The sequence below is a fragment of the Campylobacter sp. MG1 genome, from assembly GCF_026616895.1.
Lineage (GTDB): Bacteria > Campylobacterota > Campylobacteria > Campylobacterales > Campylobacteraceae > Campylobacter_E.
In genome coordinates, this window is the sequence record NZ_JANYME010000003.1 from 115344 (window position 1) to 173014 (window position 57671).

The window sequence follows — 57671 nt, forward strand, 5'->3', positions numbered from 1 at the left end:
TTATTTAGGAAAGTACCATAAATATTTTAATGAAAAGCTAGGGCTAGAAAATCAAGCAATTTGTAATAGGTTTTTTAGTAAAGTAAAATTTAAAAAGATTGAAGACACTAAAAATTTTAAAAAGCTTAATGAAATGTCTAAAAAGAAAAATAATATATTTATTATGTATTGTATTTTAGTAACAATATCATTTATTGTTGTTTTTAGTTTATCTAAATATGCTAGTCATTAATTTCATTCAATATTAAATAATAATATTGTTTAATTTATAGGGTGCTTTTAGTCCCTATAACTTTATTATTATTTCCAAAGATTTGTATATTGCCATTCTTCGTAAAAACCCATAGAAAACAAATCAACTTTTGGATATTTTTTTAGCAATATTTTTAATTCATTTTTGAAATTATTTTTACTATCTATTTTATTTAATAAATAGACCATAACGCTTAGGAATGAAAAAATTTTTTGATTATTTAACTTTATATCTTTAAAAAATATATTTTTATTAGGTATCTTTAAAATTACAGCTAGAGTTTTGTTCCACAATCTTGAGTGATGAGCACAGATATTTCTAACAAGGGTTGCTACATGCAACCAATTTACCAAAACAGACTTATCTATACTAAAAATATCACATATTTGCTTTTGTTCATTGGTTTTTAAAAGTGCGTAAAAATTGGATAAAGTTCTAAATGACATTACCTCAACTACAGCCCATAAAGGTATTTCATAATAATTATCTTTAAAATGTTTTATAAAACTTTCATTAGAACGATTAATCTCTTTAAACATTGTATTTATAAGACTTTTGTGAGTTTTTGGTTTTTTGGGATTTTGTGTGAAATTTAACTCATCTAAATACCCAGTAGCACCAAACTTCAAAGAATGATAATAAGCAATTTGTGTTCTAAAATATAACTCAATAGTTTGTAAAGCATTATAGACTAAATACTTTAATTCAATATCAAAATTATACAAATCAATAATATTGGTAAAATTAGTATTTTTAACAAATTCCTTATTTTCATTATAAAAAGGTAAAAAGTATGCACTTAATCTATAATAATTTAAATTACGTAATTTTTCTAACGCATAGTTTTCATCTAATATAACCAAATTTTTAGATTTTAGTAATTCTATTTGTTGTTGCCAAGTTTTGTGAGATTTATCGTAATGTTTTTTCATAAACTATCTTTCAAATGTCCTTAAGGGTTGCGCTTCTACGAGAGGCTCTTAAGGAACTGTTAATACGATGGTATTATTTTTTAATAAACAAGTCAATAAAAAAAATATTTTTAATATCATCAATTTTTAAAGTTTTTTTAATTTATTTTTGAGTTTTTTATCTACCGTTTATTTGATACAAAAAAATTTATCGGAGTAGCTAAGCCAGTTGTCCGATATTTTTCTAACTTTTCGGTATTTTTACCTACTTATGATTTCAAACGCTCATTGTAGTAGAATTAAGTTTGCTTTTGTATTTTAGTTATATAAACTAAACATTAGTTTAATTTTTCCACTAAAGTGCCAAATTTTGTAAGAATTTTCAAAGTGGAAAAATCACTACTTTTTAAAAACTCTTAAACATCTAGCATATAAGCAAATTTCTTTGCTTTGCAAACCTAATTCTACCACAATATGGTTTGAAATTTAATTGAAATTAAAGCTATTTCAAACCTAATTATATCATTACATGGTCTGAAACATTATTTTTTGTAGCTTTTCTATCTAAATAGCAGTAAATAAAATAATGATTTATTAATGCGAATTTCATTATCTTCATCATAATATAATATATAACTATTAAAAATTTGACTGCAATTTTTTACAAAAGTCCTTACTCTTTTAAAAACAACTATAAAAATACTTACAATAAAAAATAATATTAAATTCACTTTAATAAAATTAAAAAGAAATCCACTCATAAATAAAAAATCAATTAAATCTTTACTATTATAAAAATTAAAAAATATAGATATAAAATAAATTAGAAAAACAGAAAGAAACATAACAACAAACGGAAGACAAACAATATAAACGAATTGAAAAAGTAAAAAGTGAGATATTGTAAAAAAAATATCTTTAATTATATTTATAGTTTTATACATTTATGTTTCCTTTAAATTGAAAACCCAATTTTACCACAACATGGTTTGAATTTAAATATTTAAAAAATCAATTTTTTATTTAATAATATAAAATTTCGCTTAAATTTACTTTAAATAAATAATTAAAGTAGTCTGAATATAGACTACTTCTTTTCTTTTTGATGATAAAAAATGTGTTCTTGCCCAAATTCATCAACAACTCTTCTTTCTATATATTCTTGCTCTTTTTTAGTTTCTTTAGTTTCTTCTATAGGCTTTTCTTGTCTGTGTTCATTTTGGACTAAAGGTATTTTAGCAATATTTTTATCAATATTTTTAAGCTCAATATTTTTAATGTTAGTATTGCTAATATCTTGTTTGTATTCTTCTACTTTTTTCTTAGCTTTATCAACTTCTTTTTGAACCGTACGAGTATTAACCATTGTTGTTTTATCTTTAACCTCATCAATCTTATTATCAAAGGCATTGCTTAGCTCAGCTTGATTATCACTCATAGCACTTTGATTACCAATATTAGCCATTGTTTCTGATAGATATTGAATTCTTTGCTCTACGCTCATATTAGCACCACCATCACGCATTAATTGTTCGTTCATTGCATAAGCAACTGTATTTTGAGATATGCTATCTGATTGAGATTGTGTTTTAGAATAAGTATTTATATCACTACTACTTAACTTATCTCCATATGAGATATTATCAGTATAACTTGTGCTTATATTAGCTATTTTTGCATCGGTTTTATTAGTAGCTTTTGTATCTTGTTCACTTTGTTTTTCTGTATCTGATTTAGTAACATTTGCTCCATGTTTGACAGTTCTTGAATCATTCGTTTGTTCTGAAATATCAATAGTATCAGACATAGATGAAGTATTCATTGCTTGTATGTTATATGTTCCGCCGTTACCCATAATTGTTCCACCAGCAGAAAGTTTTATTCCTTGAGTATTATCAGTTTTTTGTTGATTTTGATGACTATTAGTAACTGAATTGCTTTTTGTGTTAGAATTATCAATAGATTTATTATTAGAATCAGTAAGAGATTTTTCTTTATTGTTTGTTTCATTGTGAATATCATTATTTTGATAACCAACACTCTCCCCACTAGAACCTTGTTGTGTTACACTACCAGATTTTCCAACTTCGGCAGAATAACCACTTTGTTTTTGTGTTCCACTATTAATAGCGTTTTGTATATTTTTATTCAACGCTATATTATCAAATTTACCATTTGTCATCATACCATCAGAATTAGTTTTAAATGAAAAATTTGAACCTTGAACTAATACTTCTTGCATAGTATCACTATTGCCATACTTATAAGTATAATCAACCTTTTGACCTTTAATTATATCAGTAGTAGTCATAGATAAACCAGTGCCATCTTTAGTATAAGTTCTATCTCCATCTCTAATACTTTGTGATGAAGCAGTAGCCATTTGTGTAAATGCTCTTGCTCCAGCCATAGCTGAGGTATTAAAATGTTGTCCTAAAGATGTAGCTATACTTGTAAATGCGTATGCTGAACCAGTAGCTATTGCTAATGCTAGTAATGGAACTATAAAAAATAATGTGCCGTCCCAGTTCATATAATCAAGTATTTTACCATTAATTATCGCTGAACCATCTAAAGAAAATGGTGATATATGTTGTTGATGTAATATGTGTAATACTTTCTCAAATTTATCAATTATAATAAAGTTTATTATAGTTATAATAGGAGACCACAATACAATCCATAAATGTAAAGTTATAAATGTCATTATATAAATCCTAGACATAAATAAGAAAGCAAAAACTAAAAGTAAAGGACTTAAAGCTACGATTATTATATGAATTGTGGCTTTTAACTCTGGCAAATAGTCTAGTGACATTTGATGATTAATTAAAAATTGTTGTTTAGCTTGTAGTTGTGATGTTGATAAGCTAAATATTCCAGCATCATTTAAGCCATATAATTTAGCTCTAGCATTATATGTTTTATCTAATGCATTCATTAATACGCTATTTTTATATACATTATTTGCATTAGTTATACCATTGCTCCATTTATTTATAAATTCATCGTAATACGCACGAGTTTTAGTTTCATTTATATTAGAAAAAGACCCAGCAAACGCTAATTTTAAACTAGTATTAATATTTTTATCAGCTTTAGCTTTACTAGTTAGAGTATTAAAATCTCCATTAATATAATCATACAGCATTTTACAAGTAGCCCAATATCTTATATTATCTCTTTTATACTCAGTCAAATAACCTTGTGAAAGACCAGCAGTTTTTATACTCTCAAATACTTTAGATAGGTTTTCTTCCTTACCACCATTAAAAATATCTGATATTAAATCATCCCTAGATAAGTAACTATTATAATCAAATAAGCAAGTATTTAAATAATTTGTCATATTATACATGAATTCTTGTTCTGTAAATAAATTTAAATTATCAGTTACTATTTTAGCTTTTAGAGGATATAAAAACCCAGCCATAGAATAACGATAAACATTTTCATCTACTGGTTGTAAAGCTGTTTCCATAGCATCTGTTAATCCTCTTTCAAAAGTTGTAGTTAATTCCAAAACTTTACCTAAGCCGAATGGAACACCCGAAACATTATGAACTACTATATTATCTTTTGTAATATTTTTTACTTCATAAGTATATGCATTACTATTTCCAGCATAGAAAAAAGCAACTAAAGTAATAATGTAAAATACCATTAACTTTGCAAGTGCTACAATAGGATTTGCTTTTGGATTATTAGCAGTTTTAAACATAACTACTAAAAGAGCAATAACAAACGCTGAACCTAAAAGGTATTGTCTATAGCCTGAAGAAGTATATAATAAACTTATACTTCTTAAAAGGTTAGCCATAGTCTCAGCGTAGCCATAAACATAAATTGTATTTTCAGCGAATAATAAATTACTGAAAGCACATAACAATATTAAATATTTAGCAATCATTTACAATATTTCCTTTCTTTTATATTTATGCTATTTTTTTTCATTGTTTAACTCCTTTTATTGCCACTAGGTATAGGTCTTGAGCTTTGATTTTTTTGTGCATCTTTTAATTCTTTTAACTTAGTCTCTTTTTCTTTTTTGATTTCTTCTAAAGCTTGATTAGTTAAGTTTATAATTTCGCCCATTCTTTGCTCTATTAGTGGAACAAAAACATTTCCTACTTTCTCTTTAAACTGAGTATTAGAAATAACATCATTTCTTAAGATTTCACCAGTGTATTCTTTTAATTTAGATAAACTATTTAAAGTCATTGTTTTAAATACATTAATACCAAATTCTTTTATAATAAAAGCTACCTCAACATTAGAATAATAACATTCAGCTTTTTTAGAAGTTTTACAATTTGTTAAAGGCTTAGCTCCAGTTGGTTGCATTCCATCATATTCAAATACTATATGATTTAAAAGCTTAGGTAATGAACTATCAAAGTTATTTATTATACTAACTCCATCACTAGTTAATTTATAATCATTATCCCCACTCATTGAACCTAAAACGCCATAAATAGAGTTTCTAGCATCATCTATAATTTTTTTATAATCACTAAATGTTTCGGTATAATCAACTCTATTATAACTTTTATCATCGGTAGCTTTATAATAAGAGGCATTTACTTTAATTGAATTATTATTTGCAAAGTTTTCAGCAAATAGTGTATTAAAGACTTCTTTAACTAATTCATTTGGCTTTAAACCTTGCTTAGTTGTAGAGCCATTTATAGTTTTTTCAATAAAATGAGTTGTAGGCATAATATCTACATGAAATTCCTCATTATTATTAATGCTTACCCTACCACATATATCTTGTCCTAACAGTACTGATATTAATTTTTGAGTTGCTAATCTTTTACTTTCATCTTTTACGCCTTTTTTAACAGCATATTCTATAGCACTTCCAGCACCTAAGATAATATTTTTAGTAGTAGTATCTCCTTTTCCGTTTTCATTAAAAAACTCACTAAATCCTTTTACACTATCACGGAATTTGGTTACATAATTATTTACAAAACTACTTTTATTATTACTATCTCTTGCTTGATTAAAACCTTGTATTTTTCCATCAGCTACAGCATGTCCAGTAGCCTTAGTTACAATAGCATTTACACCTTTTTCAGCTATAGAACAACTATCAAAATTAAGTGAGTTAATCATATCGCTTATTTCTTCTAATGCAGATAAGATATTATCACATTCTTTACATAAAGTTGATAAAGCTAATTTAAAAGCATAGCCTACAGCGTTTTGCATAATAGCAGTTAATTTTTCTTTTAGTTCATCAAATGATATAAAAGATATTCCACCAAGCCCAATATCAATACCATTGCAACCAGCTTTAACACTTGGAGCACTAATATTAAAAACATTAAAACTATCTCGTTGAAATTTAGCTAAGAAACCACCTAAACCTACAGAACCATCTCTTGCGTAAGGCATATTATGGCTATTTAAAGGCATTAATGAAAACGACATACTAGCCTCTAAATTACTTACGCATATTAAGCTTGATAATACAGCTAAAACTATAATCTTTTTTCTTACTTTCATATTTGTATCCTTTTTATTTCATTAATATCTATAAAACCAAAGTATCTACTATCGTAACTTTTTTCGTGTGTTCCGAATACGAAGATTTTGTTTTTAGGAATAGCACCATTAAAAACAAAGTTATCAAGCTTTTTACCCTCGCTATCATAGTCTTTTGCTACACCTAAAAACTCATCATTGCAGTAGTATTTTTTATCACTAGTTACTTTTAAAATATCGTTTTCAAGGCACTTAACATATTTAATTAATTGTTTGCTTTTAAAACTTGTTCCGTAAGGACTATTAGCTTTATCAAATACTATAATTTTATTTAATAGACTTTCTTTGTTTGCTTTTAAATTAAATTCTTTTGTGATAATAAAAGTATTATCAATACTTTTAGATGTAACTAAAGTAATTTGATAATCTAACACTGAATTTAAAGCAATTAGTCCATAAAATAGAGCAAGTGTAATAACAGATGATACAAATGATATTAGAATAAATTTTCTTTTATTCTTTATCTTAAATGGCATTTTTTTCATCTTCTATTACTCTTGTTATGGCCTCGCTAATGCTAAAACCTTGTTTTTGATAATTATTAATCTTATTTTTATCCTCCATTTTTGTAGTTGTAAGATAATAAAAGTATTTATTCATTACAAGTCTTAATGGTATTTTTACATCTTGTGGATTTATAGCTAATAGTTCAGAGTAATTACCATCAACCATAGTAATTTCTCCCAATATTTTCTTTTCATAATCAGTAAAATTAAATATTTCAGTAGATAACAATAAAGCTATAGAGTTTTCATTTTGTTTTAAAAAAAACTTCCAGCTTGAGTTATTTATAATACTTCTACCTATTTTTGATAAAGATTTACCATCAGAACTATCTAAAATATCACCTATACCTTGTGTAGCTAACATAATACTAGCTCCAAATTTTCTAGCTCTTCTAAATAGCTGGTCTATAAATTCATCTAAGCGTGGATTTTTACCTATAAATCTATGTGCTTCATCTAAGAATATTTGTATTCTTTGTCTTCTATTAGGAGAATTATAAGTTAGCTTTCTAATATGATAAGTTACAAGCATAATCAAAGGGTCTCTTAAATCAGGGTGGTCTTCTACGCCTTTAAATTCAATACAAATAAATTCTTTAGATATATTAAAATTACAATCCCCACTAAAAAAGCTTTCATATGTCCCATCTTTGCAAAATTCTTTTAAACCCATAACAAAATCTTGCACTCTATTATCATCGTGTTTTATCAATATATCTCTTATGTCAGTTAATTCAGTCTTAGAACCTTTATTGCTATAAGCTTTTTCAATAGCATCAGATATATAACTTTTTACAACTTTGCTATCAGATTTTGCATCGTTTTCATTTGAAGAACAACCTAACATATAAATAAAATCACATAGAATTGACCTTTCAGCTTTTAATTGTGAATTGTTTTCAACCATAGTAAAAGGGTTAAATGATATAGGGGTATCTAGTGATAAATTAATATACTGACCTCCTAAGACTTCAGTTAATTTAGTAAATGAGTTATCATAGTCTAGTATAAAAACTCTATCGCCCCTAAGATAAGAATTAAATGCTAACATATTCAAGTATACTGATTTACCAGCTCCACTGGTTGCTACAACGAACCCATTGTAATTAGAGTTACTATCAAATAAGTCAAGTCCTACAAGGTTACCTCGTCTTGTAGTAAATAATATATTAGGAATGCTACCATCCCAATCACATTCCAAAGGTATAAATTGTGCTAATTGATTGGGAAAAAATGAAAAATATTTAGCTCCAACTTTAAACATATATTCTTCATTTATACAAGCTGGTAAAGAATTTAAAAATACTAATTGATGAATAGAATTACATTGTCCTAGCGTAATTTTTGAATTATTTGCTCTCCACATTTTTTTAATATTATCAATGTTGTATGTTAATTTTTCTAAACTATCGCTATATGTAATAATATTTAAATCAAATGCATATAATTCCTCATTTTTTGATATTCTATCTAATATATCAATACTTTCATTTTTAACAGCATTAAATTTCCTAAAAATATTAGCATCCCATTTTTGATTTAATAATATAGTATGGTTCTTATTAGTCTTATTAGTTTGTTTTGTAGGTAATTTTAATATATTTGCAGTTATTATAAAACTATCATTAAATTGATTTTCATTTACTGATGCACCTATAGTTTGACCTAACTTTTCTCCAAAATCAAAAATACAAGCTTCATCAGGATATTCTATAGGTGTTAATGTAGCTACATATTTTTCATCTATTTGTAAATAATTATCATGCACTATAATTTTAGTTTCTGGGTGCATTAATTGTTTATTTAATAATTGTTCTTTATTATATTTAGGTATTTCATAAATAATATCTTCCTTATTAAAAGAATGTGTGCTATTTAAAAGTTCATATAAATATATTTTTAATAAATCTGGTCGCAATATTTTAGGATAGAAAAAAGCTGTTGCTAAAGCGTTTTTTAAATCATCTGAATATTTTAATAATTTATCTTTATCATCACAAGTAATTGAAAACAATAATATACTTTTTTTAATAGTAGTAGGCATTGCCTTGCAAATACTTTCCCTTGTTTTTTGATAATAAAAGCGTCTCATTTGTTCTACTGAATTATCTAATAATTCCTTTGTATTTAAATCATCTTCTAAATCAACTCTTACACTATGTGATTGTTTCCAATATTCTATTACATTATTAAAATTTTTAAGTCCTAAAAGTGATACTTGCATAAAAAGACCTTCTGGTAATTTAGAAATTATCTTTTCAAGTTCAGCCGAAGTGGAAGTAGATGCCTTTATTCTAGTGTGGCATTCATAAATAATACTATAAGTATTATTGTTATTTATATAAATATTGTTTTCTTCATCATATAAACTATAAGCTAAAAAATCACTAAAAGAAATTCTTTGGTTTAGTTGTTTATAATTATGCACTGGTAAAGAAATATATTCCATTAAACACTCCTTTATTTTTTACTTTTTTTAATTTTGTGCTGACTTAAAACAAAATTACCATTAGTGATTTTTACCCATATCCTCTCAAATTCGTGGTAGGTATCATCAGCTGACATATAAGGCATAATTGTTACTATCGCAAATTTTGGATTTTGAAATAACGGATTTTGCATAGGTCTATCATAATTTTCCTTTAAAGATTTAGTAATATGATTTTTTGCATAATTAGTATCGGTTTTTAAAAGCCTTTTTTCCTCATCTTTTAATTGTTGCTCTTGTTTTTGTTTAGCTTTTAATATCTCTTGTTGTTTTGCTTTATTTACATTATTGTTAGCACAAGCATTAAAGCTTAAAGCTAAACCTAAGGTTGCTAATAATAAATATTTTTTCATTTTTTAACTCCTTTTAATCTTTGATTTTCTTTACTTTGAATGATAAGTTTTAGTCTTTCGTTTTCATTTTCTAATTTTTTAAATTCTTTTCTTGTATAATCCTTTTCTTGTGTTTGCTTATATTTTTTATCATTATTTTTTTGATAATAAATATCACTAACACTAGCACAATAACTAATATCACTACCACCAGAGCATTTAAACTCAGAGTGATATACGCCACAACCTACAAAAAGATAAGCAAAAGACATAGCTAATAAATATTTATTCATTTTTATTACTCCTCATTATTTATATTTGTTTTTAAGGTTTCAAGCCCGTTAAAATCTATAACTAAATTTTTTGTTAGGATAATATCCACCTCACGATTAGCTGATATTTCAATTACTGGACTTATTTGATCAGCCATTTTTAAATAAAAATCAGCAAGTTTTTCAGCAGCATTTGATATACCTTTTCCTAGGCCTTGATTTGCTATTTCAGTATCACTTAACTTTCCATCAAAACCACTTATAACATTACCATCGGAAGTAGTAGTAGATACTAAACCACGATTTGAAAATGCCTCTCCTATACCACTTAAAAAACCAGCTATAATAGTTCTGCTAATTAATGCACCTTGTTTAGTTACTACACGACCTCTAAGACCATTTTTTCCATCCTCTCCACTCACAAAGCCACTTAAATCAGCTACTATATTTTTACTATCATTATTTACACATGAAAGTGTAGTTGTTCTAAGATAAGCTCTTTCACTACTTAAGTCTCCATAACCTTCAGCCAAAATAAAACAATCTCTTAAATCTTGTGAAAATTGATTAGCACCTATGCTTAAATCAGTAACCTTTAACAAAATAGGTGCTGGGTTAGTTTTAGCTTGTGCTAATGTAGGTGCATCAAACCCACTAAGTAAAACAGCTTTTAATACACTAGTGGCTGGAATGATAAAATTATCTTTTTTATCATTTTTAGCCTCTTTATCACTATTTTTTAAATCTTCTTCTTCATCATTTATTTTTATACTCTCTAGCACATTATCTAACATAATATAATTAGTTTGGGTTCTTTTAATAGGTTGTTTTGGGGTATCAACAAACAATGGCTTAGCTTCTTTATCTTTTTCTATTTCTTCAGTATTTGGAGGGGTAAAATTAAAACCATTCTTTTGTATTTGCATTTCACTTTGAATTACTTGTTGATTAGTATTATCTTGTCTTACCTCATCATTGTTATTTTTTAAATTTTTATAACTTTCTTTTAGTTCTAATAATTCTTTTTCTAATACCTTTGTTCTTTCAATTTGTTCTTTACTAAGTTTTTGGCTTTGCTCTAATTTATCAATGGCCTCAGCAGTCCATTTTTCATGTGTTACATTAGATGTAGTGCTATCTTTAAATATACTTCTTTTATTTTCTACAGCATCATTTGAAAAAGGATTAGTTTTAGTAGTTGAATTCATTGCTAATACAATAAAGGCAAATAAACCTCCTAATATTAACAATAAAGTTTTTTTCCTTTTCTTTTGCAACTCATTTGGATCAGTATTTGAATTGCTAAAAAAGGAGTTAAATAATTTATTAAATTTTTCAATCAACTTATTCATTTATTACCACCTTTTTTAGCTATTATTATTGCTTTAGCTTTTGCATAAGGTAGTAATTGATTAAATTCATTGTCATAATAAATAGCTATGGCTACTGGATTATCTCCTATATAATTAAAAAAATCCTTATCTTCAATAGTTATGCTTTGAGCCGTATTATTTAATATTTCATAAACACTGATATCATATAAAGCACCTTGTAGATTATTTTTATGATAATAAGTCTTTATATTGTCCTTATAAACCATTTTATTAATATTAATTGATTTATAGCCCTGTGGTGTTTCTTTAGCTGAAAAAACCTTTTTTACTAAATTTGCTATATTAGTTGAGTGGTCGTTTGCAGTTTCTTCACTTATAATTTCGTTTGTCTCTTTATTAGTATCATTTATTATAATAGTTTGAGTTTTGATATTTTTTGGAACAAAAACAAATGAAAAAGTTTTTTCTTTTGTTACAAAAAATACTTCACTACTCTTTGCCTTATCATATACCACTTTGCTTTCTATTACATTAGCATTATTAGAATTTGAATTATCGCTATCAACTACTTCTTTTTGATAAGGTATAAACTTTATAAATGCTTGATTTTTATTAACATTTATGATTAAACCTTTCTCTTTTGAATATGCTACATCTTTAATAGGATAAGGTAAAACAATCCTATTTACACTTGAATTTGATAAACTAATGTTTATACCATCACTTGGGTCATTTATGGTAATTTGTGCGAATGCTATATTGCTAATTAACATACTTAAAATAGCTAAATTCTTTTTCATTTAAGTTCCTTTTTGTTTTCTTCTTCTATTTCTTTAAGTTGTTTTTCTGTAATTGCGTTTAAATTGGTTATATAAAATCTCCCATTTTCAACGCTATAATCAATTTCTAATTTTGTAAGTTCGCTATTAGCTACTTTTGAACCTATGAAGGATTTTAAAATGCCACTAACTACAATTCTTGTCTTTTTAGTATCAATACTATTTATAAAAAATGTCCTTGAAATATTATTTCTTTTTAAATATTCATATTGATTTTCTAACATTTTTTTAGTGCCATAATAAGCAGTTGGTTCAGTTAACATTAATATGTTTAATGCGTTATTTTGTGCTAACTCTGTAGTTGAGTTAAACATGTTATAGGTAATAAAAGAGGCTACTTCTTCTAAATAAGTTTTTGATAATTCATTATTAGTAATTGAAAATTCTTTACTTATTGCTTTTGGAGGTAAAAATACAACTCTTTCACTACTAGCTTTATTTATGATTATAAAAGTTTGAAAAACTATTACAGCTGATAAAACAATAGTAATAATTTTAAAAGTTTTATTCTCATAAATATGTTTATCTAAATTTGATTTATATTTTGAAAATAACATTTTATGCTCCTATAAAATATCTTTGATGAAATGGAATGTTTTGCTTTACGCCTTTAATACCCATAGCATAAAGTTTATGGGCTAAAAAACCACGAACAAATTTATGCTTTACACTATTGTGAAAACTAGCTAAATAAAAAGAAAACACCATTAATCCTAATTTATATAAAAGATCGGGAACATACATACCAGCAATTAAAACCCCAACTATAAAAATAGCAAAACTGGGGAATTCCCAGTTTGCCACCATAGGTTTTATATCAATAAATTTATGAATTTTAACATATGGATTTTCCATTTTTTTTCCTTAAATTAAGGCACCAGAACCTAATGAATTAGCAAATGCGATAGCTAAACTATCAGCTTTAGAATAAGCAATACCTATACCTATTGATACAGCTAATCCTAAAAAGCCTATCATCCCACCCATTTTTACCATAACCATCAAACCACCAAAAATGAGTGCTAAGAAAACCATTTGAATTACAATAGGGTTAAGTAAGAAACCAATTACATTTTCCCAAATAGTTTTTAAACCATCTTGAGCTACTGTGTTTTGTGCAAAAGCCTCTATTGATGCCAACATAAGAAACAACAATATAGTTATGAAATTTTTATTATTTTTCATAATTTACTCCTAAAAATTTTTTAATATATAGGTTACAATTAACTTCAAAGTGTTTTAAAGGTGTGTTAGTATCAATATCTTTATTAGGTATAACAAAACATTTTTTAAAATTGTTTCCTTTAAACATTCTAAAAAACTCATTTGGAACAGCTATACCATTTTTAATATATTTTTTACCATCAAAAAATATAAGACTTAATATCTCAATACTTTTTAGATTATTAGCTAATAAGCGTTCATATCTTTCAAGTTTTAACATAAGTTTTCTATTAATTTCTGGTAATTGTGGCACTACATTACTCATTAAAAAAGTAGAACGCTGTGCGTTAGTTGTTGCATTCATTGATTGATTTGATAGAATATGTCCTCTATCATATCCACTATGCAAATAATCACTCCAGTTAGTTCTATAGCGTTTAGGTATTCTATAATCGCTTTCAAACTTAGGTCGTTTTTTAATATGGGTTTTTAAATATTTTTCATCTAATTTATAAGCAAGGGCTATACTACTTTTTAGTTTATAGTTATAGCAGTTTAGATAATAATAATTATCTAGCACTTGATTACAATTTTTAAAAAATTGTAAAAACTCATTACTTGGCTTGTATTTATCATACAAATTATTAGCATTTAAGCTAGTTGTAGCTACTAACAAAGCACCAAAAAAATACTTTTTAAACATTTCTTGCCTCCTATAAAAAATATTTTGCTTATTTTTTAAGAGAAAGTTCGTTTAGTGAAAAATTTATTTTAAAAAAAAGTTATTTTTTTATTAAAACTATAAAATGCCTATAAATGTGATAAATTAATGAATAAAAATTTATTTTTTTTTAATTTATTTTTTATTGATTTTTTTAAAAAAAAGTAAAAAAAATAATAATTTTGGATAAAAAAATCAAAATGGTTAATGAGATTTTTTACAAAAAATAAAAAATACTCTATAATAAAACAAATTCAAGGAGCATTTATGAAAAAATTATTTTTTATTTTAAGTATTGGTAGTCTATTATGTGCTGATGATTTGACAAATTATGTAAATAACAAACTAATGCAATCTGGGGGTAAAAATATGACGCTAGAACAAAAAATCAGATGGCATACGCAAAATATGATAGATATGTCAAATCAAGATTATTATGATGAAAACGCTGAATTTGAAAACTATAGATATGCTTGTGAAAAGAAAAACAATATAGATGCATGTAATAAGGCAGGTGTTATCTTATATAATCAAAAGTCTTATAAAAATGCTTTGACTTGGTTTGAATATACTTGCAGTAAAAAAAATGGGACTGGGTGTAATAATGCTGGTGATACTTGTTTTGAAATGAAACAATATAAAAAAGCAAATGCTTATTATCAAAAGGCTATTAACTTAGGTAATATAAGTGGTTATCACAATCTAGCTTGGTCGTTTGCAAATGGGCTAGGTAAAAAAGTTAATAATAAAAGAGCTAGAGAACTTTATACATACGCATGTAATAAAAACTACAACACAAGTTGTAATAATTTAGGTTGGTTTTACTTAGATGGCGTTGGTGTGGCTAAAAATAAAAAAGTTGCTAAAAGATACTTTACTAAAGCTTGTAATTTAAAACATAATGGAGCTTGTGAAACATTAAGAAATAATTTTTAAAAAAAAGCCACTAGACTTTTAGTGGCTTAAACTAATAAACTTTCATCATTTAATTGTATTAATTCTTCGCTAATCTCAACCTTTTTTACAAAATCATCTATAGCATAATAAGGAATATTTAAATTATTACTAAACTTTTTAAATTTATGTTTTCAAAAATCCAGCTTATTAATTTTGCTTTTGAACCTATATACCTACGATTTGTTATATCAAAATACTTATCAATCAAATAATTTCCTTAAAAAATATACTCCTTACTTAAGTATATTAATTTTGAATTAAAAAAAATAAAAATTTTTTTTCATAAAAACGAACTATCTTTAAAAAAATTAATAATATGTATTAAAAGTGAAAAAATATAAAAATTCAAACAAAACATTTTAATTTAGGAGATGCAAGATGAATAGTTTATCGCAAGTTTTTAATATTGATAACAATTTATTAAAAGTTAAAATTAAGAATAAAGTTGAGATAGAAAAATTAGTAAGCAAAGCTATTAAAAAACTAAGTTATACTGATGTAATTATTCCACTAATAAAAGATAGTAAATTACACGCTATTAGCATAATTCCTACAAATAAAATAAAAGAAAATGTTTATAAACAAACAAAAATAAAGGCTGAATATATCACATATTTAACCTTTGAATTATTTATTAAACTAGAAAAAAAATCTAAGGATAAAATATTAGTTACTTTTTTAGCTGGAATGCCTATTAATACCTTATATTATAAAAGAAAATTTGAAAGCACTAAAGAAAATTTATTAACAGATATTTTAATGAAAATAAAAGAAACTAATAAAAATCAAAAATACTTTAGGATAGAAATATGAGTTTTTTAAAAAATTATTTAAAAATAGTAAAGCTTTGTTTTTATAAAGAGCGTGGAGCTTTTAAGTTAGTACAAAAATACTATGAGATTAGTATTGATGAATGGTTTATGCTAAGCCATAATCAAAAAATAAAATTAATCACAGAAAGTGCTACAAAAGAAAGAGGGCTACGCAAAGCTAGGCGTGATAAACAAATGCAAGAACAAGATAAGCAAAGTGAAGAATTATTTTTAAAAATTAAAACTAGATTACGAAGTAATTAAACAAACAACAATAAAGGAGATAGTATGAAAGAAAAAATAATTATAGTTGATGGACAACCTAGAGTTGTAGGTAAAGAAATTTTAAATATAAATGATTTTATAAAATTACTAAATGATGCAAAAGAAAAACATGGTGAAAATATTTTTGTTGTAAGCCAATACAGAAATAAAATATGTGATTATAAAGGATACGATGGTATATCAGTATATGATTTAGTAGAAGAACACGGAAATACTTTTATAAATTTATGGTAGGTAAAATATAAATGAATAAAGAAATAGTAAAAATAGTTAGCAAACAAGGTTTAATTGCATTAATAAAACAAGTTTTTAATAAAAGAGAAATTTATACTGATACTAATTCTTTTAAAATTTGCTTGTATTTAGATGAATTTAGAGAATTTTATTTAGAAGAAATAAAAACATTTGAAAAAATTAAAAATATATCACCTAATAAAAATATAAAAAATATTAATTTAATACCACTTTATTTATATGTAAGATTGTATTTTTTAACAAACTACATAATTATAGACTTTTTTTGCTATATAGATGAATATGATATTAATTATAATGAATTTAATATAAAAGTAGAACCTAATAGCACAGAAGAACAAATAGCCAAATTAATTATGAATTTGATTGATGAGGTTAATAAAAAACAAGATATTTTTGAAATAAAAATTAAAGGATAATGGATATGAAAAAATTAATTATAACATTATGTTGTTTAGGATTTTTAAATGCTGGAATTTATACTAATATTGATACAGCGTTTGAAAAGGCTGAAAAAAATAACAAACTTTTAGTTTTATTTGCAGTAACTGATACTTGCAGACATTGTCATACATTTTTAAATAACTTAAAAAACACTCAAACCTTAGATATTTTAGGTAAAGAATATGAAGTAGCTATTTTAGAAATAAAAGACAATTTAGAATTATTTGCAAATTATTTTACTTTAAGTGTTACTCCTACTACTTTTGTAATAAATCCTAAAAGACCAGATTTGTTTATACCAGAGATAAAAGGTGCTGTTGAACCTAATAAGGTTTTAGAATATGTAGATAAAGTAAGGGAAGTTTTAAATCCTAAATAATTAATTATCTATTTTATAAATATTATTTAACTAATACTTATTTAATAATATATCATTATAAACATTATTTAACTAATACTAAAGTAGTATTTTAGTATTAGTTCTAAATTGATTAATTAAAATTTTTATCTTTTTTAAGGCAGTGTTTTCACGTTGTGTTATATTATTGCATTCTATTTTATAGCTAATTTTTACTATACCTTTATATTGTTGAATTTTATAAGGAAAGTTTATACAGTGTTTTAAAATTAAAAATAAGTTATTGTGTTTTATTTCAATTCCAAATATTGAGTAATCTAAAAAACTATCTATAAAATAATCAGTATTTTTATATTGACCTCTTTGTGTATTAATAATTAAATCTCTTTGCATTATTTTTCCTTATTATTTTGTATAAAATTTAAAATATCTTTTGGCATAATCAGGTTTTGTTTTGCTCTAGTAATTGCTACATATAAAAGGTTTAATTCTTCTTTTTCTTCTAGTGATATTTTGTAATCTTTTGTAAGCTCTACATTTAAAAACTCTAACCCCTTGGATTTATGTGCTGTTGTAATAATATAATCAGCATTATTCATATTATTTACTAAATGTTTTTTAAGTAGCTTAATTAATTCATATATACTTTTATTTTGACTTAAATACTTACATATAATTACTACCTTATTTTTTAATTCTATATCATTAGTAGCATTAATAAAATCTGTTAAATCATAAAAATTGCTAAACTTTAAATACCATTCATTTTTTACATATTCTTTTTTATTTATAATTAGATTACATATATCTATTAACTCATTACAAGTTTCTTTTATATCTCCTACTACATAAATACTTTTTTCTTGCTCGGCGTATTTTATTGCAGTATCAAACAATATGGCATTAGTTCTAGTAATTATTGTTAATTGTTCGTTTTCAATATATTTTTCGTTTAATCCTATAAAATCATTTTTAGCACCATTTAATTTTAATATTATAGTTGCTAATTCACCTATCTTAGGAGAACAACGAAAAGACTGAGTAAGGTATAAAATATTTGCATTTTTTAAATTTGATAATTTGTTTAGAGCATTATTTGCTCCTCTAAAAGAATAAATGCTTTGATAAGTATCTCCAATAAAGACTTTCTTAGCTTTTTGTTGTAATACTATATCAATTACACAATCATTTAAATCTTGTGCCTCATCTACTAATATATAATCATATTCTAATACTGGATTTGATAACTGAAATTCTTTTAAATAAAAATCATGTTCATATATAATATTATCATTATTTTTAATATTTTCATCTAATTCTTTCATTATAGCATTAGAAATCCTAGTATTTAAATTTAAAGCCTTATCTTCTAATTGTTTTTTGGAAAAACTTAATAAATTGTTTTCACTAGAATTACAATAACTTTTATATATTTTTAAAAATATATTTATAATTTTAAGTTTAGTATTATTGTCTTTTAATTGTTTTAAGCTTTTAAAATCAAATAAATCATTAGCTTTTATATTACCTAAAATTCTTTGCTTTAATCTTAGTGTTTTTTCTAATTGTTTAAAGGCTAAAGAGTGCATAGTAAATACACTCACATTCTTTAAATGCTTAAACTTCTGTTTAGCCTCATCGCCCATTGATTTATTGTATGCTAAATATAGTATTTTTTTATCTTTTCTCTTTTCACAAAACTTAATTAATGTGCTAGTCTTTCCACAACCAGCATAGGCCTCTATTACTAAAATATCATCAAAATCAGCAGTTACTATTTTATTTTGCTCTTTTGTTAGCATCATTATCCTTAAAATATATTTTATAACCTTTGCCTATGCTACTTATAATTTTACTTTTAACTCTACTATCAACTGGCTTTTTGGTAAATATAGTAATGGTGTTATTATTTATCTTAATAAAGAATTGTTTTAGATTTTGTTTTAGTATATAAATGATAATTTTGGTTTGATTTTTAGTATCTAAAACAAATTCATTTCTAAAATTATCAATCTTATTTATTTTAGTAATAAAAAAATATTTTTCTTTAAAAAATTCTATACTATGCTGATCTTGTTTTGATAATTGATTAAAAGGTAATATAGCCATAGCTATAGGAGTTTTTACTATATAACCATATTTATAACTATCTATAATCTCGCCTTTAATAACTTTTTTTAAATACTTATACCTTAAATCTTTAATTTCATTATTCAAATGATTATTATTTACTTCTTGCTCTAGTTTTTGCTTTATGTTATTTATTATTTTTTTTGTTAATCTAAATTCTCTCTCAAAGTTATCTATATGATTTTCATATAAATAACATTTATCATCTTCTAATTCTAAATACACATCATATTTTAACCCCAACTCTTTTTTAATTAAAAATTGTAATAAAATTAATAATTCAAGTTTTGATACTTGATATTTACATTCTAAATCATTAAAAAAATCATTTATTTTCATTTGTTTTATAAGCCTCCCTTTTATCTATATTTTCTTTTATTAGGGTATTGTTTATTACTGATATATATTTACTTAAATCTTCAGTGCTAACATCTGATAGATTTGCACTAGCACTGATGCCAAAATCGGCTAATACCTCATCAAAATTCATATCATTAAAATCTAGTAATTTAAATTGTTCTAATGTTAATCCATCACAAAAATTAACACCTTTTAATTTAGGATTAGTTTTTGCTTGTCTTTCAGCATTTTCCATAATAATTCTTGCAAAACGTGAGTTTTGACAACAAAAATTATATATATGTTCCGTATATCTAGGAAAGCTAATAGTTCCTCTTATAGCTCCAAAAGGGCCTGATTTTCTTGTTTTAGAATAATAATCTATTCTTCTTGTATGGTTTATAAATCTACACGAACCATCGGCTACTTTTTGTACAAAACCCTCTTGTTCTGATAAATCACTTTTACAAGTATTAAGTCTTGCACTTGCTAATTTTAAGTTAGATAAATTATAACCAGTGCTAATTTTTGCATCAAGTGAGCCTAATTTAGAAGTTCTATCTACTTTAAAAGCTTTTTCTCCATCATAAGCATACGCAATATTACAACCACTACCAGCTACATTTGTAACTCTAGTTGTAGCCTTTGCACTATTTATATACTCAGCACAAGTGCTATTGTATGCACTTTTTAAATAACTTTTCTTACTATCGCAAAAAGCTTTAGCCTCATCGCTAGTTTTAAATTCCAATACTTCTGGAAATTCTATTTTTTGTTCTTTAAATTTAGCATGACAACAAGTTTTTTGATGATTTTGAGCAAAACCTACATCAAATTCTACATATTTAGCATATTCACTATCAACTAAATTTAAAATACCACCACTAAAAAAGCTATAAAACATAGGTTTTATTAAACATTGAGTAGCCTGTGTCGCCATCATTGCGACATATTCAGCTAAAATACTTGGGTGAAAACCACTCATTCTAATATTACCCAAATTAGATGCAGGACAACTATATATTTGTTTTTCTAAGATGTTATGTCTTTGAGCCTTAAAAATTCTTATATCATTAGGGATATATTCTTTATTACTACCTTTTCTTACTTCTTTTAATTCCTTTATTAATTCATTAGCAGCATAAGTCTTAGCTAAAGAAACATTATCTATATTTTCATTACAATCTTTTACAATTATTTCTTTATTTTCTAAAGGACAAATAGCTTTTTTATTACTATCTTCAATACAAGCCTTAGTTTTTAAATGTGTATAATCATCATTCTTCTTATTCTCAGTCTTTAATATATCATCTTGTATTATCGTATTAGATTTTTGTTTAAAACCTATTAAACATTTACCTAATGACTTAGGTTTTTGCACCTTTGTAACTTCAATTACTTCTTTTTTATTATTTTGTGTATTGTATTCTAAGATATCGTCTTTTATTTTAGCGTTATCTTTAATTACTTTTTCATTCATATTAGTAATTGAGTTTAATTCTTTAAATTCAAATGAGTTTTCATCTGCTAAATAATTATTAGATATAGTTGAGGTCTTTATTTGTTTATAAGCCTCATCTTTTTCTTTTACTTTTTCTACTTCATTTGATATGGTTTTATTACTAGCATTCTTTGATATAGTCGGCATAGAAAAATCAGTAAAATTTCTAGCAGTATTTATATTATTTACTTTATCACTCTTTAGAGCATAAAATAATATTTCATCATTTTTATATGATGTATTAGTAATAAAAATGCTTTGAGAGATTTTGCCTAATAAACCTTGTTCTATAATTCTTGCAATATCTTCTCTTCCTAAAGGACTATCGCAATCTTTACTAGTGCAATAACAACCATTAGTAGATAAATCACTTATTGTATTTATTATACTAACACTATTTGCATTATTAACTTGTAAAGTATAGCCACTATATACTCCTAATTTTTCATAACATATACCTTTACCACCACTAAAAAACCAAAAATACTTCTTTTCCTTTGCAACATTTATATCTTTATTAAAAATTTCGCATTCTCTTTTATAGCATTCATTAACTTGTTTATAATTATTAAAAATTGATTTATTAAAACCCCAACTACGAAATTCACCGCATTTTTTTTGTATAGCCTCTAATCTTGTTTTATTAATTTGTCTTTCAATTACCTTATAATCCTTAGCAAAAATTAACTCATTTAAATATTTGCCAGTTTCATTATAATTATCATCATAATTTACATTACCACTACAAACACCTTTTATATTGTTTAATGTAGCAAGAGTTGTGTTTTTATTATTTTTAATATTTAAGTTAAGTCCATTATTATTATAATTTAATTGAACTTTTAATAATAGTTCTTCTCCAGCACCTTGATAAATTCCTTGAATTTCTTTGCCTTTTTCATTGCTACCTATAACTTCTTTTTTTAGGTTTTCAACTTTAAAAGAGTTAATGTCTTTGTTTTCAGTAATAGACTTCATTATAGCATTAACATCAATATTATTAGCACTAAGATTTAATCCTATAAAAATATAACAAATTAAACTTTTCTTTAACATTTTTTCTCCTTTTTATTTCATATTATTAGAAAGTTAAAAGAAAGTTCATTTAGTTGAAAAAAAATTTTTATTTTTTTTTAATTCAAAATCAATATACTTATAAGTGGAGTATTTTTAAGCATAAAAATTTATTAATAATATAATTTAAACAAAGAGAGTATAAAATGGCATTTTTACATTGCAAACAAGAATTTGATAATTTAAATAAAGACATTTATGAATATGTAGCTTTTTTACCAGAACATTTAACATTAAATAAAGTAGTTTATTTACTAAATAATGCAAAAACACAAAAATCAGAACAATTTTATAAATGGCAGTTTCTTTATAGCTTGATAAATTCAGGTCTTTATTCAAAAGATTATATAGGAACAGAAATACATTTACCAAAAGGCAATAAAGATAGCAAACATATAAAAATAGATGCTTGTATATTTGATGATATAACTTGGTTTTCAAAATATAAAAATTATCATAATAATAACGATTTAAATGATTTAGAATGGATAAAACAGCATATTATAGCCATTATCGAATTTAAAAAAAATGATAGTAAAGATATACAAGAAATTTACGAAAAACAAGTAAAAACATATTTAAAAGAAAGTGAGAGAGATTTTTGTTTAGGTATTTATTATGATACTGAAAAATTATTTTTATTTAAAAAAGAAAAAGGTAAATTTTTAAGATATGCAGAAGAGTTTAATTCTTTAGCTGATAATTCAAAAACGAAAGATTTAAACCTACATCTTACTGACCCTTATAATTATATTCCAAATTTTAATGATTTATTAAGTCAAACACAACCAAAACAACTACAAGAAAAAAGAACTATAAAAGATTTAGATGCTATATCTGGTATTCACTCTACACAAATAAGTAATGCAATGTATAAAATCCTAGAAACAATGGATAAAGTTAGTTTAGTCAATCAAAAAGGTTATTCAATATTAATACAAATTTTAGCAATTAAAATTTTTGATGAAAAAAGAGCTAATAAAAACAATTCATATCTACAATTTTACATTACACAAGAAGAAGAAAATTACGAAAAAATATCAGATAAAATATTTAAAAATTTTATAGAGCGTATTAAAGAAATTATTAACGATGCAAGTGGTAATTATCGCCGTATATTAAAAGACAAAGAGCTAGATTTTCACAATGAAAACCATATAAAGGTTTTAATTAGCGTTGTTAAAGAATTACAAAATTATTCATTTGTCAAATCTCATAAAACTGATTTATACCAGTTAATTTTTAACAACTTTGCCTCTCATTTTGTTAAAGGCGAAAACGGACAATTTTTAACACCTATACCAGTGATTGATTTTTTAGTAAAAATTGTTAATCCAAGAAATAATGAAACAATTATTGACCCAACAGTAGGTATAGCAGACTTTTTATCAGTTTCTTATGTCAATTCTAATAGTCAATTAGATGATAATAACATATTTGGAGTAGATATTGACCCACAAATGATTAGCCTTGCTACTCTTAATATGCTTTTAAATGGGGATGGAAATGCAAAAATAGAACAAAAAAGCGATTTAGGCTCTATTCTTTATAAATTTGATAAAGAAAATGATATGATAGAGCTTGACCCTAATACAAATCAAAATGGGGAATGGGATAGAAGAGATGATAATAAAGAGCTTAAAAAATTTGATGTTGTTTTAACCAATCCACCATTCGGACAAGGAAGAGCTTTCTATCCACGAAATGAAAAAGAAAGAAAAATAATAGAATGTTATGAAACTTGGAACTTATATACAAAAACTAATAATAATAAAAGGCAAAAAGGTAAAAAAGTAAATGAATTAGATTTAGGTGTTTTATTTTTAGAAAACGCTTATAGAATTTTAAATAAAAATGGTAGGTTAGGTATAGTTTTATCAAATTCTATAGCTAGTATTGATACACATATTAAAGTTAGAGAATGGCTAATGAAAAAGATGCGTATTGTGGCTTTATTTGATTTACCATCTAATACATTTGCAGAAACTGGAGTAAATGTAACAATAATAGTTGCATATAAACCAACCGAAAATAGATTAGCTGAATTAAGGCAAAGCAATTATCAAATTTTTATTAAAACTATAGAAAATTTAGGATATGAAGTAATAACAAAGGCTAAAAATAAAACATTTGTTCCTATTTATAAAATAAACCCTAATAATTTTGAAATAGAAATAGATGAAAATGGAAAAGCTAAAATAGATGAAGATTTTACACAAACTATTTTTGAATTTAAAAAATGGTGCTTATCGCAAGAAGAAGATTTACAAAATATTTTCATTAAATAAAAAGTAGACAAAATGAAACATTATATAGATATACCACAAGTAATAAATTATAAAGACATGTTAAAAAATTATTATAGTTTTTCTAGCAATACATATAAACAATTAATTATGAAAAATAATAATGTAAAAACATTAAAAGAGTGCTTGGAAAGAGATCTAAAAAGAAGTGATTTAGGATGTGAAGTTGGTTCTTCAGCCTATGTAAAAAAATCAAAATACTGTTTTATAAAAAGTAGAGCTTTACAAAAATACTCTTTTTTACCTAATTTTGAAAAAAGTGCAAGTGAATATATAATTCCACAAGCTTTTATAAATATGAATTTAAAAGAAAACGATGTAATTATTTCAAAGGATAGTAATATAGGAGAAGTAATCATACTAGATAAAGATTATCCAAATACTATGCTTTCTGGTGCTTTATATAAACTACCGATTAAAAAAAATAAATTTTATATTCTATCAATAATAAAACACGATATTTTTAAACAACAACTAGATTTTTTAGTTCCGAAAGGAGCAACTATAAGACATGCTAAAACTTTATTTTTGGATTGCAAAATTCCATTTCCAAAAAATAATATAGAACAAACTATAGCATTTGTAGAAAAAATTACAAAATCCATTATAAATAAAGAAAAATTAATAAGAAAAAGACATGAGCAAATAACAAACCTTATACAAGAAGAGCTTGTTAATAATCAAAAAAAAGATAAATTTATCTATAAAGAACCAACTATAAAAGATTTAGAAGAAAATGCTAGACTAGATACTGGTATTCATTCTAAAGATTTTAAATATATTGAATTTTTAGTCAAAAATTACAAAAATGGATATTTTTTTATTGATAATGAAAATATTAAAAGTGGTAATACGCCAGAAATTAGGTATATATCAGATTATGAAAACTTGCCTTATAAATGGCTAACTCCAACGCATTTTAATAGTTATGGAAATATTATTATTGATGAGTATATTAGACACAAAAAAACTAATAATATAAAAAATGATTGTATTTTACTTGTAAATCGTGGGGATGGTATAGATTGTGGTAAAAGTATGTTTTATTGTTTTAAAGATTTTGGATTAGGACATCATAATCAAGGACTATATAAAGTATTTGGATATGATACAGCACGATTAATTTTTATTCTTTGTTTTTTAAATACTAATTTTATGAGAAAATATTGTGGGCTTTTAACAACAGGCTCTAAGATGAAAGAATTAAAAATAGAACATTTTTTAACAATTCCTTTTCCTAATTTTACAAGTAAAAAACAGCAAGAAATATCTAACTTATATTACAATCCAAATATAGATATAGATTATAAAATGGTAAAATTAGATAATTTTGATAATATTGATAATGAATTTTGTAAAAATGCTGGTATTTACAATTTAGATAAAAATATAAAATATTTGAAAAAAATTTTAAATTCAACTATTGATAAAATTATAAATGAAGAAGATATAAATATTAGATTTTAATTATAATAATAATTTTTTGCTAAAATAAAAACAACTTAGCGATGTTCAAAAACGCATTTTGATTAAAACTACGCTAAGTTCCAGTCTTTTTTTTTCATAGAAATTATTTATTTTAAATAGATTTTAATAGTTTTTCAATTATAATTTATAAAATATTGAAAAAGGATAATCTGTGAAAGAAATTCATAAAATCAAATTTGGTGTTTTTTATTTGGCTATGGTGCTAAGTGGAATGTATTTAGCTTATTATTTATTTAGTATTGTGCTTTCTATAATGTTTGCAGGATTTAATCTAGGTATTATTATTAATATGAACCTTGTAGCAGTAGCATTATTTGTTTATTTTTATTCTCAAGCTAACAAAGAAAAACAATTATATTTAGATTATAAAGAATAGCAATGGCTTTTACAATTTCTATATTAGTAATTTACTATGTAGGCTTATCTATAGTAATATATAAAAGATATAAGAAATTTAAAAGCATTAGACAAAGCAAAGCCCTTAGTAATGAAATCAACCTAAACGAAAACGAAATTAACGGCTTTTCTTATGAAATGCAAATAGCCGATTATTACAAGGGCTTAGATTATGAGGTAGAAACTAGGTATTTATTAAAATTTGATGCCGGAATTGATTTAATAGCTAAGAAAAATAATGATAAAACCTTATTAATACAATGTAAAAATCATAAAACTTTAGAATACATTAATACTGATGTTATTAAAAAATTTATAGGTGAATGTTTTGTATATTTAAATGGCAAGTCTTCTAAATACTATAAATTATTATTTATAGTATCTTGTGATATTAGTAAAGATGAAAACATATTAAAATATATAGAACATGTTAGAAATAATAAAAATATAGACATAGAATTAATCTCTATTCCTTATCAAGGAATAAAAGGAAGTTATTTAGCTGAATTAAGAAAAATAGCTAATAAACCTAACTTTTTTGAAAAAGCTACTGACTAATCATCAGTAGTTTAAAATCTTTTGTTAAATTAATAACAATAGTTAAAAAAGGATTATAAAAATGTTCCCAAATGAATTAAATGATATTAAAGAATATCTAATAAGGCAAAACTTTAATTTAGAACAAGTAACAAACGATGGTAGGTTAAATTCAGCATTTAATGAAGACCAAATCATCAATTTAATACAAATGCGTTTTGGTAATATTATCGGAATTCCAAAAGTTAGATACTGGTATGATTTTTGTATCCAAACAGAAAACGCTTTTTATCCAGTAAATATAAAAGTTAGCACAACTACAACAGCTGATAATTTAAATTGCAAACTTGGAATATATTATTCTTTAACTGGAATAATGCCTACATTTAATAACATCGTTAGTTGGGATATGTATTTTAAAAATCTTAAAGAACATATTACAAATAATGATAAAGATTATTATTTTTTAATAATTAATAAAAACGATTATAATGATATTTTTTTATGTTCTTTAAGAACATTAAATAAATTAACACCTAACGGCAATAATCTTCCATTTCAAGCAACATGGGAAGAAAATAAAATACCTATTAATAGAGATTATGAAAGTGCTAAGTATTTTATATTAAATCATTTCTCTCAATCTTTACACAAAAGAGCTGAGGCAACAAATTATTTTAAAAAATATTTCCCAGAGTTTTTATAAAATGAATATTAAAACATTAGGACAAGTATTTACCCCAACTAATATAGTTGCAGAAATGTTAGGGTTAATAAAAAATAATGGTAGATTTTTAGAGCCAAGTTGTGGAGATGGTGCATTTTTTCAGTATTTACCAAACAATAAAATAGGTATAGAAATAGATAAAAATGTTATTAAATCAAATAATATTCTAAATATAGATTTTTTTGATTATTCTTTAGATGAAAAATTTGATACTATTATAGGAAATCCACCTTATGTTAAGCACCAAGATATAAATAATAAAACAAAACTAATACTAAAACAATTTAATGCTTTATTTGATGCAAGAAGTAATTTATATTTATATTTTATATATAAAAGCATATTACATTTAAAGGATAAAGGGGAATTAATTTTTATCACTCCAAGAGATTTTTTAAAAAATACATCAAGTATAAAATTAAATAACTTTATATTCTCCCAAGGAACAATCACTGATTTTATAGATTTAGGAGATAAAAAGATTTTTAATAACGCCCAACCTAATTGCGCTATATGGCGTTTTGAAAAGAATAATTTTAAAAGAACTACTACTGAATATAAAAAATTCAATTGTATTAACGGACAATTATTATTTACAAATAACAATTATTTTATACCTTTTAATAAATTATTTTATGTTAAAGTTGGTGCAGTTAGTGGGGCTGATAAGATATTTCATAACGAACAATACGGCAATGTAGATTTTGTTAATTCTCAAACTTGCAAAACCAAGAAAACAAAAAAAATGATATATGGGGATTTTGCTAAAACTTGTCAATATATCATTTCACATAAAGATGAACTAATCAATAGAAAAATTAGAACTTTTAATGAAAGTAACTACTGGCAATGGGGTAGAGATTATTATAAAAGCGAACAGAAAAGAATTTATGTAAATACAAAAACAAGGAATAAAAAACCTTTTTTTACCCATACTTGTAAAGCATACGATGGCTCAATATTAGCTATTTTTCCAAAGTTTGATATTGATAAAATAGGAATTGATAAAGTTTGCGATATATTAAATAATACTAACTGGAATGAATTAGGATTTGTTTGCGATGGAAGATTTTTATTCTCTCAAAAGAGTTTAGAAAATTGTGTATTAGATGATAATTTTATAGAATTGTTAAAGCTAATTGACTAATTTTATTTTTTTAAAAAAATCTTTTTGTGGTGCTTTCCAAAGCAAAAACAACCATTTCTATTTAATAGCCTTTTCAATTACTTTAACAAATTCTCTACTATCTAAATAGTAGTTAGGATAAGCACTCCTTAGAGTTTTTATCTTATCAAGTGATATTAGCACTATGTCGCTTTCATTTGTTTTTATAGCAGTTTTTTCTAAAAAATCATAATATTCTTTAGCTTTATTAAAATCCGATTTTTTATATCCAGTAATTCTTAATTTTTTAGCATCTGTGTTTAATTCTATAACAAAATAATAGTGGTCTTTTTGCTTTAATTCTTCTATATTTTTACTAGATACTAAAAGACTAGAAAGCATTTTTAAAATATTATATTCTTTATCAAGCTTAGAAATCTCATTACAAATTTGTTTCTTTGAAAAAGATTTATAATCATTATTTATTTCAGTGTTTTCAATAATTGAAAATAAAGCACTAGATAATCTAAAGAATTCTTTATAATATTCTTCTCCGTAACCTTGTTTAATTTTTGATTTACTTTTAATACCTAAAACTTCAACAGCAGTAGCCCATAGATGTTGCATTTGCGTTCTAATTTGTAGTTCTAAGCCTCGCTTTGTTTTATCTTTATACTCATATATTTGATGAATAGAGCGGTAACCATCACTTTTAGGCGTATTTATATAATCATTTGTTTTTATTAACTTAAATTTTCTACTATCATTTAAATAAGTTTGTTCCATAATTTGCTGAAATAATCTAACTTGTTTAATGTTTTCAAAAACAACTCTAAGACCAGCAATATCTTGCATTCTATCAAGTTGCATATTAGAAAATCTTTTCAATTTAAACTCAATAGAACTAAGCCTTTTTAATCTTCTAGCCATAACTTTAGCTGGTATTTTTTTACTTTTTAATTTTCTATTAATAGATGTAGCAAAACTAGACATTATCTGAGCGTGTAAGCTTCTCCATATAGAAATAATCTCATAATCTTTTTCACTCGCAGTATCGTTTCTAATATTTTCTCCAGCTTTTCTCACTTGTTTTTTAGTTGCTATAATATCATTTTCGCCCATTTTATTTACACCTCTAATTAATTATAACAAAATAAACTAAAGAAAAAATATAAAATAAAGTGGCTATTTCCTTTTTGGAAATAACCAATATTAATTACAAACCTAATTCTACCACAACACGTTTTGAAATACAACTAAAGCAGCTGTGATTTCTGTTTAAATATGTTAAAAAGTTATAAAGCACAGCAGTCGTGTTTTCTAAACCATAAGTAAGAAAAATTTTCTCCTACAAAAGGAATATTTTTACCAGCCTCCCATATTATACCACTTCTTCCTATAGACATACCAGTAAAATTAGGCATAGGTGCTATAAATTGTAGTCTATTTGATGATTTTATCCAAAAAGGCAATGGATGGGCAAAACATAAAGCACTTATACCACTTGAATTCCAAGTAAGCAATTCTCTATGCATTTTAAATATAAATGTTGAAGCTATACTTGCACTATCTTCAACTAAAGAATGCTTACTAACAAAGCCACTTAATGGATAGGTATTACCCCATGAACCCTTACACCAAAACAAAGGATCAAGTGGGAAATTTACTTGTGATGATACAGCATCTGTTATACAAGCAAGATTTGTTACTGGGTTATTAAATAAAATAGCCTCTGGTTGAATAATTGCACTAAGCGTTGAACTTTGCCACATAGGATCAAATTCAGTTAAATAACCTATATCAAGTAATGAAGAATTTGAAGTCATGCATAAAATATCAGTAAATAATTCTAATATAGCTGATAATAAATAATATATTTCATGAACTTGATAAAAAGTAGTAGCATTATCACCAGTTTCATATCCTTGTTCTCCACCTAATTTAAAAGAACTTGCACCTCCACTTTTAGCTTGAAATCCTAAACTCGGAAAACAAAACGGATCTATTACAACATCAAGTATCCTATCAACACTATAATATCCTATAGGAATACCTATTTGTGGATAACCAAACCATTTACCAGGGCATTTACAAATTGATTTATTTACTCTATTAGCACCTTCTATTATATCACCTTCAACAATACTAACTCCAGCAAGTTTTATAGGAAACATACAATCAATACATATAGCACTTAATTGAAAAGCAACTGGTGAAGTAACAGTGCATACAGCATTTGCCTTACTAAAAAAAATAAAAAAACCTAAAAATAAAAAAGCTATTTTATGCCTCATTTGTCGTTCTCCTTTTAACTTTAAAAAATTGTAAATTATTATTTTTAAACTCCGTATTTACGCTATTTGGCTTTTTATTAAAAGCTTTAGGTAATATAGGAACAGCCTTTATTTCTTTAATAACTATGTCATTTTTAAGTAATTGATAAATAGTAAAAAAGTATTGCTTAGCATTTATGAATTTAACATTGCCGTTTTCAGCAAGATTTTTAATAAAATAATTAGCATATAAAGTATAATTATTTTCTATATCCTTATCGTTTAACAAAACCTCTCTAACACAGCTTATTATAAAATCATAATTAAACACTATTACGCCATCTTGATGATTATAAATTGAATAAATATCATCTTGATTTAATGGATTATTATTATTTATACCATTATTTAATAGTTTTAATATTCTATTTTTATAAAAATCTATATCAAATTCTAAATACAATAAATTATTTTCTTTATAATATTCTTTTTTATCGCTTTCTTTTTTAAATTCGTAAAAGTTTAAATCAACACTATCTAATGTATTTTTTATATCTTCTTTTAATTGCTTTAAGTCATCTTTATAATTTATTAACTTAAAGACTAAGATTTGCTTTGATTTTTCCTTTAATTTTTCTATTAAAATATTTTTATTAATACTAGAGGTTTCTATATAAAACGCTAAGTTATTAAAATCATCACAAGTAAAATAATTAAAACTTAGACTATTTAAATCATTAAAATCCTTTAATACGACTAATTTTTGCTTATTATTAAACTCTCCTAATTCTTTTAATTTATCGGCTAAAGAATTAGTTAAAACACTAATAGGCTCTTCTTTTATAGGCTCATTAGTAATACTTATCTTTTCATATTCTAACTCATTTTCTTGTATTGATAAATTATTTAATATTTCTAGGCTAGATTTTAAATTATCATTAATGTTTTCATCATTTGTAATATTTTTTATACTATCTAAGTTCGGAATACTAATACCTAAAGCTAGAGTATTATTTATTTCAAAGTCTTTCAATTCATAAGGTTTTTCTATATATTTAGTTTTTTCATCAGCTCTTGCTTTTCTATCGGCATCTACAACTATTTTTAATGTATTATAAAACTTATGCTCCGTATCAAAACTTAGATTATGATGATTATTTATCACATACTCTATTTCTTCATAATCCTTATAAGTATTAAAGTTAAAATCAATCTCTCTAAATTCATTAAGTATATACTTTAACAAAATAGAACCTATAATATCATGTGAGTTTTTAAGACTACTATCTAATTCTTTCATTACAGCATAAGGAAATATTAATTCAAGGTTGCTTTTAGGTATTTTGCCTAAATCGTGCGTTAATCCACAAATAATAGCTACACCTAAATTACTTATTTGTTTTTCTTCTTTTAATAAATTATATACAACATTTAAAGAATGCTCTAATAAACTTACATTTGCAAATATATCATAATCACTTTTAATACCTTTACCTAAGTTATTCTTAGAATTTTTATAGTTTTCTTGGTTATTTACAACACTTGGGATACTACCAGCTTTTGAATTTGAAAAAGCCTCAATTAAGGCTTTAATAATTAAGGTATCTTGGTAATTTATCTTTTTCTTTTGCATTAATGGAATAATAGTTCCATTAATAAAATGCTTTAACATAACATAATTTGTAGTAATAATTATATATTTAAATTCTTTTTTCTCATAATTAACTTTAATTCTTTCTCCTACCCAAATCTTAGCTATATCATTAAAATCAACTCCCTCCTCATTATCTATAAAGCCGAATATAATAGATTGTTTCTTTTCACTCTTACTAAAATCTCCATAATAAATAATAATAGCTATAAATATAAATGACACTATTAAAAATGAATAAATAAAACTGATATTAGGCTGTATTATATAAGCTATAAATCTATCTAAATTTAAAAAGTCTGTGCTTAATATAATAAGCCTTTTTTCATTAAAGAAAATAAGTGCTTTCATTATTATAAAATATAATAAAAAGCCAATAAAAAAGAATAAAATAAAGGCCTTTAGAGTTAGTTTGCCTTTAAAATGCTTTGTATTAAATATTTCTATACTTGTTCTTGCAATAAATCTTAAAAGCCTATCCATTAGTCAAGCCTTATAGTAATTTCTGGAAACTTAATTTTTAATGGAGATGAGGTAACAGGAGCAGTAATTCCTTTAAACTGCCCCTCAAATCCAAAATAATAAAATTCTCGTTTATCAAGCCTTAATAAATCAGTAACTTTAATTACATCTTCATCTTGTTCTTTAGTCATAAGTCCTCCATTAGCATTTTTAACTAAAGAATTCATCTTTCTTGTGCCTCCAAATTTTGCCATATGTTCTGCACTTGTTACATCGTTCATTTTCATAATGATTTTAGTAGCCGAGTTATCAAATAATTTTCTTGCACTATCTTGTCCTAATACAGCGATAATATCAGCTAAAGACTGAGTTAGCCCTACGATTGCAACATCTGTGCTACGAGCTTGTGCGTAAAGTGTTTCTATGCCAGTGAAAACAGCTTCAGCCATTTCATCAATATAGACATTAAGCCTTTTTGCAAATCTTTTATTGGAACCATTTAAACGACCTACTAAGGTTTGTATCATAGATATAGTAACTCTTGCTATAGCACTTGATGTAATCTTTGCTAACATAGAACCAGTTTGAACGAAAAATATAACCCCCTCATTATTTTCAAGTTTAGTAATAAATTTATTATCAGTTTCAGCTCCTATTAAAGCCCCTATGTTTCCACTTGTCATTTTTGTCAAAGCAACATTTAAAGTATTTGATACTTTTTCAAAATATCCAGTAGGAGCGTTAATTACTTTTAACAAAAGTGTAGTTAAATGATTTACCTTATTTTTATATATATCTCTTTTATTGCCTAAGTTAAGACCTAAATTTTGGTCTTTTTCTAATAACTTATCAATTATATTGTTTCTTAACTCTTCACTTTGAAAAAAATTTGTATATAAATCATTAATACCAGCCCTTGAAGTATATTTTGAAATCTCTGAAAAAGTTAAAGGTTCTTTAGAATTATTTAAGTCTCTAATTAATAATAAAGAATGCACTATTAAGGTTGTAGTTTCTAACGAACTATCATAAAAAAAGGGGTCATCACATTGAATACAAGCCATAATATGCCCTATAATCTCATCTGGCATATAATAATGCTTTAATGGATTTATTTTAATTGATTGCTCGGGGTAGATAGGACTTAAAAACATTAAATCATTTTCTCTATTATTTAAATGGGCTAAATAAATTACCTTTGAAAGCAAATCAGTATCGCCTTTAGGGTCAATTATTACTACATTTTCGCCATTTTTAATATTTTGTTCTATCATATTTTCAAGTAATCTAGTCTTACCAACCCCAGTAGAACCAAATATAAAAGTATGGTTTAATCTATTACCTTTTTGTGTAAAAATCTTATACAGCTTACTTTTTTCATTATCTTCAATATGAAAACCATCGCCAATATATAAATCGCCACTAGGATTAAAATTAGTAACTATTTTATTTTTATCGTTTAATATACTCATTATTGTGTCCTTATTATTTGTAATTATCTATTTCATATTTGATTTTTTCTTCTCTGTGGATTTTCTTATAAGATTTATAAATAACCATACAATAAGGTAATATACCACTTAACATCATAGTAAAAATGATGTTATACATAACTACCTCAACACTATTAAATATTTTTTCATAAAAGAAATTCGTAATAAAATTAGGTGTTAAATTGTTACTTATTTTCATAAGTAAAGATGAAATAAAGTCTAAAAATGAATTAAAACTACTTGTGTTATTATTTACAAAATTAATAAAATATGAAAATACCACAAATACGACAATAGCTTTTAAGAAAAAAGATAAGGCTCTACCACCTAATAAAGATAAAATTGCTCTTTTTGTAAATTTACCATTAAAATATTTGCTTATAAATAAAAGCAGTAAAGAAGTAATTATTATAGGTAAATAAGATATAAATTGTAATAAAAATATCTCTAAATACTCAATATCTGAATTAAAAAAGTAAATTTTTATAGGCTCATAAAATATTTGCAGTAATGAAAACACAAATATAAATAAAAAACTTTCAAAAACTCCACCTAAAAATCCTAACTTAACATAATCTATAATTTGTTCTAGTGTAAAAAATTCCTCTGGTATTTCAGTTTTACTCTCAAGTACATAAAATCTTTGTATCTCACTTAATGCTGATATGAAACTTCTTGGTTTTACATAAGCATTAGAAGTATTTTGCTGTAAGATATGTAAATCATTTTCGGCGTTCATCTTAATCCTTTCTAATCATTGAATTTTTAGCATTTGTTAATAATGCACCTTTTTTATATTTGATGCCATAATAATTTGAAATCTCTTGTAGTGTTTCTTCTAACTCATCTACTTTTTTTATAAATTTATTAGTAGTTCTATGCAAGTCTTCAATATTTTCATATTTTTTTATCTTTGAAAACACTTTATTTGTTCTAATTAATGTTTCATGTAAAATATTTGCCTCAACTGATGATAAAATACAAGTTTTTTTTATACTAATACTCATAATATCCCCTTTAAAAGCAAAGTTTTTCTAACATCTTTTAAAAAACTAAGTTGTCTTTTTAAAAACATTTGATTAAAACCAAACTTGCAAATATCACCTAATATTTGTCTATAGCTTTTAAGCATTAAGAATATATAATTAAATATCTTTTTACTACCTATGAATTGTTTAAATTTAGCCTTTATATTAAATGTAAATTCAAGCCTTTTCCATTTTTCAAGGCTTTTAGGTAAAAATTTGTTAAATTTAATAGTTTCTTTTTTAAACTTATCATATAGTTTAATCTTATCTACTTTTTTATTATGTATATTTGCATAAATAGTATTTTTATATACTTGATAATTTCTTGCCTTATAAGATATAGTAGAATTAATAAAAATGCTATTTAAACTATTATTATCTTTTAAAAAATCAACCGACAAATCAATATTATAAATACAATATTTCCTTATAAAAAAAGCTGTGATTTTATGCTTAGCAATTAAGTTGTTATTCTTGCGTTGAGGTTGATTAAGTCCTAAAAATTCAACTAAAGAATAATAGCCATATCGTTTATGTCTTTTTTTACATAACAAATCTAGTTCATAATTACTAGATTTAAAAATAAATACTAATTCCTTATTATAATAAACTACTTTTTGATTGCAAAGATTAGTAAAAACTCTTAAACCTTGTTTTTCAATAAATTTATACAAGGCTTTAGTGCTACAAATACAACGGATACTATCTATCCCTATGAAATTTGTTCTCATCATAATTCTCCTTTAAACTATGATGAGCTTTTTTTAAAAGAAAGTTCGTTTAGTGAAAAATTTATTTTTTAAATAAAAACAATGTCAAAAAATTCATCAAAATACACCCTTTGAATTTTTTGAAATGAACTTTTATATTCCGTTGCTATATCAATATCTCCGTGATTTTTAAAATATGTATTTAAAATATTAATAAATTCACTTGATCTAATATTATTTTTTTTATTTATACTTGGCTTTACAACAACATAGTCAATATTTTTATCATCTTTTACTAAGTATATATCTTCAATTAAAACTTGTGAACGTTCTAAAAAGTCTTTGTTTATAGAAAAAAAATTGTATTATTTGTGATAATTTCATTATTGATACTCTTTATTATTTTAAAGTAAAAATCCCATTTACAATTTTTATTATTAAATAAAATATAAAAGCAAATGGGGTTTTTGAAGTGAAAGGTTAAAAACTCCGACAAAAAACAAATATGCCTTAAGAACTTATATAGAAAAGAAAATTGCTTGAGAACCTTGCATAAAGGACAATAAAAATACTAGACAATTTATTTATAAAATCTAAACTTAGTTATATAAATATATTATTAATTATATAAATATATTATTTAAGGATTTAATTCTAATAAATTAAATTTGGAGCATTTATATTAGAAAATTGATGATTTGTAATATCAACATTCTTAAGGCATATATCTTTTTTGATTTTGCTTATTTTTTTTGTTTTTATCAACAAGGTCTTTTAGCCTAAGCAACTCTAACCTAAAACAAAATACTTATTAATATATCTTGTTAATTAGTATAAAACATTTATACATAGATGATTATACATCGTTTTTTGTTAATAAAGATATAATTATTAGAATTATTGTTTTTATTTTAATTTAATAGTAAAATCAATTTTATGGATAAAATAAAAGGAGAAAAAATGAGTATGAAAAACGCAATATTTTATGCTAGACAAGTGATTAAATATTGTAATCAAAATAACTACAAAATCACTAACTTACAATTACAAAAGATTTTATATTTTCTATAAGCACAAAATTTAAAATTTTATGATGAGCCGTTATTTGAAGATGACTTTGAAGCTTACGCTTATGGAGCAATTATACATAAAGTGTATCAAAATTATAGTCATTATGGTGCTTATGCGATAACAGATGATATTACAGATAGATTAGAGTTGTCAGATAAACAAAAATCACTTATTGAAAAGTGTATGAATTTAGCCACTTTTAAAATTGATAAAAAATTAATAAGCTTAGAATTAAAAAATAACTTAGTTAAAACGAGCTACTGATTAATCCTCAGTAGTTCGTTTTTAAGGTTTTTATAGATTTTTACATATAAAATAGATAAATAATTCCTTTAAAAAAATATAAAAACATATCATAAACGCATAAAAACACGCCTAAAATCAAAAAAAATCTATTAAGATAAATAAATAAAAAGGCTGTAAAAATACTATTTATATTAACTAATATAATTAAAACAATTTTATTTCTTTTATAAAAAATAAAGCCTTATATATTTAACATATATCAAGGCTACTTATTTAAGCTAAATAAAATTAGAAAGGAGAATTATATTATATATACTTTTTATTAATAAAAAGTTAATTATATTTATTTCTTATTCTATCAATTTTTAAAAGTATATCAAGTTCTTTTACTCTTAAAAATAAATCAAGCGTTTTGATAAATTTATCGCTTATTTTGAATTGCTTTTGTTGCAACCTGATAAAAAATTAGGGGTTAGCAACTATTTTTGAAAATTTATAAAAAGCTATAAATAAATATAAAATATTTTAGTATTAATCTACAGATATTTCATCTATTTTAATTAAATTATTTTCTTGGCTAACAATACTTATACTATGCTCTAATTTAAATCTATCTTTCATAACTTGAGGAAGATAGTAAAGCCATACACCCAAAATTTCGCTAGACTTTTTATAATCTCCACCACATAAAATAAATTCATAATCTAGTTTTCCTTTATAATGTTTTTTAACATAGTCTAATTCTTTTACATTATCGCCATTAAATATTATATATTTTTTAGGCAAGGCTACATATTGCAAAGGGTTTATCTTATAACCTTTACGATAATACACTTTATTATAAGCTACAATATCGTTTTCAAGGATATAAGTAATATCTACTAACCTTGAAGTTGTTTTTGGTGCTGGAGTTAATTTAGCTAAATTTTTTGGCTTATAATTATCTACCTTATTTTTTAACTCATTAGTAATACTCTCTTTATTTGCGTTAAGATAAATTTGTTTTTCTTCTATTCTTTTGCTTAAAAGGTCTAATAGGTTTTCTTCAGCAAAGTCATAAGTGTTGCCTAAATTTAAAATTGTTACAGCTTGTGCCGTGCTAAAAAACATAATTGCAAATAATAATTTTTTATACATATTAATTCTCCTTATCTTTAAAAACTACAATATCACAATTCTTTTTTCTTTGTTTTTCTGAGTTCATAAAATATCTTTTGAATTCTTCAATTTCATATAAGTTTTTCATTCATATCTAATCTCCTGTTTTATATTGTAAATTTATATAATCTTTTAAAGTATAACCAAACCTTTATTTTTTATAAACTTACCTATTTTTTCATCATAATATACTGTTCTACTTTCTATTTCTTTTATTTTTTCATTTAAGCACTCATAAGGGTTATAACCCATTCGTTTAATTATATTTATACAAATAATTATTAGCATTTCTATGCTTGAATATACTAGCTCATTATTAAAATCAAGCTTAAGCCCTGTATAATCATTACTAATCATAGTTGCAAAATTGTGTACTAAATTCCTAAGAGAAGCAAATTCTTTATAATGATTTGGATTAAATTCTCTTAAATTATTTACATTTAAGCAAAATATCACTATATCACATAATTCAGCTACTCGTTCATCATCATTAATAGCTAAATAATACTCTCTTAATTCATCTAATATATTTGATACGAAACCCTTTTGCTGACTTTCATAATCTAACCGCCTTTCTTCTCTCCAAATATCTAGCCTTTGCTTAATTTCCTTTAAATTTTCTATATTCATTTTTTATCCTTTCTAAATCTTTTAAAAATAATTGCATTCTAAAATCTATATAACATAAATATCCAGTAAAACTAAAAGCTAAAAAGATAAAAAGAAAAACAATCATTGTTTTTATTCTTTCAATCATTTTATTTCCTTTTCAATCTAAAATTTTCCCATTTTATTAGATATAATAATTTTAATATTTTTTTAAAATAAAGTTCGTTTTTACATAAATATTATTGTTTTACTTTTATCCCTTTAAAAAAGTATTATTTATCTTTTCTAAGACATTAATAGATATTTTGTTATTAATATCTTTAATGATAATTTGACTAATGTTGTGGTTTTCAATTTTATATATATTATAATCTAAACTAAAACTATAATATTCTTCAAATAAATAATTATCACCTAATACATTAAGCAACCTACTAAATGAAGAATAAAAAGTTCTTAAATATCTTACCTCATCAAAACATAATGTTTTTCCATAAAATGGGTTATTTTTACTTTTAAATTTAAAAATAAAACTTATTACATTATCAATATTAATTAATTCTATATCACTACTTAATTGTATTTTACTCATATAAAATCCTTAAATAAATTATTATTATCATAAATTAAATTATTGTTGTTTTTATTCAATTCTTTCATTATTATTTGCTTAGGTAAAAACTTATAACAAAAATAAGAACAACCAAAAGGAACTCTATTATTACTCATAAGCTCATAGTTAGGATTTAAAAAATCAATTCTCTTATCAAACATAAGTAACTCTAATCCTTTATCTTTAAATAATTGATATGGTGCTACATCATTAAGCCATAAATTTGACATAAGCAAAGCAAAAGGCTTATTAAAAGATAAAGCCCTTTTAAATATTGCTTTCTTGTTTGAAAATGGTGGATTTGATACTATCACATCAAAACATTTAGGTTCGTATTCAAAAAAGTTTTTATTATCTTGTATATGAGAATGAATTACATTAAAACCCTTATCTTTTAAAACCTTAACGAAATTACTATTTAAAGTATCAAAAGGACACCATATAACTTCATTTTTATCTAAATACTCAAGTATAGGAAATACAGCGTAAGCTGGAGTGTAACACTCATCGTTTTTGTTTTTGCTAAATAAAGGTTTAGTCATTTGTTGTCCTTTAATTGAATTAAAGTGTAATAAATAATCAAATCTTGTGTTAAAACATTGCCATTTGATATTCTTTTTTTCTTATTTTTAGTTACAGCATATATACTTGGTAATAAGTCTATGTTATATTCTTTAGTTATATTTGGATATTCGTTTATGTTGATGAATTTAGTTGGAACTTTATATTCAAGTGAAGTAATTAATCGCTTTATATTTAACAGTTTATCATCTATATCCTTATAAAAAACAAAATAATTTAAATCGGTATTAGCAAAAAACTCTTTTTCTTCCTTTTTCTTAATGTTTTTTTGAATATCGTTTTCAAAAGTTGTCATAGGCTTATCTGATATTAATTTATTTCTATCAAGTAAATTTCGTTGCCACAACGAACTAAATTTGTTTGCATTTTCTGACATAAAGGTATTCATTACTTGCACTACATATACATTGTCACTAGTTGGGTTCATTACAGCTATATCTTTAGCGAATTCAAATGCTTGTCTAAACTCAGTAGCAGTTAAAGTATTTAAAGCATTAATAGGAATTTGGTTTATATCAGTAAAGACCTTATCCTTTTTATCTTCTTCTTTTAGTTCTTCTTTTTTAACCTCATCTTTTTTAATTGTTTCATAAAAGAACCAACCTTTTTTAGATTGTTCGTAAAAACTATCTAAGGCTAATAATTGCGTAGATAAAATGCCTATAAAAAAGAAATTATTTAGTTTCATTTTTTATATCCTTATTATAAAAATTAGTTTTTATTTTTTTGATAATTAGGTCAAGTTTTTTACTATTAGCCTTTTTATTAATCTCCTCTAAAACATAATCTAAGGAATAATCCCCATAAGCTATAAATACATTTTCATCATCAGTATTTATATTGGGAGCTTTTACATAATCTATTAGTTCTTTATTAAAGTTTTTTATAAACAATACTGCTGGAACTCTAGTTATGTTGTATGCACGAATGATTTTAGGATTTATACTTAAATTATATGCGTAGTTATCTTGGTTTAACTCCTTTAAGTAATTTAGTGTTGGCTTTAGCTTTGATAAATCATTGCCTATTACTCCTTGTAAAACAAAATCAAAATCATTAGGACTAAGCTTTGCTATGTTTAGGTAGTTTTGTATTGTTTCTTTGCTAAGACTTGAGCTTATTACTATAAAGATTTTTTCGTTATTATCTAGCAACCCTTGTTCTTGTATTTTTTTATATATTTTAAATGTATCTGTATTTTTATAGTCTGTATCATATAAGATGTAATTTTTAGCATTATTGAAATTATCACTATATTGTTTATTATTAATTATAGTTTGTAGGTTATTTTTAATTTCTTTTAAATCTTTATCTTGTTTAGTAATATCTTTATCATAATTAGGCCTTAGGTTTATATCTGATAATTTATTAATATCAAAAGTGTTATTTTCATATACCTTTGCTGAGCTATCATAATTATTGTATTTTTCATTAAATATTTCTTGTTCGTTATTTGCATTTAAAAAATAAATACAAACAAAGCTTAGTAATATTGCCTTTTTCATTTATTATCCTTTTTATCTAAATTGTTTTCTTTTAAAAAAATGTTAATTAGATTGATTAGTTTTTGTGTATCCTCCTTTTTAGAAGTAATTAAATCTGATACTATGGCGTATTGAATTGTCTTTATTAAGTTATAGTTTTCAAAACTTAAGATTATGTCTGATATATTTTTATTTTTTAAACTCCTACTTGTCTTTTGTTTAATTGTATCCTTAGCATAATCAAAAGCTTTATTTGATATAACTAAACATTGCTTTTCATAGTCTTTAGAAATTTTATTAAAAATTGTAAAGCTTAAAAAATTAATAAAGTCTTTTTTAAAAATAGGCTTATTAGTTAAAAGTTTTAGTTCAAATGCTTTTTTATACCAAGTAATTGCTATTTTTTTATACTTTTCGTTTAGCATCTTTTCTCCTTTTTGGTTTATATAAATAATTTAGCTAATTAATAAAAAATAGTTCGTTTTTACAAAAAAATATATTTTTTTTTGTAAAAAGACAAAAAAGCTACATATTTTAAGGGGTGAAATAAGTGTTCTTATTAACAGTGGTTCATCTATTAGGGGGTGAAATAAGTGTTCTTATTATGTAGGTATTAAAATACTAATTTTTAAAAAAATAGGGTGTGAAAAAAGATATATTATTAATATATTATATTAATTACAAGGTGTAAAACTATAGGGGGTGAAATAAGTGTTCTTATATGTCGTTTTTTTAAAAAATATATAAAAAAATTTTTTAATAATAAAAAATACTTTTATAAAGGGTCAAAATTAATCAAAAGCTATTATAAAAATCTATAGAAAATATACCTATAAATTAATAATATATATCAAAACAAAAAAATGATTTTTTATTTTTTAGTTTAAAATATATATTAATTAAACATTATATCACTAATATATAACTAAAAATTATCTTAAGATAATATTATATAACTAATATTTAAATAATGCTAAATTCATAATAAAAATTAATTAACTAATATTTAAGTAATAGTATATTATATAAATACATTATTTTACTAATATTTAAATATTACTTAAGTAATAGACATATTAATTATTATATTAATTAATTATTATTTAAGTAATTATTAAGTAATATTTTATTATAATTATATACATTAATTAAATAATATTTAATTATACTTTATCTAGGAGTAAAAATGAGTGAAGAAAAGAATTTCAAAGAATTTTGTAAAGACTTAGAAAATAGTTTTCAATATTTATCAGATGAAATTATTAGAACGCAAAAGTGTATAAATAATTTAACTTTAACTTTAGAACAAGTATGTGGGTGCTTAGAAGATAATAAAATAAAAATAGATGAAAATATCCAATATAGACTAGATTTTATAAAAGATATTCTATTTGATGAGGTTGATGAAGAAGTAAGTTTTTCAGAATATATAGAATTGAAGAAGTCAGAAAATGAATAAAATACAATATAAAAAAAATAAAAGACTAAATCGCTTAAAAAACTTTTTAAGTGATTTAGATATTATTTGTGATAAGTATTATTCTAATTTTTTACCTAATGAAGAACATTATATTTATGATTTATTTGAATTACAAAAATTAGTTAAAAAAGATATAGAAATTACAGAAAAACAAATATTAAAAATGCAAAGAATTTGTTAAGGATTTAAAATAAAAATAAAAACAATAAAAATTAAAAAGGAGAAATAAAAATGGATAATCTAATAGCTATTGATTTAGGCTACGGAGATATTAAAGTTTGTTATAAAAATAAATTATTTAAGTTTCCTAATGCAGTTAGTAAGAAAGGTATTACTATTAATAGATTTGAAAGCATAGCAGAAAAAGTAAATAGTAATGAGTATTTATTTAATGATAAGAAATATATTGTAGGTGATAAAGTTAACAATGCTTATGAAACAAGAGATTTTGAATTACTTTATAAACACGCACCACTTTTAATATATCATGCTTTAAAATTAGCTGGAGTAGATACTACTAGAAAAGATTTAGTATTAGCTACTGGACTTAGTGTTTTAAATATCAATGAAGTAAATAGGTTTTGTGAAAGAATTAAGAAAGTATATGTAAATAATGAAAGTATTGAATTTGCTGAAATTAAAATTAGACCACAAGGTAGAGGTATTTTTGATAGTTATAATAAAGACAAAAACGGACTTGTTTATGTAATAGATATAGGCTTTAATACTTTAGATATATTACCTTATAAAGATGGTGTAGGCTTAAGTGATGGTTGCTTTGCAAATACTAAGGGAGCTAATATCATCATTAATCAATTAGTAAATATACTATCTAATAATTTTCCAAAGATTGATTTTACAGAACAAAAGGCTAAAGAAATATTTATAAATGGTTATATTGAAATCGCTGGAGAAAAAATAGATTTTCAAAATGAAATACAAGAGCTAAAAAGTGATTATACTGAATATTTAATAAATATGCTTTATACAAAAAATGCCATTTTATATGAAGCTAATAAAGTAATTTTTAGTGGCGGTGGAGCATACTTTTTAGATAAGCTACTCGTAAAAAATTTAGTAAAAACAGCAGATTTTAGCGATATACCTTATGAGTTTGCTAATGTCAGGGGATATTATGAGTATTACAAAAACACATATACAAGTAAAGCTACAAAGTAAGTTAGCTATAAGTATTGTTGAAAAATTAGGCAGAAATAAAAGGGTGTTTTTAGAACAAGCTATAATAGAATATGCTAAAAAATTAGAAAAAGAAGATAAATTAGATATTTTTATAGATACTACTGATGAAGAAACTGAATATTTAAAAGACAATACAGAGCAAAAAGATAGCATAGAAACACTATCTATCAAAGAAAATAATAAGGATAGCTATTCTTTTGAATATTAAACTATAAGAGTGGTAATACCACTTTTGTAGTTTAAATTATGTCTAACATAATATAAATTTAAAACCAATTAAACATAATTATTTTAAAATTATTCACTTATGAAAAATACTAAAAAGTATCTTTAATAAACGAAAATATTACCTTTAAATAAAGGTTAGGGGCTAAAAGCACCCTAAAAGTTAGTAAAGTTACTCCAGTAGTAATTTTGTAATCTATTTAAATTTAATTTATAGATAAGATTATTTAAAAAATTAATTCTCTCTATATAAATATTAACGAACCAACATTTAAAAATATAAAACTCATAAATGTTCTAAACTAGTGTAACTTTTTAGAATTAAACAACATAAAAAAGCTCTTTTGGTTTAATACCATTATAATAGCAAGCCTCTTCTAAATCAGCTATTGATATAAAGCTATTAAGTCTTATATCATTATATGGATATTTAAAATCACCTTTTATGTTTTCAATTTCTTTTAAGATTTTTAAAGCTTTAGCTTTTGATACTTTTTTTGCATTAATTTCAATTATTTTCATTTTTTATCCTTTGTATTTTATTTTTAAACTCCAAAGGACAATACACTCTCATAGGAGTGTTTTGCTCCTATGGAGAACAATTTGTTTTTTTGTTAAATTTAAAAAGAAATAAGTAGTATCCTAAAGTTAGGAATATTACTTATTCCCAACTTAGGGTAAATGTATAAATTAAAGAGCTTTATTTTTTATTTTGTTCTTTTGACTTTAAATGATCTATGCTGTAATATAGCATAAATAAGCAAAATGCACCTAAAAATGCTAATGGTATGAAAGCCATTATAAATCCTTTCTGATATTATCTAGTATAATACCAATAAAAAAACAAAAAAGGCTTATTACAAGCCCACTTACTATTATTAGTATAGCAAAAGTTGAAAAATCTGCTTTAAATACAAATGTAACTGCCAAAGCAATTATTATACTAAAACCACTTGTATAAAAACCTCTTGCAAAATTCTCTAATACAAATTTATTATAAAAAATATATTTTTTTAAATATTTTTTCATATTATATCCTTTTTAAAATTAATTTAAAAATAAACCAACCCCAAAAAGAAAAATAACACCCATAATGGGAATATTCTTCCCATAGGGGGTAATTTTTATATTTTTAAAAACTATAAAGCACCTAAAACCTCATCAAGCTTACCATTAAGCATAAGGTCATTTATATCTTTGCCATAATTAGCATTCCAACGAACAATTTTTGCAAATATTCCGTGTTTTCTAAGCATAGAATAAAGATTATCACTAGCCTTACGACCAGCATCATCTTCATCAAGACATAAATAAATTTTTTTACCTTTTAGTAATCCAATAAAGTTTTCTTTAAAACCCCAACAACCACTAAGACCTATTGCATATTTATCTTTTAAGCAAAGTGCATCAATATGCCCCTCACAAATAAATACTTCTTTAGCATTAGTGATTAAGTCCTTATTTAAACCAAACGGCAAGGCTAGAGCTAAATCTCTATTACTAAGGTTTATTTCCTTAATTTTAGCTCCTTTATGCGTTGCTCTAAACATTAATCCATTAACCATATTGTTATATAGGCCAAAAAATGGCACTATACAAATATTGTGATAATGTAAAAACTCATTATTTGTATTTAAAATCTTAAAATTTATTAAATCTTTTAGTGGAAAGAATTTATTTAATAATGCAACTAAATCATTTTTATCATTTTTACTAATAAATCCGATTTGTTTTATTATTTTATTATCAATTCCACGACTTTTATAATAAGCTATTTTTTGATTTTGATTTGTAGTTAAGCTAAATCTATAAATAAATGTTAAAACAAATTTATATCTTTGACTTAAAGTCATTTCCTTATAGGCTCTAATATAATCATTTAACCTAATATTTAAAAATGGTCTTGTCTTATCAAAATCCATAAGCTCTATTTCTTTTTTAACCCTTGATGATTTTTTTAATTCACTATGGCAACAATTTTCTAATATGCTAAAAGTAGAGCCTAACCATTCAACAGCACCTTTAAAATCAGTGTTTAAAACGATTTTTGTAATATCTATATTATCCCCACTTAATCCACAAGCAAAGCATTTACAAGTATTAGTATTTTGTTTTATACCCATACTAGCACTTTTATCGCTATTATTGTGAAATTTGTAGTTAGGACAATGAAACATACGCCCATTTTTAGTATTTTCTCCACCTAACGCCTCTATTACATTAGCGATAGGAATATTTTTTATTGACACAAGGTCATACTTACTACCCATTTTTCGCCTCCTTAAAGCATTAGGTAATTAATAAAAATATTTATTTGTTTTTAGGTCTTTTAACCACTAACTGATTATTTAATAGATTTAGAATAAGTTTGCATAAATTCATCTAAAGATTTATCATACCAACTATCAATCTGTGCCTCTTCGTATAAGATCTCATCATCTATATAATCAGGCTCTTGCATAGCTAAGTAATCTAATAAGCTATAATAATTACACTTAATACTTTCATTTATGTTTATTAAATAATCTCTTGCATGTGTAGGAAAAAAGTTTTCTAAACTCCATACATCATCTTCTACAATCATAGGAGCTAATTTTCTAAAAATAAATTTTTGAAATAATGTAGGGGTTTCTAAATCCCAACCAACAACTTTACAAAGGCTTTTTGATAAATCAACTCTAGCTACTCTTCCTTTGTATCCTTTTTTAAATAAATTAATTAAATTTGCCATTTTAAATCCTTTCTACTCATTACATTTGACTTAGGCTTGTCAAAGTGAGTTTTTATTTTATTTAGCTAATTGCTAAATCAAACCCAATAGAAAGGAGCAATACAATACCCATAAGGGGTAGAGATTACCCCAAGTGGGTTTTGTTTAGAAATTAATACTAGTTACCACCGCCGTTATCGGTGTCTAAACCTCTAGCAAAGTTTAGCGTTTTAACTTTTTTGGCTATTAGCTTATAGGTAAAAAGCATAAGCTTTGCTACATAATACGCTAACATGAAGTAAGGTATTAAAGCTACACTTACGCCAAATCCATTAAGCCACATAAAGCCAACTTCATCATCTGGCACGATGAGACCCATAGCTAAGCAAAACAAAGCAACAGCTACAAGGGCATAAATGATGTGCCAAATGGTAATTAGCTTTATCATGCTAATGCCCCCAATGAATGTAGCATTGTAAATGCAAAATCATCATCTCCACATTGCCAAAAAGCCCTTTGGAAATAATATTTAATTTTGCAATTATCAAATGAAAATTTAAGCAAACTTTTCATTGAGAGTAAAAGATGTAGTCGCCTTTTTGCTTGGTTTCTTATAAACAAGATATGATGATCTCCATACATATCTTTTTCTATATCTCTTAGCTCTAAGCTAAAATGTTCTTTTATTTTGGATAGATAGCTAATAAAATTAGCTATATCCTCTTTGTTTTGAGAGGTTGCTATTTTTTTTAGCTCTTTAATTGTTTTAATTTCAAATTTAAGCCACTCTGTACTAATTCCATCATTAGCTACTTCTAGCTTATTTTGAAAATAAGCTATTTTTTTATTTAGTATGCTTGTTGTCATAATTTATCCTTTGTATTTTATTTTTAAAACTCCAAAGGGTAGTATTCTCCTAACGAAGAATTACTCCGTTTGGAGAACATTTTGTTTTTAAAATTAAAAGAAATAAGTAGTATTCTAAAGTTAGGAATATTATTTACTCCCAACTAGGGTCCGTTAATTTTGTTAGCTTAAAGCACCTAAAACCTAATTCAGATTATTTTCTCTTCTAGGCATTTAACATAATCTATATTTAAAGTGTCTAACTCATTTAATAGTGATATTAATATTGAGCTATACTCATTTAAATAGCAAGAATAATCAGCATTTATTTGATTACAAAATGCAATAGCTTTTAAATATCCTAAGACATCATTAATTTTAAAAATAAAGCTATATTCGTAGTTTTCTACCAACTTTTTATTTATATCCTTATCTTCAATTACACATAAGGTTAAAATAGTCATTTCACATAAGCTATTTATTTTCTCATATTCACTATTTGCCAAATAATATTTATGTATCTTATCTAACATATCAGTTAAATATGTTTTTCTTTGCTTGATCACATCTAACTTATTTTTACTAGACCATTCATTTAGTCTTTTTTTAATCTTTAGCATTTTTTCTAAATTCATTTATAACTCCTTTATTTTCAACACTAAAACACTTAAGACAAAGAACTTTATAATTGTCGCCAACCATTGCTCCACCTAAGTGTTTATGAATTATGGCAATTTTGCCACAGCATTCACACATAGCATTTAATTTTGTTATACTATCTGCAAAAGGAATAAGCGTTGCTACACTATCCCATAATTTGTTTGACCCTGCCATACTACTTAGCCCAGCACAAATTACATCATTATCAAGTGATAACTCAATAACTCTTTGCACTAGGCTTTCATCTAAAAACTGAACCTCATCAATTAACAAGATATAACCCTTATAATTATTGAAAAGTTTAGTTTCATCTACTATTTTATAACCATCAGCTAAAGTAATATCTCTAGCTATAAAATTCCTATTATCTATACTGTTCCTAATAAAAATATAATTAGAATTGTTTTGGTGTAGTTGCACCATTCTTCTAATTAATTCAGTTGATTTACCAGAACGCATAGTTCCTAAAATTAAAGTAAGCATTAAAATCCTTTTTGATAAAAAATAAATACAAAAGGAATAAATAAGTATCCTAAAGTTAGGAATATTACTTATTCCCAACTTAGGGTAAATGTATAAATTAAAGAGCTTTATTTTTTTTCTTGCTCTTTTTCTTGCTCTAGTATATCCATCTTATCACAATATTTAAAGTATTTATAGCAAACCAACGCAAGTATTACAATCCCTATGTAATTCATTTTTGTCTCCTTATTGACTCTAAGGTAATCCATATCCCTATCAATGCAATTACATAAGCCTCTTTTTTATCGCTAAATGTAATCACATCATATATACTATTAGCTAATACAGCCATGCCTAAAATCTTTAAAAGCTCCAATACTTTATTTCTTGGCAGCTTTATATATTCAAGCAATGTTTTCCATATTATTTTTGCTAACCATATTACAATAGTATAAAAAGCTTGAATAATTTTTTTTAAAATATCCATATTGTAACCTTTTAGATTAAATTTAAAAATAAAAACCAACCCAAAAAGAAAAATAAACCCCATAATGGGAATATTCTTCCCATAGGGGGTAATTACTAATTTAGCTTATTTTCAAAGAACCTTTTATAACACTTTCTTTTTGATATTTTTCCAAAAGTTCTGGGTAATCATTACCAAAACTCTTACTATCAAAAGATTTTCTTGTGCTTTCAGCAGTAATTGAAATATTGCCACTAACAACACTAAGTTTTTTAATATTTAGTGTTTCTAATACATTTTTTAAATCTTCTTTTTCGCTATCTAAAGCTTTTTCTTGTTCTTTTAAGTCTTTTACTCTAGCAACTAATTTCTCAGCTCTTTGTTTTATCTCATCGCTAAGCTCAATTGTTTCATTACTATTAACTAAAGGACAAGTATTTTTATGAGAACATTTACCACAGTATCCTTGAATTTCAGCTTTAGGTTCTTCTTTAGTATCTAATGCGTATTTTAATTTTTGTATTTTTTCAAATGCCAATTTTAATAAAAAGTCATTCCTTTTTATTTCAAAAAACTTATAATCACCATTATTTACATCTATTGCAAACACAAACGCTGAAATAGGCTTATTAGGTATTTTTTTCTCAAGTAACCATATTTGTAATTGAACTTGTAAAATCCAACTTTCATAAGGTAGTTCAGGTATTCCACTAACACTTTTACATTCAAAAATTAATGTCTCATTCTTACCATTTAACACAAAATCAATATGTGCTTTTAAACTAAGTTCATCAAAACCTACTTCAACTTGCGATAAAAGATTTAATCCTTGAAATGCTTTTTGTAAAATACCCTCAGCTAAATGACCTCTAAGAAAAACTAAATTTTGTTTAGTATCAATTATTCTAGGTTGTACTTTATTTAAATAACTAGCCCTTAAACAACCTCCTATATCAGAGGCACCAATATACTTACTTCTATCACCTAATGTAATTTCAGTATCTTTATCCATAACTTTTGCAAGGTTTTCTTCAAACCAAACATTAATTTTTTCAACTCTTTCCATGAGTTCTCCTTTTTAAAAAATTTTTAGCATAAATACTAAAGAAAACCCATAAAAGAATAAAATAGTAGTATTACCCATAATGGGAATATACTTTTTATATCCCCTAATGGGCTTTATTTAACAATTTAAAAATATTAATAAATTAAGAATAAGAGGGCAAAGCCACTCTTGTATTTTTATAATAAATCTATAGGCTAAATTTATACAAAATATATTTTTGCATCAAAGAAAGCAGTGTCTTCTAAGCATAATTCTTTAAAATCATCTGAATTTGCAAACTCTTCATTATCTGTTATAGCATAATCATAATACGCACAGCGTTCTAAAAAGTAGTCAAAGCCATATAATTTTATTGTTTTTTGAATATTTTCTTTTAATTCTTTAATGTTTTTAGAGTTATCTAATATATTATCAATATTGTTATCACAAATATATTTAAATACTTCATCTTTAAAAGAAATATTGCTATAAGTATAATAGCCATTTAATTTTTTAATTTTCATTGTTAATCCTTTAAAATTTGTATTATTGAAAAATGTTTCTAACTTAAGAATAAAAACTCAAAAGTTAGAAAAAGTATTTTATTTGTTTAAATAATTTGCTAAATGATAGCCAACTGATACCCAAAATAAAGCATTAGAAAAAGCCATAAAATAGCGATTGAAAAAATATTTTTTTAGTTTTTTCATAATTTTTATGCTATAATCAATAAAGTAATGATTAAAGCAACTATGAGTTAAACCCACAAAAGTGGATTTAACTGAATAATCTTTCTAACTAATTAGAAAGCCGATTATTTCAACGAGTAAAATAATACATTTGGCTGTCGTATAAGTTATACTCAATATTTTTATAAGTTGCTTTAACTTACTTTTTTCCAAAGCAAATCACCCCCCTTTCTAATTAGAGGACTTATTAAAAACTCAACGAAAAGCGTATCCCGTAAGAGAACCAAACGCTCCCCCTACTGATTGGGAAAATACACCTTACAAAGCAGTTAGCATTTGCTGGGCTTCTATTGATTTTTTTTGTTTAATTTTGTGTGTGTTTAAATTTTTGTGTGGAATAATATTTAGTTAATTTCTCTAACAACTAAAAAGCATTTTTTTGGGTCGTTTATATTATAAATATTACATCTATAATCTTCCCAGTTGATTTCTTGTAAAAAGTCATCAGATATTAACTCATCGCTAGATAAAAGATTTTCTATTCTTTTATTGATAATATCTTCAGATATATTTTCATCATTTAAATTAAATTCTTCTAAATCATAAGCAAGACTTTCTATAGCATAAGAACGGATTTCTTCGTAAAAAAAGTCTTTAAATAATTCATTAATTTTTTCTACACCTAAACCAAAAGAATAGTTATATCTTAATTCTTCCCATAATTGATTTTCTAAGTCAAAGTCTAATTCTTCATCTTCACTATAAAGGCTAGAGTATTCATCCACTAAACTACTTATAATATATTCAGCGTTTTCTCTTGTAGCACCTATTCTATAGTTATATTTTTCATTGTATTCAACGAAATCATTAACAACTTTGCTTACTAAATCTTCTAAACTTATTGTTTTTAAATATTTTATTGTCATTTTTTATCCTTTGTTTTGATTTTAATTTGTTAATTTTTAATAATAATTATCCTTTTAATGTAATTTTTACTAAGTGAAAGTTTTAAAAGGATTGTAGTATCTCAGTAATGAAAATAGTTATTATCAATAAGAGTGTAATAAGTATTAGCTAATTAATTAAATTAGCTGAGGTAATAATTAATTTGAATTGTATTGTAAATCAATACAAAAAACTAAATGATAGTTATTATAAAATATCAATTATTGTTTTTTACCTTTAGCCATATCTATTTCTTTAATTTTTTCATCTAACTTATTTTGAAAGGCCTTAAGTTTATCTATAACTCCCTCGCCAAAAATATTAGCGATAAGTAATATGATAATACAAAATATCAATACAACATCTATTAGTATATCTATCATTTTTGCTCCTTTATTGTCATTATTACTATCAATGAAAGCATTAATAAAATTATTTCATGTTTATCAAATAAAGCTGAAAAGCCATTAACAAACAATCCATAGCCTATTAATTCCCATCTTTTACTATCTCTGTATCTAAATACAAAGATTAAAGCTGATACCACAATAGCAATAATATACTTTATTACATTTATTATCTTTCTCATAATTTTAACCTTTTTTTTGTTAATTTTGTTTTAAGCCCAAAAGCGATAAAATATCTCATAAGAAGATAAAGTCATCCCTTTAATAGGTTTTTAAAAGTAAAGAGTAGAGTTAATAGACTAAATAACTACATAACTCCTTACTTTCACCATAGATTATTTTAAAAAAACCTTTATCTTCTGTTTTTTCTTGTAAATAATCATTTAGTTCTAATAAGTTGTCGCAATTTTCATCTAGCCATTCTTTAAAAAGTTCAGCTTTTGATATATAGTCTTCATCATCTACTTCGTCTAAATATTCTTCATTAAGCTCTAATTGTTCTAAAATATCATCTATATCAACTCCTAGTTCATCTATTATAAAATTTACAATTTCATCACTACCAAATTGACAATTAGAATAATTTACCCAAAAATTATCAGCAAAATCCATTACATTACAAATAGTATCCATACCATCGATATAATCTTCAATTATGTTGCTTATAGCACCAAAATTATAGTTATCCTTTAACCAAAACTTGCAAATGCGTTCAGCACATAATTCAGCGTATTCATAAGTTTCCATAGTTACATTAATTTTCATTTTTTTCTCCTTAAATTGTATTAATTGTTTTTGATTTTTTTAATTAATTTTTTTTTAATTGAATTAGATTGTTAATAAAATTAAATGTAGTAAAAACTACATAAACTAAAAGGCCTTTTTAAAATTAAAAAGGCACATCTTCATAAGAGTTTTGTTGATAATTATTAGCTTGATTATTACCTTGTTGATAGTTGTTTTGAATTTGATAGTTTTGTTGAGAATTACTATCTTGTTGATGACCATTATTTGTTTGGTAATTATTAGCTTGATAATTAGTGTTTGGTTGGTTGTTAGTATTTTGTTGTTGATAATTATTTCCTTGATAGCCATTGTTTTGATTATCAGCTGGTTTATTATCTAACATCTCCATACTTTCAACTACAAGTTGAATTTTTGAACGATTTTGATTAGTTGCATTATCAACCCATGTTTGTTGTTGTAAATAACCCTCTACTAAAACTTTAGAACCTTTTTTAAGGTATTGATTAACAACCTCAGCAAGTCTATTAAAAAATACTACATCAATAAACAAAGTTTCTTCTCTTTTTTCTCCGTTATTATCAGTGTGATATCTACTTACAGCAATAGAGTTGTTTAATACAGCACTTCCACTTGAAGCAAGTGTTTTTAACTCATTATCTCTTACTAAGCGTCCTAATAAAATTGTTTTATTCATTGTTTATCCTTTAAAAAAAATTAATAATCCCCATAAAATGGTAGTGATACTCTTGTGAGTTCTTTAACCCCATTAGAGGCAACTAAAAATAATAAAATTGAAATAAATTGAAAGAAAATGCGTGTTTTTAAAGTTGTATAAACCAAACTTGTGTATCTGACTTAAATTTAAATCCGAATGATTTTAGTACTTCAGTTTTACCATAGGTATTACCTACAACTTTACCGAATTCAATGCCTTGAGAGTTAGCCTTTATCTCTAAATTTAAACCTAAATTGTTAAGAGCATTAATCAGATCTTCACGGCTCATTTGCTCTATCTCAGCATCAATTACTTCGCTAAAAGCTATACCACTTGTGCGATTTAACTCTTTAAAATCAGCATCTTTTGCTTCATCTATACCTGCACCCATTTCTTCAACAGTATAAATACCGAAAAATCCAAAGGCTTTTTTAAGTGCTTGACTTTCAGCAACCTTTTTAATCATAGTGTCAGGTTTATCAGCCCAAAATTTAGTAGGCATCCCATCTTTCTTTAAGCCAACATATTCATTATATGCAACTTGAACTTCAACTGGCATTCTGTAATCCTTATGCCATACTTGACATACAGCTACTAAGTCTTTAATCTCTTCCCAGCTATTATTCCTATGAATAGGAACAATTTTTAGGCTAGATTCAGTTTTAATACCATCAAACTTACCACTAGCTCTAGCCATTTTCATAAAACTATCTCTACCGCATAGTGGTTCTATTTTTTCTACCCATTTGCCATCAATTTGGGTTGCCCTTGGTATAAAAAAAATTTCTTTTTTAATAGGGTCAAGCCCCATTTTTTTAGCCACAGATAAGCAATAAGCCATATCTGTTTCATTTCCCCCTTGTGGAAAGAATTGTCTTTTTATGATGTCTAAATCAGCTTGAGAGAAGCTTATTAAATCACCATTTTGTGGTTGAGTGATTAAATTACTCATTTTTTCTCCTTTTAATTTTTTATTTAAACTTTTTTATAAGTTTAAATAAGACAAAACACAAACAAAGTAGAGAATACGCCACAATAGGGCAAAAATATCTACTACCAGCCCTTTTTTGGCTTATTTAAACTTAATTTAATGTTATGATTTTTTTTAAAAAAAGGAAGAATAAAATACAAAAGCCTTTTTGCTCACTATTTTTACTCTTTAGCTTGTGAATTCATATTAGCTTTTATCTTTGCTACTTTTTCTCTTAGTGGTCTATACGAAATTTCCTTTGTTTTGTAGTGTTTAGAAACCATATTAATTCCTAAATCTGAAATTTCATTTAGCAGTTCTTTTAACTTATTTATTTTTTCTAACCATAATCTAAGCTCATCTAGTGATACTCCAGTTTCATCAATACTTAATTTTGCTTTTAACATATCAGTTGTAATGTCAATAATTTGTAAATCACTAACCATTGTTTGAGTTTCTAAACTATTATTAATGACTATTGATGAATTAGGGAATTTGTCAATTATTTCTTTTTTTCTATCGCTTGGATTATAAACTTGTGTTTTATCGTTAACAGCCATTTTTACTCCTTAATATTAAGAAATGCAAAAAGGCTTTTGTATTTTATTACTAGCTTTTATTTCTTAGCATATAAGTGCTAATTAGCAAACCATTTTTAAGGTAGCTAGTGGAATACCTTATGTTTATAAAAACATAAAAAAATGATTTCTAAAAAATATTAAAATAATATGTCAAAATTATATTAAAAATTATTTAAATATAACTTAATCACTTAGTTTATCAATAAAATTAGAATACCACTGCATAAGAATTCGCATATCATTTAAATTATCAGCGTGATTATATGTTGCTCTTATAATATTTCTATCTTGGTGTGAAAGGCATTTTTCTATAATATCATAATGAATATTATGTTCTTTTCTATGTTCGTTACATATAGTACTGAAAATACCTCTAAAAGAATGGAATGTAATAATATTATTGTAATTTATTTTTTTTAAATAAAAACTAAATATTGCTTCAGAATAAGGTTTATCAAAGTGAGAAAAGACATATTTACGCTTAGTATAATTAAAATCAAATATTTTTATCAAAATATTTTTAGCTTGTTTTGATAATGGTAAGCTAAAATCTTTATTGTTTTTCATTTTTTCAGCTTTTATAAATATCATAGATTTATCAAAATCAATTTCAGACCATTCTAATAATAAAATATTTTTTCTTCTTAATGCTGTGTATAAAGCAAATTTAAAAGCATAATATATCATTATGTTATCTTTTTTAATATTTTTTAAAGCAGTTAAAAACAATCTTATATCATTATCTTTATTTAATATTGGATAATGGTTTATCTTTTCCTTATTAGTTATATATTTCTTTTTTAAATTAGCCATAGGATTGTTTTCACATATTAAATAACAAAAATCAAAAAATTGTTGTAAAACATAATATATTTGACTTTTTACAAACATAGTTCCTTCAAGTTTAGGATTATCAAAAATCTTTAATATGTCAAATTTAGTTATTTCACTTATGTTTTTACCCTTTAAATAACTAAAAATAAATACTTTTATAATAAGTTCTTTATTTCTAAAAGTATTTGCTCTTAATCTTTTTCTTTCATAATTTAAAAATTC

At 24.4% G+C, this 57671-nt stretch carries 68 protein-coding genes and 1 pseudogene (2 of these 69 cut by a window edge); 18 read left to right on the forward strand and 51 right to left on the reverse strand.

Annotation, left to right across the window (positions count from 1 at the left end; translation table 11 throughout):
- Positions 1 to 232, forward strand: partial view of a hypothetical protein gene (locus NY022_RS03515; protein WP_267523573.1) — the 3' portion only. Its footprint begins 164 nt before the window's first position; 232 of the gene's 396 nt are visible here — the last part of the coding sequence; its start codon lies beyond the left edge, outside the window; its stop codon occupies positions 230 to 232.
- 68 nt (positions 233 to 300) lie between these two features.
- Here the strand turns inward: NY022_RS03515 and NY022_RS03520 are convergent, their stop codons facing one another.
- The 13 genes from NY022_RS03520 to NY022_RS03580 all read right to left on the reverse strand — a co-directional run bounded on the left by NY022_RS03520 (position 301) and on the right by NY022_RS03580 (position 14355).
- Positions 301 to 1185, reverse strand: a complete 885-nt coding sequence (locus NY022_RS03520) for an Abi family protein (RefSeq protein ID WP_267523574.1) — start codon at positions 1183 to 1185, stop codon at positions 301 to 303.
- Between the two features lie 1066 nt (positions 1186 to 2251).
- A complete protein-coding gene (locus NY022_RS03525; RefSeq protein WP_267523575.1) occupies positions 2252 to 5074 on the reverse strand; it encodes a conjugal transfer protein TraG N-terminal domain-containing protein in 2823 nt (940 codons plus the stop codon).
- Positions 5075 to 5121: 47 nt separating this feature from the next.
- Entirely contained in the window at positions 5122 to 6678 is a 1557-nt protein-coding gene (locus NY022_RS03530) for a conjugal transfer protein TraH (protein ID WP_267523576.1), read from the reverse strand.
- The gene (locus NY022_RS03535) at positions 6675 to 7202 is read right to left on the reverse strand and encodes a S26 family signal peptidase (protein ID WP_267523577.1); all 528 of its coding nucleotides are present in this window, start codon (positions 7200 to 7202) and stop codon (positions 6675 to 6677) included. Before NY022_RS03535 ends, NY022_RS03530 begins: the two co-directional genes overlap by 4 nt.
- A complete protein-coding gene (locus NY022_RS03540) occupies positions 7183 to 9672 on the reverse strand; it encodes a TraC family protein (RefSeq protein WP_267523578.1) in 2490 nt (829 codons plus the stop codon). The genes NY022_RS03535 and NY022_RS03540 overlap by 20 nt, the downstream gene beginning before the upstream one ends.
- Before the next feature lie 11 nt (positions 9673 to 9683).
- Entirely contained in the window at positions 9684 to 10064 is a 381-nt protein-coding gene (locus tag NY022_RS03545; protein ID WP_267523579.1) for a TraV family lipoprotein, read from the reverse strand.
- Positions 10061 to 10336 (reverse strand): hypothetical protein, encoded by a 276-nt coding sequence (locus NY022_RS03550; RefSeq protein WP_267523580.1) that lies wholly within the window; start codon positions 10334 to 10336, stop codon positions 10061 to 10063. Before NY022_RS03550 ends, NY022_RS03545 begins: the two co-directional genes overlap by 4 nt.
- A gap of 5 nt (positions 10337 to 10341) precedes the next feature.
- On the reverse strand, positions 10342 to 11667 hold the full coding sequence (locus NY022_RS03555) for a TraB/VirB10 family protein (RefSeq protein WP_267523581.1): 1326 nt from the start codon (positions 11665 to 11667) through the stop codon (positions 10342 to 10344).
- Positions 11664 to 12449 carry a TraK domain-containing protein gene (locus NY022_RS03560; protein ID WP_267523582.1) on the reverse strand — a complete coding sequence of 262 codons (786 nt, stop codon included), beginning with the start codon at positions 12447 to 12449 and terminating at the stop codon, positions 11664 to 11666. Before NY022_RS03560 ends, NY022_RS03555 begins: the two co-directional genes overlap by 4 nt.
- Complete coding sequence (locus NY022_RS03565) at positions 12446 to 13045, reverse strand: TraE/TraK family type IV conjugative transfer system protein (protein WP_267523583.1); 600 nt, start codon at positions 13043 to 13045, stop codon at positions 12446 to 12448. Before NY022_RS03565 ends, NY022_RS03560 begins: the two co-directional genes overlap by 4 nt.
- 1 nt (position 13046) lies before the next feature.
- Positions 13047 to 13343: a hypothetical protein gene (locus NY022_RS03570; protein ID WP_267523584.1), complete on the reverse strand. Its 297-nt coding sequence runs from the start codon at positions 13341 to 13343 to the stop codon at positions 13047 to 13049.
- Positions 13344 to 13352: 9 nt separating this feature from the next.
- Positions 13353 to 13673: a hypothetical protein gene (locus tag NY022_RS03575; RefSeq protein ID WP_267523585.1), complete on the reverse strand. Its 321-nt coding sequence runs from the start codon at positions 13671 to 13673 to the stop codon at positions 13353 to 13355.
- Complete coding sequence (locus NY022_RS03580; RefSeq protein WP_267523586.1) at positions 13663 to 14355, reverse strand: DNA/RNA non-specific endonuclease; 693 nt, start codon at positions 14353 to 14355, stop codon at positions 13663 to 13665. The genes NY022_RS03575 and NY022_RS03580 overlap by 11 nt, the downstream gene beginning before the upstream one ends.
- A gap of 285 nt (positions 14356 to 14640) precedes the next feature.
- On the opposite strand from NY022_RS03580, the gene NY022_RS03585 reads away from it, so the two are divergent.
- The 6 genes from NY022_RS03585 (at position 14641) to NY022_RS03610 (ending at position 17505) form a co-directional block, all read left to right on the forward strand.
- Entirely contained in the window at positions 14641 to 15309 is a 669-nt protein-coding gene (locus tag NY022_RS03585) for a tetratricopeptide repeat protein (protein WP_267523587.1), read from the forward strand.
- Between the two features lie 399 nt (positions 15310 to 15708).
- Positions 15709 to 16143 carry a hypothetical protein gene (locus NY022_RS03590; protein WP_267523588.1) on the forward strand — a complete coding sequence of 145 codons (435 nt, stop codon included), beginning with the start codon at positions 15709 to 15711 and terminating at the stop codon, positions 16141 to 16143.
- A complete protein-coding gene (locus NY022_RS03595) occupies positions 16140 to 16406 on the forward strand; it encodes a hypothetical protein (protein ID WP_267523589.1) in 267 nt (88 codons plus the stop codon). Before NY022_RS03590 ends, NY022_RS03595 begins: the two co-directional genes overlap by 4 nt.
- Positions 16407 to 16430: 24 nt before the next feature.
- Positions 16431 to 16661, forward strand: a complete 231-nt coding sequence (locus tag NY022_RS03600) for a hypothetical protein (RefSeq protein WP_267523590.1) — start codon at positions 16431 to 16433, stop codon at positions 16659 to 16661.
- A gap of 11 nt (positions 16662 to 16672) precedes the next feature.
- Positions 16673 to 17101 carry a hypothetical protein gene (locus NY022_RS03605; protein WP_267523591.1) on the forward strand — a complete coding sequence of 143 codons (429 nt, stop codon included), beginning with the start codon at positions 16673 to 16675 and terminating at the stop codon, positions 17099 to 17101.
- A 5-nt stretch (positions 17102 to 17106) separates the two neighbouring features.
- Positions 17107 to 17505, forward strand: a complete 399-nt coding sequence (locus NY022_RS03610; protein ID WP_267523592.1) for a thioredoxin fold domain-containing protein — start codon at positions 17107 to 17109, stop codon at positions 17503 to 17505.
- Between the two features lie 78 nt (positions 17506 to 17583).
- Here the strand turns inward: NY022_RS03610 and NY022_RS03615 are convergent, their stop codons facing one another.
- Genes NY022_RS03615 through NY022_RS03630 form a run of 4 tightly spaced genes read right to left on the reverse strand, consistent with a single transcriptional unit; the run spans position 17584 to position 22510 of the window.
- Positions 17584 to 17877, reverse strand: coding sequence for a hypothetical protein (locus tag NY022_RS03615; RefSeq protein WP_267523593.1), 294 nt, complete (start codon positions 17875 to 17877; stop codon positions 17584 to 17586).
- On the reverse strand, positions 17877 to 19286 hold the full coding sequence (locus tag NY022_RS03620) for a UvrD-helicase domain-containing protein (RefSeq protein WP_267523594.1): 1410 nt from the start codon (positions 19284 to 19286) through the stop codon (positions 17877 to 17879). The genes NY022_RS03615 and NY022_RS03620 overlap by 1 nt, the downstream gene beginning before the upstream one ends.
- Entirely contained in the window at positions 19264 to 19953 is a 690-nt protein-coding gene (locus NY022_RS03625) for a hypothetical protein (protein ID WP_267523595.1), read from the reverse strand. Before NY022_RS03625 ends, NY022_RS03620 begins: the two co-directional genes overlap by 23 nt.
- Complete coding sequence (locus tag NY022_RS03630) at positions 19940 to 22510, reverse strand: hypothetical protein (protein ID WP_267523596.1); 2571 nt, start codon at positions 22508 to 22510, stop codon at positions 19940 to 19942. Before NY022_RS03630 ends, NY022_RS03625 begins: the two co-directional genes overlap by 14 nt.
- Positions 22511 to 22674: 164 nt before the next feature.
- Here NY022_RS03630 and NY022_RS03635 point away from each other — a divergent pair, with 164 nt between their 5' ends.
- The 6 genes from NY022_RS03635 to NY022_RS03660 all read left to right on the forward strand — a co-directional run bounded on the left by NY022_RS03635 (position 22675) and on the right by NY022_RS03660 (position 29129).
- Positions 22675 to 24816: an HsdM family class I SAM-dependent methyltransferase gene (locus tag NY022_RS03635; RefSeq protein ID WP_267523597.1), complete on the forward strand. Its 2142-nt coding sequence runs from the start codon at positions 22675 to 22677 to the stop codon at positions 24814 to 24816.
- Between the two features lie 12 nt (positions 24817 to 24828).
- Positions 24829 to 26301 (forward strand): hypothetical protein, encoded by a 1473-nt coding sequence (locus tag NY022_RS03640; protein WP_267523598.1) that lies wholly within the window; start codon positions 24829 to 24831, stop codon positions 26299 to 26301.
- A 172-nt stretch (positions 26302 to 26473) separates the two neighbouring features.
- Positions 26474 to 26698, forward strand: a complete 225-nt coding sequence (locus NY022_RS03645) for a hypothetical protein (RefSeq protein ID WP_267523599.1) — start codon at positions 26474 to 26476, stop codon at positions 26696 to 26698.
- Between the two features lie 2 nt (positions 26699 to 26700).
- Complete coding sequence (locus tag NY022_RS03650; RefSeq protein ID WP_267523600.1) at positions 26701 to 27276, forward strand: restriction endonuclease; 576 nt, start codon at positions 26701 to 26703, stop codon at positions 27274 to 27276.
- 61 nt (positions 27277 to 27337) lie between these two features.
- Positions 27338 to 27961, forward strand: a complete 624-nt coding sequence (locus NY022_RS03655; protein WP_267523601.1) for a restriction endonuclease — start codon at positions 27338 to 27340, stop codon at positions 27959 to 27961.
- Position 27962: 1 nt separating this feature from the next.
- Positions 27963 to 29129, forward strand: coding sequence for a class I SAM-dependent methyltransferase (locus NY022_RS03660; RefSeq protein ID WP_267523602.1), 1167 nt, complete (start codon positions 27963 to 27965; stop codon positions 29127 to 29129).
- A gap of 57 nt (positions 29130 to 29186) precedes the next feature.
- Here NY022_RS03660 and NY022_RS03665 read toward each other — a convergent pair whose 3' ends face one another.
- The 7 genes from NY022_RS03665 to NY022_RS03695 all read right to left on the reverse strand — a co-directional run bounded on the left by NY022_RS03665 (position 29187) and on the right by NY022_RS03695 (position 36728).
- Complete coding sequence (locus NY022_RS03665; protein ID WP_267523603.1) at positions 29187 to 30209, reverse strand: RelA/SpoT domain-containing protein; 1023 nt, start codon at positions 30207 to 30209, stop codon at positions 29187 to 29189.
- A gap of 173 nt (positions 30210 to 30382) precedes the next feature.
- Positions 30383 to 31381, reverse strand: coding sequence for a TraU family protein (locus tag NY022_RS03670; protein WP_267523604.1), 999 nt, complete (start codon positions 31379 to 31381; stop codon positions 30383 to 30385).
- The gene (locus tag NY022_RS03675; protein WP_267523605.1) at positions 31371 to 33494 is read right to left on the reverse strand and encodes an HD domain-containing protein; all 2124 of its coding nucleotides are present in this window, start codon (positions 33492 to 33494) and stop codon (positions 31371 to 31373) included. Before NY022_RS03675 ends, NY022_RS03670 begins: the two co-directional genes overlap by 11 nt.
- Positions 33494 to 34945: a type IV secretory system conjugative DNA transfer family protein gene (locus NY022_RS03680; protein WP_267523606.1), complete on the reverse strand. Its 1452-nt coding sequence runs from the start codon at positions 34943 to 34945 to the stop codon at positions 33494 to 33496. The genes NY022_RS03675 and NY022_RS03680 overlap by 1 nt, the downstream gene beginning before the upstream one ends.
- Positions 34946 to 34958: 13 nt before the next feature.
- The gene (locus tag NY022_RS03685; RefSeq protein ID WP_267523608.1) at positions 34959 to 35705 is read right to left on the reverse strand and encodes a hypothetical protein; all 747 of its coding nucleotides are present in this window, start codon (positions 35703 to 35705) and stop codon (positions 34959 to 34961) included.
- A gap of 1 nt (position 35706) precedes the next feature.
- Positions 35707 to 35973 carry a hypothetical protein gene (locus tag NY022_RS03690; protein WP_267523610.1) on the reverse strand — a complete coding sequence of 89 codons (267 nt, stop codon included), beginning with the start codon at positions 35971 to 35973 and terminating at the stop codon, positions 35707 to 35709.
- The gene (locus tag NY022_RS03695) at positions 35970 to 36728 is read right to left on the reverse strand and encodes a hypothetical protein (RefSeq protein ID WP_267523612.1); all 759 of its coding nucleotides are present in this window, start codon (positions 36726 to 36728) and stop codon (positions 35970 to 35972) included. The genes NY022_RS03690 and NY022_RS03695 overlap by 4 nt, the downstream gene beginning before the upstream one ends.
- Positions 36729 to 37790: 1062 nt before the next feature.
- Here NY022_RS03695 and NY022_RS03700 point away from each other — a divergent pair.
- Positions 37791 to 38039 (forward strand): annotated as a pseudogene (locus NY022_RS03700) (hypothetical protein); the annotation flags it as partial.
- Positions 38040 to 38552: 513 nt separating this feature from the next.
- Here NY022_RS03700 and NY022_RS03705 read toward each other — a convergent pair.
- The 8 genes from NY022_RS03705 to NY022_RS03740 all read right to left on the reverse strand — a co-directional run bounded on the left by NY022_RS03705 (position 38553) and on the right by NY022_RS03740 (position 42892).
- Positions 38553 to 39158, reverse strand: a complete 606-nt coding sequence (locus tag NY022_RS03705; protein WP_267523614.1) for a hypothetical protein — start codon at positions 39156 to 39158, stop codon at positions 38553 to 38555.
- A 153-nt stretch (positions 39159 to 39311) separates the two neighbouring features.
- Positions 39312 to 39809 (reverse strand): hypothetical protein, encoded by a 498-nt coding sequence (locus tag NY022_RS03710; protein WP_267523616.1) that lies wholly within the window; start codon positions 39807 to 39809, stop codon positions 39312 to 39314.
- Positions 39781 to 39936, reverse strand: coding sequence for a hypothetical protein (locus NY022_RS03715; protein WP_267523619.1), 156 nt, complete (start codon positions 39934 to 39936; stop codon positions 39781 to 39783). Before NY022_RS03715 ends, NY022_RS03710 begins: the two co-directional genes overlap by 29 nt.
- Positions 39937 to 40041: 105 nt before the next feature.
- Complete coding sequence (locus NY022_RS03720; RefSeq protein WP_267523621.1) at positions 40042 to 40380, reverse strand: hypothetical protein; 339 nt, start codon at positions 40378 to 40380, stop codon at positions 40042 to 40044.
- The gene (locus NY022_RS03725; RefSeq protein ID WP_267523623.1) at positions 40377 to 40943 is read right to left on the reverse strand and encodes a sugar-phosphate nucleotidyltransferase; all 567 of its coding nucleotides are present in this window, start codon (positions 40941 to 40943) and stop codon (positions 40377 to 40379) included. The genes NY022_RS03720 and NY022_RS03725 overlap by 4 nt, the downstream gene beginning before the upstream one ends.
- Positions 40940 to 41671 carry a conjugal transfer protein TraF gene (traF, locus tag NY022_RS03730; protein WP_267523625.1) on the reverse strand — a complete coding sequence of 244 codons (732 nt, stop codon included), beginning with the start codon at positions 41669 to 41671 and terminating at the stop codon, positions 40940 to 40942. Before traF ends, NY022_RS03725 begins: the two co-directional genes overlap by 4 nt.
- Complete coding sequence (locus NY022_RS03735; protein ID WP_267523627.1) at positions 41658 to 42488, reverse strand: TrbC family F-type conjugative pilus assembly protein; 831 nt, start codon at positions 42486 to 42488, stop codon at positions 41658 to 41660. Before NY022_RS03735 ends, traF begins: the two co-directional genes overlap by 14 nt.
- On the reverse strand, positions 42485 to 42892 hold the full coding sequence (locus NY022_RS03740; protein ID WP_267523629.1) for a hypothetical protein: 408 nt from the start codon (positions 42890 to 42892) through the stop codon (positions 42485 to 42487). The genes NY022_RS03735 and NY022_RS03740 overlap by 4 nt, the downstream gene beginning before the upstream one ends.
- A gap of 761 nt (positions 42893 to 43653) precedes the next feature.
- Between NY022_RS03740 and NY022_RS03745 the strand changes: the two genes are divergently transcribed.
- Genes NY022_RS03745 through NY022_RS03760 form a run of 4 tightly spaced genes read left to right on the forward strand, consistent with a single transcriptional unit; the run spans position 43654 to position 45355 of the window.
- Complete coding sequence (locus NY022_RS03745) at positions 43654 to 43926, forward strand: hypothetical protein (protein ID WP_267523630.1); 273 nt, start codon at positions 43654 to 43656, stop codon at positions 43924 to 43926.
- Positions 43919 to 44128: a hypothetical protein gene (locus NY022_RS03750; RefSeq protein WP_267523632.1), complete on the forward strand. Its 210-nt coding sequence runs from the start codon at positions 43919 to 43921 to the stop codon at positions 44126 to 44128. The genes NY022_RS03745 and NY022_RS03750 overlap by 8 nt, the downstream gene beginning before the upstream one ends.
- Positions 44129 to 44178: 50 nt before the next feature.
- Positions 44179 to 45126 (forward strand): ParM/StbA family protein, encoded by a 948-nt coding sequence (locus tag NY022_RS03755; RefSeq protein ID WP_267523634.1) that lies wholly within the window; start codon positions 44179 to 44181, stop codon positions 45124 to 45126.
- Entirely contained in the window at positions 45083 to 45355 is a 273-nt protein-coding gene (locus tag NY022_RS03760; protein ID WP_267523636.1) for a hypothetical protein, read from the forward strand. Before NY022_RS03755 ends, NY022_RS03760 begins: the two co-directional genes overlap by 44 nt.
- A gap of 338 nt (positions 45356 to 45693) precedes the next feature.
- Here NY022_RS03760 and NY022_RS03765 read toward each other — a convergent pair whose 3' ends face one another.
- The 19 genes from NY022_RS03765 to NY022_RS03855 all read right to left on the reverse strand — a co-directional run.
- Positions 45694 to 45894, reverse strand: a complete 201-nt coding sequence (locus NY022_RS03765) for a hypothetical protein (protein WP_267523639.1) — start codon at positions 45892 to 45894, stop codon at positions 45694 to 45696.
- Positions 45895 to 46170: 276 nt separating this feature from the next.
- Positions 46171 to 46401, reverse strand: coding sequence for a hypothetical protein (locus NY022_RS03770; RefSeq protein ID WP_267523641.1), 231 nt, complete (start codon positions 46399 to 46401; stop codon positions 46171 to 46173).
- Between the two features lie 110 nt (positions 46402 to 46511).
- The gene (locus tag NY022_RS03775; protein WP_267523642.1) at positions 46512 to 47642 is read right to left on the reverse strand and encodes a toprim domain-containing protein; all 1131 of its coding nucleotides are present in this window, start codon (positions 47640 to 47642) and stop codon (positions 46512 to 46514) included.
- A gap of 74 nt (positions 47643 to 47716) precedes the next feature.
- Positions 47717 to 48103, reverse strand: coding sequence for a hypothetical protein (locus NY022_RS03780; protein ID WP_267523644.1), 387 nt, complete (start codon positions 48101 to 48103; stop codon positions 47717 to 47719).
- 157 nt (positions 48104 to 48260) lie between these two features.
- The gene (locus NY022_RS03785; protein WP_267523646.1) at positions 48261 to 48530 is read right to left on the reverse strand and encodes a hypothetical protein; all 270 of its coding nucleotides are present in this window, start codon (positions 48528 to 48530) and stop codon (positions 48261 to 48263) included.
- Positions 48527 to 48949 (reverse strand): hypothetical protein, encoded by a 423-nt coding sequence (locus NY022_RS03790; RefSeq protein ID WP_267523648.1) that lies wholly within the window; start codon positions 48947 to 48949, stop codon positions 48527 to 48529. Before NY022_RS03790 ends, NY022_RS03785 begins: the two co-directional genes overlap by 4 nt.
- Before the next feature lie 188 nt (positions 48950 to 49137).
- The gene (locus NY022_RS03795; RefSeq protein WP_267523649.1) at positions 49138 to 49563 is read right to left on the reverse strand and encodes a hypothetical protein; all 426 of its coding nucleotides are present in this window, start codon (positions 49561 to 49563) and stop codon (positions 49138 to 49140) included.
- Positions 49535 to 50071 carry a thymidine kinase gene (locus tag NY022_RS03800; protein WP_267523651.1) on the reverse strand — a complete coding sequence of 179 codons (537 nt, stop codon included), beginning with the start codon at positions 50069 to 50071 and terminating at the stop codon, positions 49535 to 49537. The genes NY022_RS03795 and NY022_RS03800 overlap by 29 nt, the downstream gene beginning before the upstream one ends.
- A gap of 211 nt (positions 50072 to 50282) precedes the next feature.
- Positions 50283 to 50537, reverse strand: a complete 255-nt coding sequence (locus NY022_RS03805; RefSeq protein ID WP_267523653.1) for a hypothetical protein — start codon at positions 50535 to 50537, stop codon at positions 50283 to 50285.
- Positions 50538 to 50637: 100 nt separating this feature from the next.
- Positions 50638 to 51582: a Dna2/Cas4 domain-containing protein gene (locus NY022_RS03810; protein ID WP_267523655.1), complete on the reverse strand. Its 945-nt coding sequence runs from the start codon at positions 51580 to 51582 to the stop codon at positions 50638 to 50640.
- 200 nt (positions 51583 to 51782) lie between these two features.
- Positions 51783 to 52085: a hypothetical protein gene (locus tag NY022_RS03815; protein WP_267523657.1), complete on the reverse strand. Its 303-nt coding sequence runs from the start codon at positions 52083 to 52085 to the stop codon at positions 51783 to 51785.
- Between the two features lie 569 nt (positions 52086 to 52654).
- On the reverse strand, positions 52655 to 53176 hold the full coding sequence (locus NY022_RS03820) for a hypothetical protein (protein WP_267523658.1): 522 nt from the start codon (positions 53174 to 53176) through the stop codon (positions 52655 to 52657).
- Between the two features lie 240 nt (positions 53177 to 53416).
- A complete protein-coding gene (locus NY022_RS03825; RefSeq protein ID WP_267523659.1) occupies positions 53417 to 53578 on the reverse strand; it encodes a hypothetical protein in 162 nt (53 codons plus the stop codon).
- Positions 53575 to 53784 (reverse strand): hypothetical protein, encoded by a 210-nt coding sequence (locus NY022_RS03830; RefSeq protein WP_267523660.1) that lies wholly within the window; start codon positions 53782 to 53784, stop codon positions 53575 to 53577. The genes NY022_RS03825 and NY022_RS03830 overlap by 4 nt, the downstream gene beginning before the upstream one ends.
- Positions 53785 to 53893: 109 nt before the next feature.
- Positions 53894 to 54367, reverse strand: a complete 474-nt coding sequence (locus NY022_RS03835; RefSeq protein WP_267523662.1) for a hypothetical protein — start codon at positions 54365 to 54367, stop codon at positions 53894 to 53896.
- 124 nt (positions 54368 to 54491) lie between these two features.
- On the reverse strand, positions 54492 to 55043 hold the full coding sequence (locus NY022_RS03840; protein ID WP_267523663.1) for a single-stranded DNA-binding protein: 552 nt from the start codon (positions 55041 to 55043) through the stop codon (positions 54492 to 54494).
- Between the two features lie 127 nt (positions 55044 to 55170).
- Positions 55171 to 56016 (reverse strand): phage recombination protein Bet, encoded by an 846-nt coding sequence (gene bet, locus NY022_RS03845; RefSeq protein ID WP_267523665.1) that lies wholly within the window; start codon positions 56014 to 56016, stop codon positions 55171 to 55173.
- Positions 56017 to 56216: 200 nt separating this feature from the next.
- A complete protein-coding gene (locus NY022_RS03850; protein ID WP_267523667.1) occupies positions 56217 to 56594 on the reverse strand; it encodes a hypothetical protein in 378 nt (125 codons plus the stop codon).
- A gap of 204 nt (positions 56595 to 56798) precedes the next feature.
- Positions 56799 to 57671, reverse strand: partial view of a tyrosine-type recombinase/integrase gene (locus NY022_RS03855; RefSeq protein ID WP_267523669.1) — the 3' portion only. It continues 267 nt past the right edge of the window; only the last 873 of its 1140 coding nucleotides appear in the window; its start codon lies beyond the right edge, outside the window; the stop codon is at positions 56799 to 56801.

Bases quoted from the DNA above. Each gene is read 5' to 3' on its own strand.
- NY022_RS03685 (WP_267523608.1), bottom strand. From the start codon at position 35,705: ATGAACGCCGAAAATGATTTACATATCTTACAGCAAAATACTTCTAAT.
- NY022_RS03670 (WP_267523604.1), bottom strand. From the start codon at position 31,381: ATGAGGCATAAAATAGCTTTTTTATTTTTAGGTTTTTTTATTTTTTTT.
- NY022_RS03650 (WP_267523600.1), top strand. From the start codon at position 26,701: ATGGCTTTTACAATTTCTATATTAGTAATTTACTATGTAGGCTTATCT.
- NY022_RS03530 (WP_267523576.1), bottom strand. From the start codon at position 6,678: ATGAAAGTAAGAAAAAAGATTATAGTTTTAGCTGTATTATCAAGCTTA.
- NY022_RS03750 (WP_267523632.1), top strand. From the start codon at position 43,919: ATGAATAAAATACAATATAAAAAAAATAAAAGACTAAATCGCTTAAAA.
- NY022_RS03760 (WP_267523636.1), top strand. From the start codon at position 45,083: ATGAGTATTACAAAAACACATATACAAGTAAAGCTACAAAGTAAGTTA.
- NY022_RS03540 (WP_267523578.1), bottom strand. From the start codon at position 9,672: ATGGAATATATTTCTTTACCAGTGCATAATTATAAACAACTAAACCAA.
- NY022_RS03620 (WP_267523594.1), bottom strand. From the start codon at position 19,286: ATGCTAACAAAAGAGCAAAATAAAATAGTAACTGCTGATTTTGATGAT.
- NY022_RS03535 (WP_267523577.1), bottom strand. From the start codon at position 7,202: ATGAAAAAAATGCCATTTAAGATAAAGAATAAAAGAAAATTTATTCTA.
- NY022_RS03665 (WP_267523603.1), bottom strand. From the start codon at position 30,209: ATGGGCGAAAATGATATTATAGCAACTAAAAAACAAGTGAGAAAAGCT.
- NY022_RS03850 (WP_267523667.1), bottom strand. From the start codon at position 56,594: ATGGCTGTTAACGATAAAACACAAGTTTATAATCCAAGCGATAGAAAA.
- NY022_RS03625 (WP_267523595.1), bottom strand. From the start codon at position 19,953: ATGAAAATAAATGATTTTTTTAATGATTTAGAATGTAAATATCAAGTA.
- NY022_RS03830 (WP_267523660.1), bottom strand. From the start codon at position 53,784: ATGAGAAAGATAATAAATGTAATAAAGTATATTATTGCTATTGTGGTA.
- NY022_RS03695 (WP_267523612.1), bottom strand. From the start codon at position 36,728: ATGATGAGAACAAATTTCATAGGGATAGATAGTATCCGTTGTATTTGT.
- NY022_RS03835 (WP_267523662.1), bottom strand. From the start codon at position 54,367: ATGAAAATTAATGTAACTATGGAAACTTATGAATACGCTGAATTATGT.
- NY022_RS03690 (WP_267523610.1), bottom strand. From the start codon at position 35,973: ATGAGTATTAGTATAAAAAAAACTTGTATTTTATCATCAGTTGAGGCA.
- NY022_RS03715 (WP_267523619.1), bottom strand. From the start codon at position 39,936: ATGATTGAAAGAATAAAAACAATGATTGTTTTTCTTTTTATCTTTTTA.
- NY022_RS03545 (WP_267523579.1), bottom strand. From the start codon at position 10,064: ATGAAAAAATATTTATTATTAGCAACCTTAGGTTTAGCTTTAAGCTTT.
- NY022_RS03610 (WP_267523592.1), top strand. From the start codon at position 17,107: ATGAAAAAATTAATTATAACATTATGTTGTTTAGGATTTTTAAATGCT.
- NY022_RS03630 (WP_267523596.1), bottom strand. From the start codon at position 22,510: ATGTTAAAGAAAAGTTTAATTTGTTATATTTTTATAGGATTAAATCTT.
- NY022_RS03605 (WP_267523591.1), top strand. From the start codon at position 16,673: ATGAATAAAGAAATAGTAAAAATAGTTAGCAAACAAGGTTTAATTGCA.
- NY022_RS03820 (WP_267523658.1), bottom strand. From the start codon at position 53,176: ATGACAATAAAATATTTAAAAACAATAAGTTTAGAAGATTTAGTAAGC.
- NY022_RS03775 (WP_267523642.1), bottom strand. From the start codon at position 47,642: ATGGGTAGTAAGTATGACCTTGTGTCAATAAAAAATATTCCTATCGCT.
- NY022_RS03635 (WP_267523597.1), top strand. From the start codon at position 22,675: ATGGCATTTTTACATTGCAAACAAGAATTTGATAATTTAAATAAAGAC.
- NY022_RS03705 (WP_267523614.1), bottom strand. From the start codon at position 39,158: ATGTATAAAAAATTATTATTTGCAATTATGTTTTTTAGCACGGCACAA.
- NY022_RS03585 (WP_267523587.1), top strand. From the start codon at position 14,641: ATGAAAAAATTATTTTTTATTTTAAGTATTGGTAGTCTATTATGTGCT.
- NY022_RS03555 (WP_267523581.1), bottom strand. From the start codon at position 11,667: ATGAATAAGTTGATTGAAAAATTTAATAAATTATTTAACTCCTTTTTT.
- NY022_RS03800 (WP_267523651.1), bottom strand. From the start codon at position 50,071: ATGCTTACTTTAATTTTAGGAACTATGCGTTCTGGTAAATCAACTGAA.
- NY022_RS03560 (WP_267523582.1), bottom strand. From the start codon at position 12,449: ATGAAAAAGAATTTAGCTATTTTAAGTATGTTAATTAGCAATATAGCA.
- NY022_RS03805 (WP_267523653.1), bottom strand. From the start codon at position 50,537: ATGGATATTTTAAAAAAAATTATTCAAGCTTTTTATACTATTGTAATA.
- NY022_RS03660 (WP_267523602.1), top strand. From the start codon at position 27,963: ATGAATATTAAAACATTAGGACAAGTATTTACCCCAACTAATATAGTT.
- NY022_RS03675 (WP_267523605.1), bottom strand. From the start codon at position 33,494: ATGGATAGGCTTTTAAGATTTATTGCAAGAACAAGTATAGAAATATTT.
- NY022_RS03600 (WP_267523590.1), top strand. From the start codon at position 16,431: ATGAAAGAAAAAATAATTATAGTTGATGGACAACCTAGAGTTGTAGGT.
- NY022_RS03680 (WP_267523606.1), bottom strand. From the start codon at position 34,945: ATGAGTATATTAAACGATAAAAATAAAATAGTTACTAATTTTAATCCT.
- NY022_RS03615 (WP_267523593.1), bottom strand. From the start codon at position 17,877: ATGCAAAGAGATTTAATTATTAATACACAAAGAGGTCAATATAAAAAT.
- NY022_RS03810 (WP_267523655.1), bottom strand. From the start codon at position 51,582: ATGGAAAGAGTTGAAAAAATTAATGTTTGGTTTGAAGAAAACCTTGCA.
- NY022_RS03550 (WP_267523580.1), bottom strand. From the start codon at position 10,336: ATGAATAAATATTTATTAGCTATGTCTTTTGCTTATCTTTTTGTAGGT.
- NY022_RS03785 (WP_267523646.1), bottom strand. From the start codon at position 48,530: ATGATAAAGCTAATTACCATTTGGCACATCATTTATGCCCTTGTAGCT.
- NY022_RS03655 (WP_267523601.1), top strand. From the start codon at position 27,338: ATGTTCCCAAATGAATTAAATGATATTAAAGAATATCTAATAAGGCAA.
- NY022_RS03590 (WP_267523588.1), top strand. From the start codon at position 15,709: ATGAATAGTTTATCGCAAGTTTTTAATATTGATAACAATTTATTAAAA.
- NY022_RS03795 (WP_267523649.1), bottom strand. From the start codon at position 49,563: ATGAATTTAGAAAAAATGCTAAAGATTAAAAAAAGACTAAATGAATGG.
- NY022_RS03570 (WP_267523584.1), bottom strand. From the start codon at position 13,343: ATGGAAAATCCATATGTTAAAATTCATAAATTTATTGATATAAAACCT.
- NY022_RS03525 (WP_267523575.1), bottom strand. From the start codon at position 5,074: ATGATTGCTAAATATTTAATATTGTTATGTGCTTTCAGTAATTTATTA.
- NY022_RS03840 (WP_267523663.1), bottom strand. From the start codon at position 55,043: ATGAATAAAACAATTTTATTAGGACGCTTAGTAAGAGATAATGAGTTA.
- bet (WP_267523665.1), bottom strand. From the start codon at position 56,016: ATGAGTAATTTAATCACTCAACCACAAAATGGTGATTTAATAAGCTTC.
- NY022_RS03790 (WP_267523648.1), bottom strand. From the start codon at position 48,949: ATGACAACAAGCATACTAAATAAAAAAATAGCTTATTTTCAAAATAAG.
- NY022_RS03740 (WP_267523629.1), bottom strand. From the start codon at position 42,892: ATGCTAAACGAAAAGTATAAAAAAATAGCAATTACTTGGTATAAAAAA.
- NY022_RS03765 (WP_267523639.1), bottom strand. From the start codon at position 45,894: ATGAAAATAATTGAAATTAATGCAAAAAAAGTATCAAAAGCTAAAGCT.
- NY022_RS03725 (WP_267523623.1), bottom strand. From the start codon at position 40,943: ATGACTAAACCTTTATTTAGCAAAAACAAAAACGATGAGTGTTACACT.
- traF (WP_267523625.1), bottom strand. From the start codon at position 41,671: ATGAAACTAAATAATTTCTTTTTTATAGGCATTTTATCTACGCAATTA.
- NY022_RS03825 (WP_267523659.1), bottom strand. From the start codon at position 53,578: ATGATAGATATACTAATAGATGTTGTATTGATATTTTGTATTATCATA.
- NY022_RS03815 (WP_267523657.1), bottom strand. From the start codon at position 52,085: ATGAAAATTAAAAAATTAAATGGCTATTATACTTATAGCAATATTTCT.
- NY022_RS03520 (WP_267523574.1), bottom strand. From the start codon at position 1,185: ATGAAAAAACATTACGATAAATCTCACAAAACTTGGCAACAACAAATA.
- NY022_RS03580 (WP_267523586.1), bottom strand. From the start codon at position 14,355: ATGTTTAAAAAGTATTTTTTTGGTGCTTTGTTAGTAGCTACAACTAGC.
- NY022_RS03770 (WP_267523641.1), bottom strand. From the start codon at position 46,401: ATGAAAAAATATTTAAAAAAATATATTTTTTATAATAAATTTGTATTA.
- NY022_RS03735 (WP_267523627.1), bottom strand. From the start codon at position 42,488: ATGAAAAAGGCAATATTACTAAGCTTTGTTTGTATTTATTTTTTAAAT.
- NY022_RS03780 (WP_267523644.1), bottom strand. From the start codon at position 48,103: ATGGCAAATTTAATTAATTTATTTAAAAAAGGATACAAAGGAAGAGTA.
- NY022_RS03565 (WP_267523583.1), bottom strand. From the start codon at position 13,045: ATGTTATTTTCAAAATATAAATCAAATTTAGATAAACATATTTATGAG.
- NY022_RS03755 (WP_267523634.1), top strand. From the start codon at position 44,179: ATGGATAATCTAATAGCTATTGATTTAGGCTACGGAGATATTAAAGTT.
- NY022_RS03720 (WP_267523621.1), bottom strand. From the start codon at position 40,380: ATGAGTAAAATACAATTAAGTAGTGATATAGAATTAATTAATATTGAT.
- NY022_RS03640 (WP_267523598.1), top strand. From the start codon at position 24,829: ATGAAACATTATATAGATATACCACAAGTAATAAATTATAAAGACATG.
- NY022_RS03745 (WP_267523630.1), top strand. From the start codon at position 43,654: ATGAGTGAAGAAAAGAATTTCAAAGAATTTTGTAAAGACTTAGAAAAT.
- NY022_RS03595 (WP_267523589.1), top strand. From the start codon at position 16,140: ATGAGTTTTTTAAAAAATTATTTAAAAATAGTAAAGCTTTGTTTTTAT.
- NY022_RS03710 (WP_267523616.1), bottom strand. From the start codon at position 39,809: ATGAATATAGAAAATTTAAAGGAAATTAAGCAAAGGCTAGATATTTGG.
- NY022_RS03575 (WP_267523585.1), bottom strand. From the start codon at position 13,673: ATGAAAAATAATAAAAATTTCATAACTATATTGTTGTTTCTTATGTTG.